Raw genomic sequence first — 57,353 nt, 5'->3', positions numbered from 1 at the left:
ACTGGTTCTGCCCTCCCCGTTTCGATTCCCCCGCGTGCTTTGCTGCGCTGCTTGGTGATGCTGAGCACGGCCACTGGCGGCTGTCGCCCAGCGCCGAACCCACCGAAGTCAACCGTCACTATCAAGCGGACACTCTGGTGCTGTGCACCGAGATGCGCTGCGTTCAGGGCCGCATCCGCATCACCGACTGCATGCCCTTCGATGACAACGTGACGATTCTGCGCCATGTAGAGTGTCTCGAAGGCTGCGTCGAGATGGATATGAGCCTGTTGCCCCGCTTCGACTACGGCAGGGAGCCCGCGCGCTTTGAGCAGAGCGAGAACGGCGTATGCATTAAAGGTGGAGAACACCCCTTATGGCTGTTCACTGATCTATCCTGTGAATGGCAGGACGCCGACTGTATCAACGCACGCTTCAGCCTGAGCCCAGGTGAGCAGCGGCTGATGCAGCTCACTCACCTGAGCGGTGATAGCCAACCGGAAAGCGCACGCTGCAGCGAAGGCGCCATCGAGGACTGCGCCGGCTGGTGGCGCGACTGGGTGCGTCAGTGCAGTTATCAGGGCCGCTGGCGAGACGCCGTGGTGCGCTCGCTCATCACGCTGAAAGCCCTGACCTATGCACCCAGCGGTGGCATGGTCGCGGCACCGACCTCCTCGTTGCCGGAAAAAATTGGCGGTGCCGCCAACTGGGATTACCGATTCTGCTGGCTACGCGACGCGGTACTGGCTGTTGATGTGTTCCTCGACTCGAACTTCTTTTCGGCGGCGCATGAATGGCACAGCTGGCTGTTGCGCGCCATTGGCCAGGACAACGGCACCGTGGATGTTGATGTGCTCTACAGCATCACCGGCACCGAACCCATGCCGGAGCGGGAACTTGGCTGGTTGCCCGGCTGGAAGGGTTCCCAGCCGGTGCGTGTCGGAAATGCGGCCTCGGAACAGCATCAGTTGGATGTGTACGGCCTGCTGATGGACGTGCTGCATATCGGCCGGCGCAGCGGCATGGAAACCACCGAGCAGACCTGGGACTACCAGTGCAAGATCATGGACTTTCTGGTCGAACACTGGCGCGAACCGGACGATGGTATCTGGGAACTGCGCGGCGCACCGCGGCATTACACGCACTCCAAAGTGTACGCCTGGGTTGCCTTTGACCGGTCTATTCGCGATGCCGAAGAGTTCGGGCTCAAGGCACCCGTCGACCTCTGGCGCAGCACCCGCGACGAGATCCACGCGGACGTCTGCCGCAACGGGATCGACCCGTCACGTAACGCCTTTCAGCAGACCTATGATGAAGCGCGCCCGGATGCCAGCCTGCTAATGGTCCCACTGCTGGGCTTTCTGCCCGCCGATGATGACCGCGTTCAGGCCACGTTGGCCTGGATCGAGGACACGCTGTGCGAGGACGGCCTGGTCTACCGGTTTCTGGAAGATGATGCCTACGACGGCAGCGAGGGCGCGTTCCTGACCTGCAGCTTCTGGCTCGCAGATGTACTGACCATGAGCGGGCGGGTTGATGATGCCCAGGCGGTATTCGAGAAAATACTCGGCTTGCGTAATGACGTTGGGCTGCTAGCTGAGGAATATGATCCGCAGCACGGCTTGCTTGGCAACTTCCCACAGGCGCTGTCGCACCTGGCACTGGTCAAAAGTGCGTACCTGATTGATTCCGACAAGGATGCCCACCGAGGCGGTCAACCCGAACGTCACGCCTACCGCCCGGTGCCCTGATTGGGTCAATGTGTATCCATTGGCAGACAAGCGCGGCGTAAATCGCCACCATGTCGCAATGATCAGACAATCCCTGCTCGACACCTTCGGTTACGACCGCTTCCGCCCCGGCCAGGAGCCGGCCATCAACGCTGTGCTGGAAGGCCGTTCGGCGGCAGCCATATTCCCGACCGGCTCGGGCAAATCGCTGTGTTATCAGCTGCCCGCCATGCATCTGCCGCATCTGACGCTGGTGGTCTCGCCGCTGTTGGCGCTGATGCAGGATCAGCTGGCATTCCTCGAGCGGCACGGCATCAGCGCCGCGAGCATTGATTCATCGCAAAGCCGGGAAGAAGCCAGCGATGTCATGTCGCGGGCCAAAAGCGGCGAGCTGAAAATACTGATGATCTCGGTGGAGCGGCTGAAGAACGAGCGTTTCCGCCATTTTATCCAGCAGGTGCCTATCTCCCTGCTGGTAGTGGATGAGGCGCACTGCATATCCGAATGGGGCCATAACTTCCGCCCGGATTACCTCAAGCTGCCCGCGTACCAGAAGGATTTCGGCATCCCGCAAACGCTGTTGCTAACAGCGACGGCAACGCCGCCGGTCATCGCCGACATGCAGCGCAAGTTCGGCATCTCTGATGCCGATGTGATCACCACCGGCTTCTACCGGCCCAACCTGAATCTGCTGGTCGAGCCAGTTACCGGCGCTGACAAACGCCAGCGTCTGGTCGAATGGCTGGGTGCCCGCAGCGCCGAGCCGGGTATCGTCTACGTCACCCAGCAACAAACCGCCGAAGACGTCGCCAGCTACCTCAGCCAGCATGGCATTCACGCCGCGGCCTACCATGCCGGTATGGAGCATGAGCGACGCGAGCGCATTCAGCGCGACTTCATGAACGGCAATATCAACTGCATTGTCGCGACCATCGCCTTTGGCATGGGCATCGACAAGAGCGATATCCGCTTCGTGGTGCATTTTGATCTGCCCAAATCCATCGAGAACTACAGCCAGGAAATCGGCCGTGCAGGCCGCGATGGCAACCCGTCGGACTGTCTGGTTCTGGCCAACCGCGACAGCCTGAACGTGCTGGAAAACTTCGTGTATGGCGACACGCCCGAGCGCGCCGGCATTCGCTACGTGCTGGATGAGCTGAAACGTGATGCATCCGGCGGGCAATGGGAACTGATGCTCAATGCACTCTCCACGCGCAGCAATATTCGCCAGCTGCCGCTGAAGACGTTACTGGTTCAGCTGGAACTGCGCGGGATTATCGCGCCCCGCTACGCCTATTTCGCCGAATATCGCTTCAAATTTTTGCTCGAGCCCGAGCAACTGGTTCAGCAGTTCCAGGGTGAACGCAGGGACTTTGTCGAAGCGATCATCAGTACGTCCCGGCGAGCGAGAACCTGGAGCACGGTGGATTTCGATGCGTTGTGGCAGCAGCACCGGGCCGACCGAGGCCGGGTGATCAAGGCGCTGGATTACTTTCAGGAGAAGAACTGGGTCGAGCTGGAAAGCAAGCAGATGACCGAGGTCTACGAGTTGTTGCAGCCGGATTTCGACGCAGCCAGCCTGAGCGAAGCACTGCATGACTATTTCCACCGACAGGAAGCCAGCGAGATCAACCGTATCCATGCCATGCTCGATCTGTTTGCCACCCGAGACTGCCTGAGTCGGCGGCTGGCCTGTTACTTCGGCGATGAACAAGTGCCCGAGCGGTGCGGACACTGCTCGGTATGTCATGGTCAACCTGCCCAGCTGCCCGAGCCCCCAGCGTTACCGCCGTTAACGCTCGATCGTATTCAGCAACTCAGCGCAGCTTTTGTGGAACGCTATAGCAGCGATCAGCACCGTGCGCCCACTGCGGACAGTCTGGCGCGCTTTCTGTGCGGTATCAGCGTGCCGCTGTTCACCCGGCTCAAGGCTCGAAGCCTGCCGGGTTTCGCTGCGCTAGAAGCCTATCCCTATGCCAGCGTAAGAGAGCTTGCGCGAGATAGCCAAGGTCCACCCAGTGCTCGCTGAGGACAAACGCCAGAAGGTGGGGCGCGCTGCGCACGCCATCGCGCCTCGGGTTTCATCACAGCCCGCTCGGATAGGTGTCATCCGGCTCCAGACCCGGCGCCGTAGCTCCGTCCGCCAATGCCTGCAGCGCATGCGTCTCGTCAAAATGCAGCACGAAGTCATACTGTTCCGGTAAGCGACTGTGGAAGTAATGACTTTGCCGCTCGGTTTCAGGCCGGTAGATCACGCCGATAGCACGGTGCAGGCGCGATTCACTCAAGGCGTCGGTCAGCGCATTGCTCTCGCGCAGGTCCAGCAGAAAGTTGGTCGGGCTGGCTTTCTGGAATAGCTGCTCGTAACTGCCAGCCAGTGGCGGACGCACCTGCTTGCATTCCGCCGGTGCATCCCAGTCCGAAGCTGCCGTCACCTCGCCGGTTGCGGTGGTGAAGCCCACCAGCAGGGCCTCGCTTCCATATTTTTCCCGCGCCAGCTGCCCGATATTGAATTCGCCATGTCGCCCCATGTCCGTCGCAGCCGCGTTACCAATGTGGGAATTGTGCGCCCAGACCACCACGCCGGCCTCGCCACCGAGCTGATAACTCAAGTGTTCACGCAGAGCTTCGAGGGTCTCGAACATATGACCATCGCGCAGGTTCCAGGAGCTGGACTCACCGCGGAACATCGAGCGGTAATATTCCTCGGCGTTGCGCACCAGCCGCGCGTTCTGCTCGGCGCAAAAACGCTGCTCATCGGCCACCAGACCCAGGCCGACCAGACGCTGCAGCGCCTTGCCCTGCATATCCATCAACTGTTCGGTAATTTCCTTTTCACAGGAGGAGCTCATACCGAATGCAACGGCGTGTCCGTAGCGCTGCGGCTCGCCCAGAAACTGTTCCAGGCAGGCGTAACGTTCGCGGGCTCGGCGCGCCGCCGGCGGATCATGCTTATCCAGATAACTGATGACCGCCTGCGCCGAGCTGGACATGCTGTACAGATCCAGACCATAAAAGCCCACCGGGCGCTGGCCTGCTTCGGCGCGTGCCGGATCCTGGTTGAACGCAGCCAACCATTCCACGAACGCAAGCACTTGGGTATTGGCCCACATCCATACGGGGAAACGCTCGAACACATCCAGCGCCTGTCTGGCGCTCTTGTCGGAACCTGTGTTCCATACAAAGCGGTTGATTGCATAGGCGTCGGGCCAGTCGGCTTCCACAGCCACTGCGCTGAAATCCAGCTCCTCGATCAGCCGGCGGGTGATCTCTGCACGCACCCGATAAAACTCTTCAGTGCCGTGGGATGCTTCTCCGATCAACACATAGGGTTTGCCATGTGCCGCCTGGATAATTGCGTCGTAATCGGCATCGCCGCCAGTCAGGGGAATGGCATGCCGCTCGATGGTGTCAATCACACCCTGGTCATTTGCTTTACTCACTCGCGCCTCCCGCTCGGTACTGCTGCAAAATCTGGATCACCTGTGCATCGGTGGTCTGGGCGAAATCGTCATACCAATAGCCGACGCCCCCCAGATCGCTCTGCGAATACGGACACTCCAGGCGATCGACCAGCATGGCGAGCTCGTCGCAGGTATCGGATGCCCCGACGGGCACTGCCACGGTGACGCTCCTCGCGCCAGCCTGATGTACTGCCCGTATCGCCACGCGCATGGTTGCGCCCGTAGCCAGGCCGTCATCGATGAGAACCACGTTGCGGTCGTTTAGTTCGGGAGAGGGACGTTCGCCACGATAGCGCTGCTCGCGGCGATGCAGTTCGGCGCGCTCGCGCTCGATCACCGCATCAATCTGCGTCTGCTCGAGCTTGAGCTGCCGCAATACCTGCTGATTGAGGAAAATGAGGTCGCCACCGGCAATCGCGCCCATGGCGTATTCCTCATGCCCGGGCACGCCCAGCTTGCGCACCAGCAGGATATCCAACGGCAAGCCGAGTGCCTTGGCCACTTCCGCCGCGACAGGCACGCCACCGCGCGGCAGCGCCAACACAATGAGCTCCGGTTGGCCGGCCAGATCAGACAGGGCTTTAGCCAATTCCTGGCCGGCGTGAGCACGGTCGGTGAATAACATATGGCCTCCGGTCATCATCCCCTAAGGAGAATGACCCGAGAAGTCACAGGCTGTTCAATCGGCCGGCCAGACGGGTTGCGGCCACGCAATCAGGGCTTGATTTTATATCCGGTCCGGAAGATGACCCAGACAATCGCCAGACAGATAGCGAGAAACACCAGCGTCATGCCAAGGCTGACACCGATGTGCACATCTGCCACACCGTAGAAACTCCAGCGGAACCCGCTGATCAGATACACCACCGGGTTGAACAGCGTGATGGTTTGCCACATCGGCGGCAGCATGTTGATCGAATAGAAGCTGCCGCCGAGAAAGGCCAGCGGAGTGACGATCATCATCGGCACGATCTGCAGTTTTTCAAAGCCATCGGCCCAGACGCCGATGATGAACCCGAACAGACTGAAGGTGATGGCCGTCAGCACCAGAAAGCCGAACATCCATACCGGATGCAGGATTTCATAATCCACAAACAGCCGGGCTGTCAGAAGGATCAGGGTACCCAGCAGCACCGATTTGGTGGCCGCCGCGCCGACGTAGGCAATCACGATCTCCACCGGCGACAGCGGCGCCGAAAGCACCTCGTAAATGGTGCCAGTGAACTTGGGCATGTAGATGCCGAAGGACGCGTTGGAAATGCTCTCGTTGAGCAACATCAGCATGATCAGGCCGGGGATGATGAACGCCCCGTAACTGACGCCGTCGATCTCCTGCATGCGCGAACCAATGGCCGCGCCGAACACGATGAAGTACAGCGAGGTGGAAATCACTGGCGAGGCAATGCTCTGGAACAGCGTGCGCCACATGCGGCTGAGTTCGGACAGATAGAGCGCGCGGATGCCGTAGAAATTCATGCCCGGCCTCCGCTCTGGATATCCAGTTGCACACTGGCAGTGGCGTCGGGCCGGGTTTCGTCGTGTACCAGGCCGACGAAAATATCCTCCAGTGAGCTCTGACTTGAATGCAGATCCTTTACCTCCAGACCTTCCTCGCCGAGCGTCCGTAGCAGATCAGCCAACCCTGTGTGCTCGCACTGGGCGTCGAAGGTATACACCAGCGCGTGGCCATCCTGCATCAGCTGCAAACCGTATTTCGCAAGGCTTGCGGGTAGCTGCATCAGCGGTTCCTGCAATTGAATGCTCAACTGCTTGGTGCCCAGTTTGCGCATCAGGTCGGCCTTGTCCTCGACCAGAATGATCTCGCCACGGTTGATGACGCCGATGCGGTCGGCTATCTCCTCGGCCTCTTCGATGTAATGGGTAGTCAGGATAATGGTCACGCCCTGCTCGCGCAGCCGGCGAACCATGTTCCACATGTCGCGCCGCAGCTCGACATCCACGCCTGCCGTCGGCTCGTCGAGAAAGAGCACATCCGGCTCATGGGCGAGCGCCTTGGCGATCAACACCCGGCGCTTCATACCGCCGGACAGGTTCATGATCTTGTCGTTACGCTTGTTCCACAGCGACAGCTCTCGCAGCACGCGCTCGATATGTGCCTTATCCGGCGCCTTGCCGAACAGACCGCGGCTCAGATTGACCGTGGCAAGCACCGTATCGAACATGTTGCTGGTCAGTTCCTGCGGTACCAGGCCAATGGTTGAGCGTGCCTTGCGGTAATCCCGAACGATGTCATGCCCCGCCACCGTGACCTCACCCTGGCTGGCATTGACGATGCCGCAGATGATGCTGATCAAGGTGGTCTTGCCGGCACCGTTGGGGCCCAGCAGCGCGAAGATTTCGCCACGGTGAATGGTCAGGTCGATATGTTTGAGCGCCTGAAAACCCGATGAGTAGGTCTTGTTCAGGCCTTTGACGCTGATAACAGGTTCCACAGCCCCTCCGGGTGAATTGGCATGCTACCCGAGACCTGACCCGCAGTATCGCTGGCCAGGCACAGGTGCTTCGGGTTGTCCCCCACTTTGAAAAAGGGGGGTTAGGGGGATCAGGGTTCGATCTCAGGCTGCTTCGATACGGAAACCGTAGCGCGGGAAATGCACGTACAGCAGACCGGCACGCTCGTCTTCTCGGGCTACTACGATTTCTTCGTTACTTTCATGAACCAATGAACCACTGACCGGATCGGTCCCGTAATCCACCGCACTGACGCTCACCGCCTGCCCGAGTTCGAAGCCGCCCGGGCTGACGAACTCGATTTCCGGCAAGGCAGCGGGTGAGGCCTCTCGCGCGATTCGGATAGCTTCGGATGCGTCCATCTGAGTGCTGGAGCCATGCCCGAAATCAGCAATGCGTTTCATCCAGGCAGCGATCGCCGGATAACCGTCCAGCGCATCAGCCACGGCCTTGTTCGAAGCCACAAACCACAGCGGATGGTAGTGCGCCAGATCCGCAATGGAGGGCACGTCCCCCAGAATGAATTCGCCATTGCGAGCCAGTTGTAGCTCCAGCCGGCTCATCAACGCTGGCCACTGTGACAACGCGACGCGCGTATCCAGGGGGTTGGCGGTGCCGCTGGCGAACAGCGCCTGGCGGTCCGCCACAAAGCCCTTGATCACCTCTTCGGGCATATCGGCAAACCGAAAGGCCAGGCCCTTCTTCTGGAAATTGATTGCCACGCCATGCTGGAACAGTACCTGATCGGCAAACTGGGCAAGCCCCGCGGCAGCGGCTTCACGCCCCTCGGGGAATAACGCCGGGGTGACCTTTTCCTGTTCCAGCCGCCGAGCCATCAACGCTGTATCGCAGTAGATGTCTGCGCCAATCTGCAGCACCGGGGTGCGACGATAACCACCGGTCAGCGCAGTCAGATCCGGTTTGGGCATTACCGCCGGAATCATTACCGAATGCCAGGACAAGCCCTTGAATCCGAGCATCAGGCGCGCTTTTTCGGCGAAGGGGGATTGCGGGTAATGATGCAGAATCAGGTCGGTCATCGTTCGGCTCCATGTGAAGATACAGGTGAGGTATTAGGCTCCGCCAAACCATGGCAAGCCCGGAATCAATCCAGCTTAGCCGGTGCCGGGTCGGCTGCACAGTCGCGATTGAGCCTGGTGTCTGTGCCGGCTTCTGCGTCGGCAAACAGCCGGATCAGTTTTTCCTTCGCCGGCTTGGCCAGCGCCTTGACCGCCAGTTCGCGGCGCAGGGCATCGGAATGATCTATACAGATTTCCTGCCACACCAACGCCTGGGCCGGACTACGATTAAAGAACCGCGCGCCCTTGCCGCTGGCGTGCTGACGAAAACGCCGTTGTGGATCGGTGGAAATCCCCGTGTACAGATGGCCGTTCTCGGCCCGCACCATGTACACCCACCAGGTTCTGGCAGCCGGTTCGAGAGTGTGTTGGGTACTTTCAGAAGGCATACTGGCGCTTACGACTGCAGGAGTTAGCCATGTTTATACAGATTTTCGGCACCGGCGGCACCATCGACAAGGTGTACTTCGATGCGCTCAGCGAGTATCAGATCGGCGAACCCATGGCCGGGGAGCTGCTCGAACAGGGTCGCATCGGCTTCAACTATTCCATCGAATCGCTGCTCAAGAAAGATAGCCTGGACCTGGACGACGCCGACCGCGATTTGATCCGCAGCCGGGTAGCCGCTTGCCCGCACGAGCACATCCTCATCACCCACGGGACCGATACCATGACCGTCACCGGCGCCGCGCTGGCTGAAATCGACGACAAGGTTATCGTCCTCACCGGCGCCATGCAGCCCGCCCGCTTCCGCGACTCCGATGCGCTGTTCAACCTCGGGCTGGCAATCGGCGCACTCAACACCCTTGGTCACGGCGTGTATGTTGCCATGAGCGGACGGGTGTTTCCGGTCGATCAGGTTCGCAAGAACCGCCTCGCCGGACGCTTCGAAGGGTTTTGACAGGGCACTATTCAGCCCATGGCCGCGGGATATGGAATGTCGAGTTCCATCTCGACAGGCGTGCTGCAACAACTCCGCCGGCCGGGATGGAACCCGGCCCTCCCAGGTAACGCGGTGCGATGGAGTGTCGAGTTCCACCTCGACAAAGACATACTCTCAAACCTCCGCCCGGCCGGGATCAAACCCGGCCTTTCATACATCGCTGCCCTCGCCCGCGTTCACATTCCCGTCGCCGTTCTGCCACAAGCGCGTAACACGCAGCGCGTATCAATACCTGGCCAAACTTACTTGCCAGGAAATCAACACATGAACAGATGGATACTGACGGCCACTGCCGCGGCTGTACTCGCCAACCTTGGCGGCTGCCTGAATAGCAGTAGCAACAGCGATGACGATTACATTGTGGAAGAACAGCAGCCTGAAACCAGAACTGTAGACCTGAGGCTCAACACACTTGGCCGTTATTCCTCTGGCGAGTTTGGCGTCAGCGCAGCAGAGATCCCTGCGTTTGATCCAGTTAACAAGCAGATCTTCGTAGTCAATGCGCTCTCAGGTGCCATTGATGTGTTGAACGCGGCCGACCCCGCCAACCCTGTTCTGGTCACGCAGCTGGCCATGGACGATGTGGCCCCGAACGCCGTGGTCAACAGTGTCGCCTGGCACAACGGCCTGCTCGCCGTGGCGGTGGAAGCCGAAGTCAAAACCGACAATGGTTACGTGGCCCTGTTCGATGCGGCTACGCTTGAATTGCTCGACTTCAAACAGGTCGGCGCCCTGCCAGATATGCTGACCTTTACCCCGGATGGCCAGCACATACTAGTCGCCAACGAGGGTGAGCCAAGCGATGACTACCAGACCGACCCCGAAGGCTCGATCGGCATTATCAAGGTGACCGACAAGCAGCTGGGTACGCCCGCGATAGCCGGATTCGCCGACTTCAACGACCGCGCGCAGGCCCTGCGCGAAGCAGGCGTACGCATCTATGGCCCTGGCGCCAGCCTCGCGCAGGACATGGAGCCTGAGTACATCACCGTTTCCGCCGACAGCAGCACAGCCTGGGTTTCACTCCAGGAAAACAACGCCTTTGCCAAGGTGGATATCGCCAGCGCGACTGTCACTGACATTCTGCCGCTCGGCTACAAGCAATACAGCGAGGAAGGCAATGGTATCGACGCGAGCGACGAGGATGGCCTGATCAACATCAGAACTTTCCCCGGCGTGGTCGGTATCTATCATCCTGATGCGATCAGCAGTTACAACCTGAACGGCACGCAGTACATCGTTTCGGCGAATGAAGGCGACGCCCGTGCCTGGGGCGAAGACAACAGCGCCTACTGGGGCGGCGACGCAACACAAGGCTTTGTCGAGGAATTTCGCGTCAAGCATCTGGTGCATGCCAACGGCTTTGACCGCCGCGCCGGAGACGATCTACCGCCACAGCTGCGTGCGCTGGCAGCCGGTGCCCTGCTCAATTCGGACACCTTTGCATATTGCGGTGCGACGGCTGCCGATCCGGGTGACTGCCGCGAAGACGATGTGCTTGGCCGCCTGAATGTCACCTGGGTGGATGGCTATCGCAAAAACGCCGATGGCAGCCCGGTGCTGTTCGATGCGAGCGGCACGCAAAATCCCGCCGGTGACCGACTGATGTATGACCAGTTGTATTCATACGGGGCGCGCTCGGTCTCTATCTGGGGCGAGAACGGCGAACTGGTATGGGACTCGGGCGATTTCATCGAGCAGTATCTTGCTAGCGATGAATGCAAACTTGGCGAGAACCGGAATATCCCCTGCGCCAGCTACTTCAACTCCGGACACGACGAAGGCAATGCCTTCGACAGCCGCAGTGACGCCAAAGGCCCGGAGCCTGAAGGTATTACCGTGGGTAAAATTCATGATCAGCACTTCGCCTTTATCGGGCTTGAGCGCATGGGCGGGATAATGGTCTTCGATATCAGCAATCCGCAGGCGCCGGTATTCCAGGATTATCTGAATACCCGTGAAAACTGGGATATCGAAGAGCCAACGGCGACCGATCTGCCGGTAATGGGCGATCTTGGTCCGGAAGGCCTGACATTCGTCGCTGCTGAGCACTCCCCCAACGGCGAATCCTTGCTGATTGTCGGCAACGAGGTCAGCGGCACCACGGCGATCTATCAGGTCGATTTATCGGAAAGAATTACCGAGTAACCGCCAGACCAGTAGGCGCTGTTGCTGACAGCGCCTACTACCCCCGGAACATCCCCTCTTCGCCTGTGCAACAGCAACCAGAGCCTGTGCTTGCTGCCAGGATGTAGATGCGAAATCAGAACAACGCCGCCCTATGGAGTGTCGAGTTCCACCTCGGCAAAAGTGTTCTGCCAAAACTCCGCTGGCCGGGATGGAACCCGGCCCTCCGTAACACCTCTATGCAGCCTCAGGCGCCCGTACCGCCCACCGTGATCTGATCGATCCTGAGTGTTGGTTGGCCGACGCCGACCGGCACGGATTGACCATCCTTGCCGCACGTGCCGACGCCACTGTCCAGCTGCAGATCGTGACCGACCATGGAAACGCGGTTCATCACTTCGGGTCCGTTACCGACCAGCGTCGCGCCCTTGACCGGTGCGGTGATCTTGCCGTCTTCGATCAGATAGGCCTCGCTGGTCGAGAACACAAACTTGCCGCTGGTGATATCCACCTGTCCGCCGCCCAGGTTGGCGCAGTAGATGCCCTTCTTCACCGAACGGATGATGTCCTCCGGATCGCTTTCACCAGCCAGCATGTAGGTATTGGTCATGCGTGGCATCGGCAGGTGCGCGTAGGATTCGCGGCGGCCATTGCCCGTTGCCGGTACGCCCATCAGCCGCGCGTTGAGTTTGTCCTGGATATACCCCTTGAGAATGCCGTTCTCGATCAGCGTGGTGCACTGGGTCTGATTGCCTTCATCGTCGACACTGAGCGAGCCGCGACGACCGGCAATGGTGCCATCATCCACGATGGTGCACAGGCTGGAGGCAACTTTCTCACCGACCCGGCCGCTGTAGGCAGAGGTGCCCTTGCGGTTGAAATCGCCTTCCAGGCCATGACCCACGGCTTCGTGCAGCAATACCCCGGACCAGCCCGGCCCCATCACCACCGGCATGCTACCGGCCGGAGCAGGAATGGCATCCAGATTGACTGTGGCCTGACGCACCGCTTCACGGGCGTAGGCCATGGCGCGCTCTTCTGCTTCGAAGTACAGATAATCGGTACGGCCACCACCGCCGAAGCTGCCGCGTTCACGCCGGCCATTGTGTTCGATGATCACGCTGATATTCAGACGCACCAATGGACGGATATCACCGGCCCAAGTGCCATCGCTGGAGGCGACCATGACGGTGTCATGGGAGCCGCCGAGGCTCACGGACACCTGAGTGATGCGCGGATCGAGACTGCGCGTATAAGCGTCCAGGCGTTGCAGGAAGGACACCTTGTCCGCCTGGGCCATGACGTCAAGCGGATTGGCAGAAGGATACAGCGCCTGGCTGGTGTCGCGTTTCCACGCCTGTACGCCGCCTGCCTGGCCGGCCCGCGCAATTGAGCGCGCCGCCGAAACGGCCTGGCTCAGCGCCGGCAGACGGATATCGTTGCTGTAGGCAAATCCGGTCTTCTCTCCGGACTGGGCACGCACCCCTACGCCCTGATCGACATTGAAACTGCCGTCCTTGACGATGCCATCCTCAAGCACCCAGGACTCGCTCACCTGATGTTGGAAATACAGATCAGCCGCGTCCACACCGGGGGCCGAAACCAGCTGACCGAGCACACCTGCGATCAGATCAGGACTCAGCTCAGCGGGTGTCAGCAGGCGGCTTTCAACATTGGCTATCAGATCACTCATTCTTTTCGGACTCCTTGGCCGTTAGTTCGGCCGGGGCAAACCGGCGATGCCCCGAGACGGGCATTCGCTGGCGAATAGCGCGCATATGGGTATGGTCGAGTGGCGCGGAGACCACCCCTTCCCCCTGCTCAAGCGAAGCAATCACCTCGCCCCAGGGATCAATCAGACAACTGTGGCCAAAGGTCTCACGCCCGCCGGGATGCAGCCCACCCTGGTTGGCGGCAAGTATGTAACACTGGGTTTCGATGGCCCGGGCGCGCAGCAGCACGTCCCAGTGGGCAGCCCCGGTCACCGCAGTAAAGGCCGAAGGCACCACAATCAGATCTGCATCGGCGCGGGACAGTGCAAAATACAGCTCGGCAAAGCGCAGATCGTAACAGATCGACAGGCCGACACGCCCGACCGGCGTATCCACGCACACCACCTGATCGCCGTAACCGTAATCCCTGGATTCGCGGTAACTGCGGGTGCTGTCGGCTACTTCCACATCAAACAGATGCAGCTTGTCGTAGCGCGCCACTTCAGCGCCCTGATCATCCACCACCAGACAGGTCGCCATGGGCTTGCCGCCGGACGCGCGCGGCAGCGGGATGCTGCCGCCGATCAGCCAGACGCCGTTTTGCCGCGCCTGTTGTGCGAGAAACGGGCGAATCGGACCTGTGCCGTGAAACTCGGCAGCAGCGATGTCCCCCAGCGAGCGGTTACCGAAGGCGGCGAAGCATTCAGGCAACAATATCAGCCGCGCGCCATCGGCAGCCGCTTCGGCAATCAGCCCGGCGGCGCGTTCGAGATTGGCCGCTACGTCCGGCCCGCTGATCATCTGGATGGCAGCAACCTTCATTCAGTCCTCCAGTGCGGCCTCGTTATCAAAGGCGCGATCAAATTCGACGTTGGGTTTTTGCCAGTCACCGCTGATCTTGTATTTGACTGAAGCAAAACGGGCTATCCGGTCGCCGAGAATCTTGTCGGCAATAAACAGCGCGCCGCCAATATAGGGCGCACCGGCGATGATTGCGGCCAGCGGCAGGTTGTTGGTAACAGGAAGCGTCACCAGCATGCCCATGTCAATTTCGTTTTGTGGCAGGTCGAGGCGACCGTCCAGCTGCAGCTTGACGCTCGGCCCGTCCATCACCAGCGGCGTGCGGTTATGCATGACCCCGTCGGTGAACAGCAGATCACCGTCCAGAGTATCGTACGCCGTACCTTTGCCGAACAGGTCGGAAAAGTCCAGGCGCAGCCGGCGCGTCAGGGCGTTGAAGTTGAGCAGGCCGAATACCTTGAGTGCATCAGCCGAACTCTCGCCGCTCTGCAGAACTCCGTCGCGCGCACGCAGCTGCAGTTGGCCGGTGCTGCGCTTGAGCGCGAAATAGGCGGGAGAGCCAGGCCATTCCAACTCTGTGGTGGCGGCAAACTCGTTACTGGTCAGCGTCGGCGCGTAATCCCAGGCGCGCAATACTTCGCCTACGTTATCTGCGCTGAGGCTGCCTTCAAAGCGGGTCCGCCGATCGACATCGCGCCAGTTCAGGTTACCGCGCAGCTGCAACCCGCCCCGCAAAGCAACGTTCGCATCGTCCACGCGAAGGCCCTGGGCAGTCGGCCGCATGCGGAACGAAACCGGTCCGACCAGATCTTCGCCCCAGAATAGCTGGGCGACACTGAGATTGATCGCAGGCAACGAGGACGGCGTTACGCCATCGAGAGGATCCTCAGACACCATCGGCTCGACCAACGCCTCGGATTCCTCGGCTACATTCGGGTCGCGGGCAAAGCGCAGACGCTGCAGATCGATCTGCAAGGGTTCGTTAGCGCCTGCCGGCAGCCGGATCCGACCGACCACGTCGGTCTGCTGAACATCGAAGCCCCACCCGGCCGGCGCGTTTCTTCCATAGAGCTGAAGGTCATCGAGTTCCAGACCCAGACCTTCGAAGCGGGCCGCGTTCAGGTTGATTTCACGGATGGCAGCCAGCGGAGAATCGCTGGCTGCAGGCGACTGAGCAGCGGTGCCAGTGCCAGTGCCGGTCCTGAAATCGCTGATCCACTGCTGCCAGTCATTCCATTTCAGGTCAGCAAAATTCGCCCGGACGCTCAGGCCCTGTTCAGACGGAACGGCGGGATTGCCACTGCGATAGCGCACGTCGCCGCGCAGGGAATCGCCGGAGCGAACGACGACACCGCGCAGGTCTCCTCCTGAACGAAACGACCAGCGCTGACCCTGATCCGTGAGTCGCAGAGTCACCTCGGTGGGCAAGGCCTGCTCGGATTGCTTGGCAAAGGGTTGCGGCAAATCGAGTGCGACGCCCTGTAGATCGGATGCGACCTGCACGCTCTGGCTGCCAGAACGAATCGCCACCTGAGCATCCCAATCCACACGACCGGTGGCCAGCTGCAGCGGCGCCTTGCTAAGCATCGACCAGCTCTTCAATGCCTGCACCGGATGGCTGCCCTTCATGCGGATCAGCTGTTCACGGTCGATCACCCCGATGGTGCCGGTTACCGGCTCGCCAAGAAACTGCAGATGGACGCTATCGGCCGTCAGCCCCTTGCTGTGGTCGTAGGCGAAGTTGCCGCTGACTTCATGCAATGGCGCGTCAAGCTGGGGAATGAACAGCTGTTCGGCCCGGGCTTGTGCCTTGAGCCGGATATCCGGCTGCCCGCCCTGTTGCAGGGGAATGACCAGTGAGCCCGTACCAGCCAGCGTGCCGTTCCCGGTCCAGCCTGCCAGCGGATCGCTGGTGATCTCGCTCAGCGGCGTATCCTGCATCAGGCGCAGTGCGTCCTGTAGGGGTCCTGTCACATCGCCGTTGACCGACAACAGCATCGGTGCGTCAGGCACTTCACGGTCGATAGCGACATTAACGTCACTGAGTTCGGTATTCCATAGCCGGGCTTGCCCTTGCTGCACGGTTACCGCGGTATTGCGCAGATGCAGGGTGCCGGATACGTTTTCCAGCGCCGGCCAGCCAGGCTGGAAGAACAGGCTGCCCTGGTCGATGCTGCCGTAGAGCTCCAGAACGCGATCTTCCGGCGCAGCCCCCTGTGCCAGCACACCGCGGTAGCTGAAAATGGCCAATGGAACATTGCCTGACAGATCCGTCGAGAGCAGCCACTCGTGCAGTTGCGGACTCATCGCCGCAGCCCGTGATGGCAGATACCGGCGATAGAACTCCGCCTGGCTGTCCCGCAGCGCAACGCGCAGATCCATGCTCGGTGTACCACCGGGACGTGGCAGATGCAGATCGAGTCGTGCTGTCGCTTCGCCCTCTTCGCCACTCACCGCCAGGCTCGACGCCTTCAGCCGCATGCCTGATTCGTCAGACCATTCCCAGCTCAGACTGCCAGTCAGGTGGTCGTATTGCCAGGGTTCAGGAAACAGCTGCGGCAGCGACATGCTCCAATTGTAGCTATCGAGTCTGAGCTCACCCAGTGCACGGCTGCCGGCCAGCGTACCGCTGATTCCTCTGAAACCGGGTACGGCCCGCCAGGGTTCGACACTTATATTCTCCAGCCTGGCTTCGAGCGTCAGATCATCAAGGGCGAACGAGGTGCTGCTCCCGCGCAAGCCGACACCAATTAGCGCCCCTTGCGGATCGAGGGCAGCGAGTATGTCAGCAAAGCGGTCCTGGGGGATGGAGCCATGGAGCCCGGCAGCCAGCGGCTCCAGCGGCAAACGGTCCAGCGCCAGCTGCCAGCTTCCATCCTCGACTGTACGGGTGGCCGTCAGACGGGTCTCCGGCCACGGGATATCGCCGACCTGCAGTCCTAGCTGTTCGACACGTAGCGACTGTTGATCGGTGCCGAGTTGCAGGTCGAACTGAGCCTGCAGTTCAGTCAAAGCCGCGCCGGGTCGCAGGGTTCGCAGTGTGACCTCGGGTGCATCCACAACGCCTTGCAGCCGGTGTAACCGGCGCGCCTGCCAGCTGCCCCAGAAATCACCGCCTGCCACCAGCTGTTCAAGCCGGACCTGCTCCAGCCAGGCATGGGGTATCCAGTCGCTCCATTGCATGGCAGGTAGTTCTGCAAAGAACTCAACCGACATATCGCGCCAGTTATCACCCTCGCTCTGCCCTTCGAGTTTCAGGCGCAGCTGGCGACCATCGGGTAACGCCAGACGTGCATCAAACTGATGATCTCCCCATCGATTGACCAGCGTCAGATCACCATCGGTGAAATTCCACTCCGGCAAGTTGTGGGGGTTGATGCGAATACGGCTGTCGAGCAGTGTGATGCGGCGCTGATTCAGTAGTTTGCCGAGCGTTTCGTCGAGCCCGCCTTCGACCCTGTCCCGCGAACCCAGGCCGCGCAAACGCCAGCGACCATCGGCTTCCTCGAGCAGTTCCAGCGCCAGACCTTCAACCTGCAACGCGTCGAGTACCGGCTCCCGCCGCCACAGGCTGGCGAATACATCAAGCCGAGCGGTGACATTATCGAGGGCGAACAGTATAGAGCTATCGGGGTCAGCTTCGGCGTGTACCTGCAACCCGCGGAGCATGAACACCGGCTGGGTGCCCTGCATCTCGCCGCTCAGATTATCCAGCCGGATTGCCCGCCCGGTAAGTTCTTCGGCATGCTTGACCAGCTCTGCCTGGTAATCCGCCACGGCCGGTACGAATTGGCGGCCCAGGCTTACATAGGCAGCCGTAGCCAGCAGCCAGATGACAAGACACAGAATCAGCCCATCCAGACCCCGACGAACCCAGGTTTGCCAGCTCATGCGCTCAGACGCTCATCACATCAGCACCACGTCGTACTGTTCCTGGGTGTACACCGGCTCGACCTGAAACTTGATGGGCCGCTCGATGAACATCTCCAGGTCGGCGACGTTGCCTGACTCTTCGTCCAGCAACCGGTCAATGACCGCCTGTGAGGCGAGCACCATGTAGGCACCGGCCTGATAGGCCCGGGCTTCGCGTAGTATCTCGCGGAAAATCTCGTAGCAGACGCTTTCGGCGGTCTTCTGGATACCCCGGCCTGAACAACAGGGACAGGGTTCGCAGAGGATCTGCTCGAGGCTTTCGCGGGTACGCTTGCGGGTCATCTGCACCAGACCCAGTTCGGTGATGCCGATAATGTTGGTTTTGGCGTGGTCGCGTTCGAGCTGTTTTTCCAGCGTGCGCAGCACCTGGCGCTGATGTTCTTCGGCTTCCATGTCGATGAAATCGATAATGACGATACCGCCCAGGTTGCGCAGGCGCAGCTGGCGAGCAATGGAGGTCGCCGCCTCGAGGTTGGTCTTGAAGATGGTTTCTTCAAGATTGCGATGCCCGACAAAGGCGCCGGTGTTCACATCGATGGTGGTCATCGCCTCGGTCTGATCAATCACCAGATGGCCACCCGACTTGAGCATCACCTTGCGCTCCATGGCCTTCTGAATTTCATCCTCCACGCCATACAGCTCGAACACCGGACGCTCGCCCGGGTAATGCTCGAGCTTGTCTTCGATGCCGGGCATCAGCTCCTGCACGAATTGCTCGACCTTCTGGAAGGTTTCCCGCGAGTCGATGCGGATCTTTTCAATACGCACGTTCGCCAGGTCGCGCAACGTGCGCAGGGCCAGCGGCAAGTCCTCGTAGATGACCGACGGCGCGCTACAGGCGCCCATCTGCTGGGAGATCTGCTGCCAGAGGCGTCGGACATAGCGGATGTCCGCGAGAATGTCTTCCTCACGTGCGGCTTCGGCGGCGGTACGCAGGATAAACCCGCCCGGCTCGTCTATGGCCTCGTCAGCGACGCACTGGGCGACAATCTGCTTGAGGCGCTCGCGCTCGGCTTCTTCTTCAATCTTCAGCGATATGCCGACATGCGGCGTGCGCGGCATATACACCAGGTAGCGCGAGGGCACGGAAAGGTGCGTGGTCAGACGTGCGCCCTTGGTGCCGATGGGATCCTTGGTGACCTGCACCACCAGTGCCTGGCCTTCATGCACCAGCGCATTGATCGGCTCGACCGCCGAGCCTTCGCGCTCGGAGATTTCCGAGGCGTGGATAAACGCAGCCCGCTCCAGGCCGATATCAACGAAGGCAGCCTGCATGCCCGGCAACACACGGACAATCTTGCCCTTGTAGATATTGCCAACGATGCCACGACGCAGGGTGCGCTCGATGTGCACTTCCTGCAGTACGCCGTTTTCCACCAGAGCGACCCGTGTTTCCATCGGGGTTATATTGATAAGAATTTCTTCGCTCATGGGCTCTCCCAGTATTGTGGACCGTCAGGATACGGTCATCGGTGCCCGTCTCTCAGGGCGCTTGCCAACAGGAAACCCCGAATTCACTCAACAGTGCAGCTGTTTCCATCAATGGCAGCCCTACCACCGCGCTGTAGCTGCCCTCAATGCGTTCGATAAATATCGCGCCCATCCCCTGGATAGCATAACCGCCAGCCTTGTCGGCCGGCTCGCCTGTATCCCAGTATGCGCTCTTTTCGGCTTCGGACAGCTGGCGAAACCATACCCGGGTCTCGACACTTACCAAACGTAGATCCTCGCCCCGGCAGACCGCTACGCTGGTGATCACACTGTGGGCCTGCCCTGACAGCGCGTCCAGCATCGCCAGGCCATGCGCGCGGTCGGCTGGCTTGCCCAGTATGTTATCGCCCAGCACTACCGCAGTATCTGCCGCCAGCACGACCGCCCCGCCGGGAGCCTTCACAACACCCGCACGCACCTTGTCACAGGTAACGCGCTCGACATACGCCCTGGGCAACTCGCCAGGCAGAACCCTTTCGTCAATCTCTGACGGCATCACCCGGGTTGGCACGCCGATCTGCAACAGCAATTCACGGCGGCGTGGCGAGGCCGAAGCCAGATACAGTGAGCCGCCGTGGTCGGACGTCATTACAGAAGCCTTATCAGACGACATGGAAACGACGCCGGAAGACATTCAGGAATGCACAGGCCCACGGCCACAGCAAAGCGCTGACCAGCGCCGGGAGCAACAGCAGGAGAATCGGCGGCCGACTTCCGGCCAGACTGTTCAGCCACAACAGCAGCAACTGGGCGACGCCAAACACGGGCAACATCACCAGGCTTTGTTGCCACAATGGAAAGCGCCGGATCCGCTGATAAAGCAGCAACACCATGGTCGCGACCAGCGTCATGACCAGCGCATGCTGACCGAAGAGTTCGCCATACAAGACGTCGGAAGCTATGCCGGCAAACCAGGCCATCACCAGCCCGACCCTGTGCGGCAGAAGCATCACCCAGAACGCCACCGTCATGGCCAGCCACATCGGGCGGCCAAAATCGAACGGTTCCGGCATGGGCATGACGCCAAGCAGCAGCGCCAGCAGCACGGTAAAGCCAATCACCAGACTATGGCGCATCGTCGCTGCCCTCATCATTGGCCGCCGGCTCGCCGCCCTCGCCTGATTCTACCGGGGCGACCGGAGGCTCCTGTGCGGCAGCCGCCTGATCCGTGGATTCCGTCTGGCCCAGACTCAGCGCAGGGAATACGTCGCCATAGGCACTTTCCGGACTGAACACCAGAAGCAGGTAACGGCTACGGTTGAGCTGAGCGGTCGGGGCAACCTTGACGATAGAAAAGGGCTCGGCAGGGTCCTGTTCGACGGAGATGACCCGGCCAACCGGATACCCTGCAGGAAAACGCTGGCCCAATCCGGAACTGACCATGATGTCGCCAATGCGGATATCCGCCGTGTCGCTGACATGGCGCAGTTCGAGCCAGTCGTTGTTTCCGGTCCCGGTCGCCATTGCCCGCAAACCGTTGCGATTGACCTGCACGGGCAGGCTGTGGGAGACATCCGTCAGCAGCAGTACGCGCGAGTTGAAGGGCATCACTTCGACTACCTGTCCCATCAGGCCGGTAGCATCGAGCACCGGTTGGCCGAGAAACACGCCGTCGCGCTCGCCCTTGTCGATCATGATGCGTTGGGTAAAGGGGTTGGGATCGACGCCGACCAGTTCAGCGACCAGCACGCGCTCATCGACCAGCGATGACGAATTCAACAGCTCACGCAGCCTGACGTTCTGCTCGGTCAGGGCGGCGAGTTTCTGCAGTTTACGTTGGGTCAGCAAGGATTCGGCCCGCAGGCGCTCATTCTCGGCAATCAGATCGGCGCGGCTGGTGAGTTGGGTATGCACGTTTTCCCAGGCGCGAACCGGCAACTCGGCAACGTAATAGATAGGCATCAGGATCATGCCGAGCTGGGCGCGCACCGGCTGCAGCACATTCAGTCTGGCGTCAGTCACCATCAGCGCCACCGACAACACCGTCAGCGCCAGTAGACGAACACCCAGCGAAGGGCCTTTGATGAACAGCGGTTTGATGGTGCACTCCTCATAAACCTGTGCGGCTCCTGCTGCCGCGACGCTGAGCCAGGGTCTGTAGAACGGCCGCCGCAGGTGCGATGGTCAGTCGTTCCGGATCCCTATCATGCAACACCGGCGTGACAGGGACCAAGACCTGGTAAACAGTGCGTCAGTTTACTCGGTGGAGAGCAAGTCCATATTGTGACGGTCCATCATCTCCAGCGCCTTGCCGCCGCCACGCGCGACGCAGGTCAGAGGCTCTTCGGCAATGATCACCGGCAGACCGGTTTCCTGGGTCAGCAACTTGTCCAGATCACGCAGCAGTGCACCACCACCGGTGATGATCAGACCGCGCTCGGCGATGTCAGACGCCAGTTCCGGGGGGGATTGCTCAAGGGCGCTCTTGACGGCCTGAACGATGGTCGCCAGGGATTCCTGCAGTGCCTCGAGCACTTCGTTGGAATTCAGGGTAAAGGCGCGTGGCACGCCTTCGGCCAGATTGCGGCCGCGCACGTCGACTTCCAGAATCTCACCACCGGGGAAGGCAACACCGATTTCCTGCTTGATGCGCTCGGCCGTGGCTTCACCGATCAGGCTACCGTAGTTGCGACGCACATAGGTCACGATGGCTTCGTCGAAGCGATCACCACCGACGCGGACCGATTCGGCATAGACCACCCCATTCAAGGAGATCAGCGCAATTTCGGTCGTACCGCCGCCGATGTCGACGACCATGGAGCCGTGTGCTTCCTCGACCGGCAAGCCAGCGCCGATCGCGGCAGCCATTGGCTCTTCGATCAGGAACACTTCACGTGCGCCCGCACCCAGCGCTGATTCGCGAATAGCACGACGCTCGACCTGAGTGGATTTCACCGGAACGCAGATCAGTACGCGCGGGCTCGGCTGGATGAAGCTGTTTTCGTGCACCTTGTTGATGAAGTACTGCAGCATCTTTTCACAGACGCTGAAGTCGGCGATAACGCCATCCTTCATCGGGCGGATTGCCTGAATGTTACCGGGCGTGCGGCCGAGCATGCGTTTGGCTTCCGTGCCGACGGCGACAACACTTTTCTGATTTCCATGGGTGCGGATGGCCACGACGGATGGTTCATCCAGTACAATGCCGCGGTCACGAACATATATCAGTGTATTGGCGGTGCCCAGGTCGATGGACAAATCACTGGAAAACATGCCGCGTATTTTTTTGAACATGCGTTGAATATACCCCGGTGCGGGTGGGTTAAATGTAAAAGAAGCAGCAGTGACAAGTCGCCTGGTCCCGTGGCAAATGCCCGCCGGCCTGAAGTTGAAGGGCCTCTTGGTGACAGGACAAAGATGAACTGACAAGCCAACTGGTCGGTACTTCCTGAAGTGTCGCAACTCTAACAACGGCGGGGTTTTTGGGCAAGGCGCGTCTATGGTAAATTCGCCGCTTTGTCCGGGCCCGGCTAAAGCCATTTATTGATCGGCGCATAAGCCCTGTTGCGCCGGCCCGCGCCCTGGTTTCACGGAGAACAGAACATGGCACTAGAACGTAAAGAGGTGGAGAACGTCGCCCATCTTGCCCGTATCGCCATTGACGACGCGGACGCCACTGCGTTTACCGCCAAACTGGCCGGCGTCATGGACCTGATCGATCGCATGCAAGAGGTGAATACTGACGGCGTCGCCCCGCTGGCTCACCCGCTGGAAACCACTCAGCGTCTGCGCCCGGATGCTGTCACCGAGACCAACCAGCGCGACGCCTACCAGGCCATCGCCCCCGCCACCGAAGACGGCCTGTACCTGGTCCCTCAGGTGATCGAATAACCGCCGCGCCCCGGAGAACCCTTTTCATGCATGAGAAATCCCTGGCCGCGTTATCGCAGGCCCTGCAGAGCAAGTCGATCTCAAGCGTCGAGCTGACTCAGCACTATCTCGACCGTATCGCACGGTTCGATAGCACCCTTAATAGCTACATCACCGTCACCCCGGAACTGGCGCTGGAACAGGCGCGCGCAGCGGATGCCCGCATCGCCGCCGGTAATGCCGGCCCGCTCACTGGCATCCCGCTGGCACACAAGGACCTGTTCTGCACCCAGGGCGTGCGCACCAGCTGCGGTTCGAAGATGCTCGACAACTTCATCGCGCCCTATGAATCGACTGTGACTTCACGCTTCCTGGACGCCGGCACCGTCATGCTCGGCAAGACCAACATGGATGAGTTCGCCATGGGCTCCTCAAGTGAATCCAGCTATTACGGACCGACCCGCAACCCCTGGGATACCGACCGCGTGCCGGGCGGCTCCTCTGGTGGTTCGGCCTCCGCGGTGGCAGCACGTCTATGCGCGGCAGCCACCGGCACTGACACCGGTGGCTCGATTCGTCAGCCCGCCGGTTTTACCGCATTGACCGGTCTCAAGCCGACCTATGGCCGCGTTTCACGCTGGGGCATGATTGCCTACGCCTCCAGCCTCGATCAGGGCGGCCCGATGGCGCGCAGCGCGGAAGACTGCGCGCTGATGATGCAAGTCATGGCCGGCTTCGACGAGAAGGACTCCACCAGCGTTGACGAACCGGTCGCCAACTATTGCGCTGGTCTGAACGACTCGCTGAAGGGCCTGCGCATCGGCCTGCCGAAGGAATACTTTTCCAGTGGCCTGGATGCGGCTACTGCGGCGGCCATTCAACAGGCGGTCAAGGAATTCGAAGCGCTGGGCGCTGAAGTGCGCGAGATCAGCCTGCCGAACGCAGAGCTGGCCATTCCGGCCTATTACGTCATCGCACCGGCCGAGGCGTCCTCGAACCTGTCGCGCTTCGATGGCGTGCGTTTCGGTTACCGCTGCGAGAATCCGGCTGACCTCACCGATCTGTACAAGCGTTCGCGCAGCGAAGGCTTCGGCAACGAAGTGAAGCGGCGCATCATGGTCGGCGCTTACGCGCTGTCTGCTGGCTATTACGATGCCTATTACCTCAAGGCGCAAAAGATCCGCCGTCTGATCAAGAATGACTTCATGGCTGCCTATGAGCAGGTCGATGTGATTCTGTGCCCGACGTCACCAACGCCGGCGTTCCGCATTGGCGAGAAGATCGACGACCCGGTCAGCCTGTATCTCACTGACATCTACACCATCACCGCCAACCTGGCGGGTGTACCCGGTGTTGCCCTGCCCGCCGGTTTCGCCAATGGCCTGCCGCTGGGCATGCAGTTGCTCGGTCCGTACTTCAGCGAAGCGCGCCTGCTGAACATTGCGCACCAGTACCAGCAGGTTACCGACTGGCACACCCGCGCGCCGCAAGGCTACTGAGCTACGGCGAAGCCTGGTTGCCCGGCTCCTCGCGGGGAGCGGCAACCGGCGCCACGGAATTTCTGAGGAACACTGAAGATGCAATGGGAAATCGTTATCGGGCTGGAAATTCACGCACAGCTCACAACCGCCTCGAAGATTTTCTCGGGTAGCGCCACCACCTTCGGCGCCGAGCCCAACGTCCAGGCCAGCCTGGTGGACCTGGGCATGCCCGGCACACTGCCGGTCCTGAATCAGCAGGCGGTTCGCAATGCCGTCAAGTTCGGTCTTGCGATCAATGCGGAGATCGGCATGACCAACGTCTTTGCGCGCAAGAATTATTTCTATCCGGATTTGCCCAAGGGCTACCAGATCAGCCAGATGGATCTGCCCATCGTCGGCAAGGGATTCCTCGACATCACCCTGGACGATGGCAGCATCAAACGCGTCGGCGTCACCCGCGCACACCTCGAAGAAGACGCCGGCAAAAGTCTGCATGAAGACTTCCAGGGCATGAGCGGTATTGACCTGAACCGCGCCGGCACGCCATTGCTGGAGATCGTTTCCGAGCCGGACATGCGCAGCGCCAAGGAAGCCGTCGCCTACGCCCGCACAATCCACTCGCTGGTGCGCTATCTGGGTATCTGTGATGGCAACATGGCCGAAGGCTCACTGCGCTGCGATTGCAACGTCTCGGTTCGCCCCAAGGGCCAGACCGAGTTTGGCACTCGCTGCGAGATCAAGAACGTCAACTCGTTCCGCTTTATCGAGAAGGCCATCAATACCGAAGTACAGCGCCAGATCGAACTGATCGAGGACGGCGGCACGGTCATCCAGGAAACCCGCCTGTACGACCCCAACAAGGACGAGACGCGCTCCATGCGCAGCAAGGAAGAAGCCAACGATTACCGCTACTTCCCGGATCCCGACCTGCTGCCGGTAGTGATTGAGCCTGCATTCATCGAAGAGGTGCGCGGAGAGCTGCCGGAACTGCCGCAGCAGAAGCGTGAGCGATTCCAGAGCGAATTTGGCCTGTCGGTTTATGACGCCAGCGTGCTGTCGGCCAGCCGAGAGATGGCTGATTATTTTGAAGAGGTCCAGCGCGTCTGCGGCGATGCCAAACTGGCTGCCAACTGGGTCATGGGCGAGCTGTCCAGTCTACTCAACAAGGAAGGACTGGAGATCGATGAGACACCGGTCAGCGCCAACCAGCTCGGCGGAATGATCCTGCGCATCAAGGACAACACCATCTCCGGCAAGATCGCCAAGATGGTCTTTGAAGCGATGGCCAAGGGTGAAGGCGATGCGGATCAGATCATCGAAGCCAAGGGCTTGAAGCAAGTCACCGACAGTGGCGCAATCGAAGCCATGCTCGACGAAGTCCTGGCTGCCAATGCCGAGCAGGTTGAACAATACCGCGCCAGCGACGAAGCCAAGCGCGGCAAGATGTTCGGGTTCTTTGTCGGACAGGCCATGAAGGCTTCGAAGGGCAAGGCCAATCCGCAACAGGTCAATCAATTGCTGAAACAGAAGCTTGATGACTGAGATGTCGGCACTCCTTTACCGGAGTGCCGGGCGGTTCCGCTGCGGCAAGCCAGCCATGCGCCGACTTCTGGCGGCGCTTGTACTGATTCCCGCGTTTGCCTGCGCCAGCAACGGGCCGTTGGAGGAGAGCTCGGCCAGCGAGCTCGACAGTTACACCGAAACAGGCCGAGCGTCCTATTACTCTTCCCAGCTGCATGGCCGACGTACCGCCAGCGGCGCGATATATGATCAGACGCGGCTGACTGCTGCCCACCCCACCCTGCCGTTCGGCACCCTCGTGTGCGTTACCAATCGACAGAACCAGCGCAGTGTGATGGTAGAGATCACCGACCGTGGCCCCTATACCGGGAAGCGGGTGATAGACCTGTCGCTGCGGGCCGCGAAGGAAATCGGTATGACCAAGGCCGGCACCGTTCGGGTCAAGATTGAAACCTGCGAAGCCTCCTGATCAGCCTTCGCCAGAAACGCCAGCATCACTGGCTATACTCATTTGCATCCGCACGCAGACGGCTTTCTGAACGTCTCGTGCCGCTGGGCTGTCACAAATTACGAGAGGATTACGTATCGCGCGCTCACCCTTCCGAACCGACTACAAGGAAAAACTCCAATGAAGGCTGAACAATCCGCCTGGAAGTCGACCATCCTTTTCCCCGTTTTCCTACCCGCTGTAATCGTTACCCTGCTGCTGGTGATCGGCACGGTCAGCAATCCAGAGCTGGCCGGAGAGGCCTTTGCTGACGTCCTCGCCTACATCAACGGCACCTTTGGCTGGTTCTACATGCTGGCGGTTGCCTGCTTCCTCGTGTTCATCACGGTGATCGCCTTCAGCAGCTGGGGCCACATCAAGCTCGGCCCCGACCACGCCGAGCCGCAATACAGCTTTCCGGCCTGGTTCGCCATGCTGTTTTCTGCCGGTTACGGGATCGCCCTGCTGTTCTTCGGTGTGGCCGAGCCGGTGCTGCACTACGCCTCACCTCCTGCCGGGGCGGCGGAAACCGTGGACGCGGCGAAGCAGGCATTGCAGATCGCGTTCTTTCACTGGGGCTTTCACATCTGGGCGATCTACGGCCTGGTCGGCCTGGTGCTGGCGTACTTCGCCTTCCGCCATGGCTTGCCGCTCTCCATGCGCTCGGCGTTGTACCCCCTGATCGGTGAGCGCATTCACGGCCCCATTGGCCACACCGTCGACGTATTCGCGATTCTCGGTACCCTGTTCGGCATCGCCACCACGCTGGGCCTCTCGGTCACCCAGATTAACGCGGGCATGAATTATCTCTGGCCAGAGATCCCGGTCTCCATCACGGTCCAGATCATCACCATTGCGGTGATTACGGCACTGGCGCTGATCTCGGTGGTAGCGGGCCTCGACAAGGGCGTGAAGAACCTCTCCATCCTGAACATGGTCCTGGCCGTTGCCCTGATGATCTTCGTGTTTCTGGTTGGCCCTTCTGTGTTCATTCTGGAAACCTTCTTGCAGAACACCGGCAGCTACCTGAATAACATTATCGAGCGGACCTTCAATCTTCAGGCCTATACGCGCTCTGACTGGATCGGCAACTGGACGCTGTTCATCTTCGGCTGGACCATCGCCTGGGCGCCCTTCGTCGGCCTGTTTATCGCCAAGATCAGCCGCGGACGCACCATTCGCCAATTTGTGGTGGGTGTCATGCTGGTGCCGAGTATTTTCACCTTCATGTGGTTTTCCATCTTTGGCGACACCGCACTGCACCTGATCATGAACGAGGGTTATACCGCGCTGATCACCGAAGTGCAGAACGATAACGCGATCGCGCTGTTCAAGCTGTTCGAGCGCCTCCCGCTCACCTCGATCGTGTCCTTCCTGACGGTACTGCTTATCATCACCTTCTTCGTTACCTCATCGGACTCGGGCTCCCTGGTCATCGACTCGCTGGCCTCAGGCGGTGTGCTCGCGACTCCGGCCTGGCAACGGGCGTTCTGGGCCATTCTGGAAGGGGCTGTGGCCGCTACCTTGTTGCTGGCGGGCGGCTTGAGCGCGTTGCAGACGATGACCATCGCCAGCGCCCTCCCCTTTGCCATCATCATGCTGATATCCGCTGTGGGAATGTGGCGGGCGCTGGTGATCGAGGGGCACCGTGACCAGAGCCTGATTCATCACATGCAAACCGGCCGGCATTCCCACGCGAATGCGGCCTCGTTGTGGAAGAAGCGTGTCGCGGGGATCGTCAATTTTCCCGAGAAAAAGGAGGTCGAACAGTTCATTGCGCAAACGGTGTTCCCGGCCCTGCAACGGCTGGCAAGCAATCTGGCCGATCAGGGCTGGCCCGCGGAGGCGAACCACGATGCGGAATTGGGACGTGCCTATATCGAAGTAGTCAAGCCGGGCCAGACCGACTTCATCTATGAGATCCGCATCCGCGAATATGCACGCCCGGACTATGCTTTTCCTGAAGTAGCCGCCACCGATAGTACGCCCGAAGCGCACTATTACCGCGCCGAGGTCTTCCTCCGTCGCGGCGGGCAGACCTACGATATCTACGGCTACGATCAGCAGGAAATCATCGGCGACGCCCTTGACCATTTCGAGCGCTATCTGCACTTCCTGCATATCTCGCCCGGCTCACTGCCCTGGAACATGGCCGAGCACGACGAGATGCTCACACCCTCCCCGACCATGACGCCGCCCCCCGAAAAGGGATAAGCGGCCCGTTGCAGACCATGCACAAAAAAGCCAGACCTCAGGGTCTGGCTTTTTAGTTCGCTGTTATTCAGCGCAAAACTACAAGAGATATCCTAGCGCTGGAGCACGCGGACAATTTCCTGATCCCGGAACATCCGCGACAAGGCATCACTCAGCACTTCAGACACCAGCTTGGTATTGGTCGCCTGATTGGGCGCGTAACCGAAACGATGCTGGGCAGATGCGCTGTAGCGCCCGTTGTAAATCTGGTCGCGACCGCGCGCCTCGGCAGTGAACACTGCGCCGATGTCCGCCTGGGTGACATACGCCCCGTCGCTGGGTGAGCGGTAGCTGAGCTCAGCGAGGTTGACCGTGAGGCTATTGGCGCCGGCCGAACCGGGTTGAACCACAACAAACCCCAGCTGACGCAGAGACTGTTCGACTTCCTGGCGAATGGCCGGGATCGATCGGTCGCTCAGGGTCAGGTTGCTCGAGTTCGGATAGATACCGCCCCGTGTGCCGAGTACGGTTGAGGACCGTGTGTCCTGCACAGCGACCGCCACCGGCTGATTGCCTGCGACGGGGTTCAGGGCGACCTGAACCTTGGGCTGCACGCTGAGCTGCTGGGGACTATGGGCGCAGCCCACCAACGTCAGAGCCAGAGCGAATACAGCCAGCATACCCACAGGTTTCAACATGACACGGCACTCCTTAAGTTCAATTGTTGATATCCCGGGCAGCGGCCAGCTTGGTTGCTACGCCGGGGTTCACAGCATAGCTGATGAGCATTGCCAGTGGCAGACAGACAGCACGACAAACCCAACCCCAGAGGGCCGATTTATCGTGCGCCAGCGGCCTCGAGGGCGACAATGTAATCCTCAGCCTGGGCGTGATCGCGCAGGGTGCTGAGAAACGTGCGGCCCTGGGCGTCTGTGGCATTCACGTCATACCCTTCAGCGCGGAACATTTCCAGGAAGCGCTGAAAGTCTTCGGCGCGCAAGCCACGATACGCTTTGGTGAGGATATGCAATTCCACCGACTCATTGGCATTGAACGGCCTCGCCTGTAAAAAAACCGCAACCTGTTCGTCTGTAATCGGTTCACCGACTACCTTCTGCTTGTCTTTACGCACGGAAACCTCGTTGCACAGTGTTCAGGGAGCGCAATTGTAACCAGACCGACCATCCCCCACCAGCATCGCCCTGCCGCGACGGGATTCATCAGCCAGTATCGAGCCCGCGCGGTGTTGCGGATCTGCGATAAATCCGCGCACCGGTGGCGCTTGGCTCCAGACAGAGGCCTGGAAGAGTATGCTATTAGGGCTTCCCGGCAAAAAGGATGGATCTTTCAACAGGGGCTGCGCCTCGCCCCGATCAGGCACGACAGGACATTTTATGGCACGCACTGGTTCAGGCCGCCTGCCCCTCTTCGCGGCGATGCGCGAAAGCATCAAAGAGGGATATACCCTCCAGACGTTACGTGGCGACCTGCTCGCCGGCATTACTGTCGGCATCATCGCTATTCCTTTGGGCATGGCCTTGGCTATCGCGGTGGGCGTTGCGCCGCAACACGGGCTCTATACCGGCATCATCGGCGGGCTGATCATAGCGTTGACGGGCGGTTCGCGTTTCAACATCTCAGGACCGACCGCCGCCTTTGTGGTGATCCTGTTGCCGATCACCCAACAATACGGCATCGGCGGACTCCTGCTGGTCAGTGCCATGTCCGGGCTTATCCTGCTTGCGCTGGGTTTGGCACGAATGGGCAGCCTGATTCAGGTGGTGCCCTATCCCGTAGTAATGGGCTTCACCGCAGGCATTGGTGTGGTCATCGCCACCTTGCAGATCAAGGATTTCTTCGGCCTGCGAAACGTGGGTCAGCACGAGAGCTACGTTGATCAACTGCAAGCGCTGGTGCAGGCGCTTCCGAGCATTCAGCCCGGCGACACCCTGGTGGGCATCGTTACCCTTGGGGTATTGATGCTCTGGCCCCGCGTGACGCGGAAAATCCCTGGTCATCTGGTCGCCTTGCTGGTCGGCGCCTTGCTCGCGTTGGGGCTGATGCATTTCGGTCTTCCAGTGGACACGCTCGGCTCGCGCTTCAGTTATGTGATGGACGGCGTTACCCACGCTGGCATCCCGCCTATCGCCCCGCACTGGGTATTGCCGTGGACGTTGCCCGGCGCGGATGGCCAACCGTTAGCAGTTGATTTCAATCTGCTGCGGGAATTGCTGCCCGCAGCGCTGGCGGTAGCCATGCTTGGTGCCATCGAGTCGCTGCTGTGTGCGCTGGTTGCCGACGGCATGGCCAACACCCGCCATAACCCCAACGCCGAGTTGATGGGTCAGGGTCTGGGTAATCTGATTGTGCCTTTCTTCGGCGGCATCACCGCGACAGCGGCTATCGCCCGGACCGCGACCAGCGTTCGCTCCGGGGCGCGTACGCCTATGGCAGCGGTATTTCATGCGCTGGTGATCCTGCTCGCAGTGGTCCTGCTGGCCGATCTGTTCGCTTATCTACCCATGGCTTCGCTGGCAGCGATGCTGTTGATCGTGGCCTGGAACATGAGCGAGGCGCCCCATGTAGTGCATATGCTGCGTATCGGGCCACGCCAGGATGTCTGGGTGCTGATCATCTGTCTGGTGCTGACCGTACTGTTTGATATGGTGCTGGCAGTTGGCGTCGGTTTGCTGCTGGCATCGGTGCTGTTCATCAAGCGCATGGCGGACCTGAGCCAGGGCAGCAAGAAACCCATCCACAGCGATGCAGCGCTGGCGGCCCTGCCGGAAAGCGTAGCGCTATATCAGATAAACGGTCCGTTGTTCTTTGCCGCTGCAGACAAGGCGCTGAACGCGCTGAACCGGTACGACGAAGCAATCCGTTATCTTGCTATCGACATGCAGACGGTACCGAGTATGGACATGAGCGCGCTGGTGATCTTTCAGAAAGCGTTGCAGGACCTTGAAAAACGCGGCATCAAGGTTTATCTGATTGGTGTTCGGGCGCCGCTGAGACTCAAGCTCAAGCGTGCGGGAATGGGTGCGGTGCGTGGATCGCGGCGCTACGTAGCCCGACCCTCGCAAGCGGCGCGGCATATCCGCGAGGACCTGGCAGAGCAGCAATCGGAAGCGGCGACCCTGTGATGCGGTCGCCAGCCTCTGCCGGCTGTCAGTGACCCTTGAGGGCGAAGATACCTGGCGCATTGCGCCAGTAACCCTTGTAATCCAGACCGAAGCCGAAGATGTAACGGTCTTCTACTTCCATCCCTGTAAAGTCGGCACGCATGCCCGGATAGGCCTTGCGATCATGCTTCTTGTCCAGCAGGACTGCGGTCAGCACTTCACTGGCACCAGCGTCGCGACAGTATTCCACGATCGCGGCGAGGGTGTGTCCTTCGTCCAGGATATCGTCGAGAATCAATACCGTACGATCAACCAGCGAATGCTCGGCGCGGGCTTTCCAGAACAGCTCGCCCCCGCTCAGTTTGTTGCGGTAGCGCGTGGCGTGCAGGTAGCTGAGCTCAAGTGGAAAGTTCAACCGCGTTGCCAGCTGACCGGCAATGATAAGCCCCCCGTTCATTACGCTGTATACGATGGGATTTCTGTCCGCCATCTGGCTGTTTATCTGTTCAGCCATCTTGTCCATGGCTTCCTGAACCTGAGCCTCGGTAAACAGACAATCAGCCTCAGCCATAACCTGCTTGATGTGTTCAAGATCGACGGACATTGCACTTCTCCGGGGTAAGGTCTGTTGATGTTTCGTAGCGGCTGCAGCCCTTCGGGGTAGCCGTCCAGGTTGCTTGACATCATCCGACACAGCAAAGCAGCTCGCGACGAAACGTCAACAGTCCCTACGAAAGGGGCGCAAAAATACTGGTCCTACAGGCTAAACGCAAGAACATTGCAGTCCTTCGATGGATATCCGGACGCATGGTTTTGCAGGGAGGCGATCAGGCCAACCAACCAGCGCCGACGTTGCCTGGCTATCAGTGACGCCCGTTTCGAAGCCATTAATATGCCCGTAGCAAGCATTGAATGCGCCAGCAACGCTCCCCTTCTGCTTGCGACCCCATGCACACAGACTCTAAGCTATAAAACATCCTTTCCCCCGCGTGCATGAGAGCCTTCCATGAAAGTCAAAGAGATCCGCCACCCGCTGATTCGCCACAAACTCGGGCTGATGCGCCGCGCCGATATAAGCACCAAGAATTTTCGTGAACTGGCCCAGGAAGTCGCCGCGCTGCTGACCTACGAGGCGACCAAGGACATGCTGCTTGAAGAAGCCGTCATCCAGGGCTGGTGCGGTGATGTGACAGTCGAAAAACTGTCCGGCAAAAAGATCACTGTCGTGCCGATTCTGCGCGCTGGCATCGGCATGCTTGACGGCGTCCTCTCGCTGATACCCAGCGCCAGGGTCAGTGTTATCGGCCTGGCACGCAATGAAGAGACGCTGGAAGCCGATACCTATCTGGAAAAACTGGTAGGCGAACTCAATCAGCGCCGGGCGCTCATCATCGATCCCATGCTAGCGACTGGCGGCTCCATGGTGGCGACCATCGATCTGCTCAAGCAGGCCGGCGCCAAGGAAATTCGAGCGTTGGTACTGGTCGCAGCGCCGGAAGGGATCGAGCGGGTAAATGAAGTACACCCGGACGTGGAAATATATACTGCCTCGATCGACCAGCGCCTGAATGAGCATGGCTACATCATTCCCGGTCTGGGCGATGCGGGCGACAAGATTTTCGGAACCAAGCAAAAGGACGTTCATTAAATGCAGGGAGTTGAAACCAGTGGCTGGCGCACCGCGCTAGCTGGTTCGCAGATGCTGTTCGTGGCTTTTGGCGCCCTGGTGCTGATGCCACTGATCACCGGGATGGACCCCAGCGTAGCCTTGTTTACCGCTGGTATCGGCACCCTGATGTTCCAGTTCACCACACACCGACAGATTCCGGTGTTTCTGGCGTCCAGCTTCGCCTTCATCGCGCCCATTCTCTACAGCAATCAGACCTGGGGCCTGCCGGCGACGCTCGGCGGGCTGTTTGCAGCCGGCGTTGTCTATATCCTGCTGAGTCTGGCAGTCAGGCTACGTGGTCCGGGATTTATTCAACGGCTGCTACCGCCGGTTGTTGTGGGCCCGGTAATCATGGTGATTGGGCTTGGGCTGGCTTCGGTGGCGGTCAATATGGCGATGGGCAAGGCCGGCGATGGCAGCGCGGTACTGGTTGATTACCCGGTCGCCATTCTTATCTCCATGGCGTCTTTGGCGACCACTATCGCCGTAGCTGTTCTGGCCAAGGGAATCTTCCGGCTGGTGCCGATCCTCGCGGGCGTGCTGGTGGGCTACAGCTTGTCATGGCTATTTGGTGTGGTTGATTTCAGCGCAGTCGGCGAGGCCAGCTGGTTTTCTGTTCCCCGGTTCGTAACCCCCGAGTTCCACCTCGCAGCGATTCTGTTCATGCTGCCGGTCGCGATCGCACCGGCGATCGAGCATATCGGCGATGTGCTGGCAATCGGCTCGGTGACAGGCAAGGATTATCTGCGCAAACCCGGCCTGCAGCGCACATTGCTCGGCGACGGGATTGCCACGTCCGCGGCGGCCTGTCTCGGCGGCCCTCCCAACACCACCTACTCCGAAGTAACCGGGGCCGTCATGCTGACGCGCAATTTCAACCCGATGGTGATGATCTGGGCCGCAATTTTTGCGATTGGCCTAGCCTTCGTCAGCAAGTTCGGCGCAGTCCTGCTAAGCATGCCGGTACCGGTCATGGGCGGCATTCTGTGCCTGCTGTTCGGTTCGATTGCCGTGGTTGGCATGAATACCCTGATTCGCCATCAGGTCGACCTATCGGAGCCGCGCAACCTGTGTATCGTCTCGGTCACGCTGGTATTTGGCATCGGGGGACTGATCGTCGGCAGTGAGGAGCTCAATCTGCAGGGCATCAGCCTGTGCGGAGTAGTTGCGATCATTCTCAACCAGCTGCTGCCGGGTTCTGCCAAGCACACCCAGCCGGCTGCCTGAAGCGCCTTCGTCAGCGCCGCCAGCACTTGGCATCGGCTGGTGTGCGCTGCCCTACCTGGTTCAGCGTATAAACCGCGCAGGCATCACCGTCCAGAATGCCTCCTCCAACTGCCGTAGCCGTCAACGTGTAGGTTTCTGCGCCTAACACCGCAACAATGGTCGCCACTGCGCTTCCGCTGGCAGGACTCTGGGTACCAAGACTCACCGTTCCCGAGTTGTAGGCACCCGCGCGGGTGTAATGTCGCTCCAGCAGCTGGGCGTTCTCCATCAGGATAGTTGTTACCTCTGCGCGCCGAGTCTGGCGCACGTGCTCCAGGTACGATGGATAGGCAATAGCAGCCAGAATGCCAATGATGGCGACAACAATCATTACCTCGATCAAGGTAAAGCCGGGCGTTCTGTTGTTCATGTGTATCCTCACATCCGTTGCCGCCAATTGATTCGGTCAAAGCGGCAGGTGGCAGTTGCCGTGACGACCGCCACGCCGCTTGAACCCTGGACAAGAATGATGTCCGGTGCGCAACCGGTCTGACTGACTTCAGGGTCATCTTCGCGGCGCACAATATTGAGGTCGCCGGGCAGCCCTATATCCAGATCCTTGCCGGCAACCTGCTCGTCATCGTTGTCCACGTTGTTGTCATTGTTGGTGTCGAGAAACTTGCCCGGTGCCATACCGCCGCTATCCACCGACACCACCATGAGCCAGCCAGCGCCTTGCGTCATGCAGGGGTCAGTGTCCGGCTTGATATATCCGGTATTGAAATAGACCTTACCATCCCGTACCGCAAAATCGCGGGTGACTCTTTCACCGACTGCCTGCGCCCCGCTTATCAGGGGCAGACGCCAACCATACTGGCTGGCCCAATCGACAAAGTTTGCCGAGACCCGGCGGAATGTGCCGCCTGCGCCATCCGAGACGGTGGTCGAATCTATCTGCTGGGCCTGAAGATGCGCCGGCGTGAGCCCGCCTGCTGGAGGACTGACGGTGTCCCGCACGGCGTAAAAACTCTGCAGTGCGGTGTCGGTGAGATCAGCCTGCTCCATGAATTTTCCGGTACCAAAAAGTACCAGATGATCGCGGGCGTCGGCGCTACGGTGCACCTGGGGTCGGACGGTGATTGGCTGATCTGTCGCCGCAGTGAATAGCGGCACACCGTCGTGGGCGGTAGTCCAGTTGGTGCTGTCAGCATCGCTGAGGTCGAATTTCCAGAGCTGTCCGTGCAGGTCGCCAGCGAATACAGACACATTGCCGCTTCCATCATCGTGCAACACCGGCGCGGACAGACCGTTTCCCTGGGTAACACCCTCGCGGTTGCTGACGTCCAGCTTTCGTATCAACACGCCCGTCGCCATATCAACCACCAACAAGGATGCCGTCCCGCTCGCGCTACCGTAACCGTTGCCAGTAATCAGCACGCTCCGCTCATTCAACCGCGCCAGTACGGGCTGGGCGTAGATATGACCCAGAGCGTCCCAATCAGGATCGGCGGCGTTGATTTCCCATAGCGCGCCGATCGCGTTGTTGCCGGTATTTGCATCGAACAACCGGATCGCCGCCAGCCCCTTGCCTCCAGCACCAAAACCCGTCGCGGCCACAGTCGACCAGATACCATTCAATGGCAGGTCGGCCACAGTCAGACGGCCATCCACACCCGAGCGGTGATTGTTGCCATTGGAATAATCGCTGCGCGCCCGTGCGCCCAGGCTGGCATGCAGGCCGGCGGGCAGAAAGGAATAGCGGTGCTGACCTGCGGTATCGAATACGCGGATGAATCCATCGTTGGCACCCACTACAAGCGATTCGGTCAGTTGTTGCTTGCTGCTCCGATACGCCGCGGGCGCACCGGATGTGGCCTGGTGTCGGGCCACCAACACCGGTGATGAATTGATCACGTCACCCAGCAAAGACGTACGGCTGCGCAGCCCTGTAACGTTCTGTCCACGAACCCAGTTCAACAGAGTCTGCCCGGCTTCACCGGTGAGGCCGGCCTGAACGGCGGCGTTATCAAGCGTGGCTTGCTGAACGGGCGCCAGCATAGCTCTCGTGGCTCCGTTCAAGGTCACCGGGCCAGCAACAGCGGCATCGTGAGCAAGGCGCCAGGTCTGAAATACGCCAGGCCGGTTGGCGGGGGTGAAGGTCGAATCAGTAGACCAGAGCACAGTGCCCGGCTCACCTTCCGCGTTCAACGTTTGGGCGCTAAGCGAACCGCTCCAGTCCTGGGGATCAAATTCGCTCTGATAATAGCGGCTGGTGCCGGCCTGCAACACCTGACTGTCGACGGTCGCTCCGCCACCTGAGCCGGATGAGGCCATGATCTCTCGCAACGCCGTGCGTAAAGCTTCCTTCAGCTCTGTCCGGTCACTCGCCGTGTAGTATTTTCCGCCGCCGGCGGTTGCCGTATCACGAAGACGAGAATCATCCAGCGCGAAACCGACGGTGAAGGTCTTCATGTTTTGCGTCGGAAAAGCAGGATCGTCCCAGCTTTTGCCGGCCTGGTCAGTGCCATCGCCAGTGTCGCGCATATCGGTATCCAATGCGAAGCGCGCGATATCATCGAGGTAAAAGGTGCTGCCTTCGCTGGAGGGACTCGGACTGTTTACATCGCCCTTGCTGTCGCCGTCCCAGTTCGGCAGGTTGAATACGCCGGAGACCTGGGCATTGTTACCCGCCGGCTCTTGAGCCAGTGTCGTTGGGAACTGGCTATCATAGGTCGGCAACCCATCGGTCAGTACCAGGCCAAAATTCTTCTGACAGCGATATTCGATGGGGCTGTCGAATTGCTCCCGATTCTGCTCGGCGTCTGACTGCGGGTAGAAGGCTCGCAGGCCGCGCATGTACCGGGTAACTTCGTAATAACTCTCAGCCAGAGGCGTCCAGGTCAGCCCGGAACCCCCGGTGCCGGGATTAACCTCGTCCAGCGCATCATTCAAGGCCTCGAATCGTGTTTCACCGGCTGTTGTGCCCTGCACAATGGACCCGACCGGCACCCGCAACAGGCCGCCCGGGGCGTTGGTTCCCGAGCGAAAGGTAAACAGGCCAAAACGCACATCGCGGTTGTCATTGATCACATCCTTGGCTGCTTCCCTGGCGATATTCAGCCGGGTATCGCCGTCGATGCGGTTCAGGACCATGCTCGAAGAACTGTCGAACAACATCACTACATTCGGCGACACGCTGGATGCCGACAGCACCGGGCCGCTGAGCGGAGTGAAGGCTTCAGCCGAGCAGGCCACGGCCATGCCCAACGCAAAACCGGCCAGCTGGCCGGCACCTGTCCTGGCTCGTTCCATGTTAAATCCGGGTATGTGCATAGGTTCCCTCCAGCACGGTGCGGGTGGTGCCTTTGAAGCCGACTACCGATATGCGGTAGAGGGTACTGGGCGCGCTGGCGCTCAGGTTGACCGGTATTTCGCTGTCGCCCAGCCGCACCACGCGATACCAGACCGAAGCAGCATTGCCCGCGCTGGCCTCAGGCACTGCGATCCAGCCGTCCCCCGGCGAAGACAGCTGATCGATATCGAGCGCGGCGGCATCTATCTCGCACGCCGCGCCAGCGCAGACCTCGGCAGGCAGTGCCACGGCCAGGGTTCGCACCTGCCCTTCCACGTAACGCATGCCTGCTTCAGCTGCCTGAAAACTTTCATTCTTGAGTTTCAGATTGGCTGCCATGCGTTCCTGGCTGATGGAGGTCTTGACACCTGCTATGGCAGCCAGGCTCAGCAACAACAGCAGCACCATGCTGATCAGCAAAGCGCTGCCCTGCTGGCTGAGTTGAGGAGAACACTGACGGGGCGACATAAACACTTCCTTGTTCAATCGAGACGATTGCGCAGGGCTGCAACCAGGGTGAAGTCTTTGGTTTTGACACTGCCCGCGTCCGGATCAGACGGATCCTCGGCTAACTGCAATGCCAGGCGTACACTGCGCACCCGTTTCTCGGCGCCTGTGATATCCGTAACGTAGGCACCCGAAACATGTACGTCGGCATCGGTTGCAGCCAGACCGAACTGCACCTCGAAGCCCGACACACCTTCAATCAATGTCTCGAAATTGCCCATCCCGTTTACGCGGGTCTTGAGGGCATGGTCGGTAAGCCGGTACTCCAGTTGACGCACGGGGATAACCAGATCCCCCGCGGCGGCCGTTACGCCGGCACCGTTATCAATACCCAGCCCCGCCACGCAATCGCTTACCAAAAGCCACCCTGCTCCAAGCCCGGACGCGGTTAACGTCACGTCTTCGGTCACGCGTTCGACTGCCGAGTCAGCGGTGATGATGGTCAGGATGTCGTCTTGAAAGCTGACGGGCGTGGCAAACGCGGTGGGGATCTGGTTGCGGGTTGCAGCGGGAAGCCGCTCGATATCCAGGCAGCCGAACATGCCCATCTGCCTCAGCTCTGAACTGATACGACTGAGCACAAAACGCGCGTCTTCCTGCATGGTCGCGGCGCTCTGCTGAACGCTGTAGGTCTGCTTGCTGGTGATAAAGATCTGCATGACGCCGATGATCAGGATCAGCCCCAACAGCATGGCAATCATCAGCTCAACCAGACTGAAGCCGCGTTGTGCAGAGCACCGATTTGAGTCTTTCATGGCGCTTTCCTGACGATCGAGGACACCACAAACTCGGTATCCGCCTGGCCCGCCACAATCCGTGCTTCTGACCAACTGATGGTGATGGTGGCTGTGTCGGCAGCGACACGGATACTGGCCTCACCGGATGGCAACTGGCAGGTTACGGCACGGGCAAAATCGGCGCGATCGAGGGCGATGATTGTGGCTGGCGCTGCCGCATCTTGCTCGCAGGCACCAGACACCGAGCCCGCGTAGGCAGCAAGCTCGTCAGCGTTGGCACGCATCCGGTCAAGCAAGTCGTAGGCGATGAAGCTGGCGTGGGTGGTATGCGCGGCGCTGGCACTGTAACGCACCGCGTTAAGCTGTAGAGATGCTGCACCGAGTACGCCGATGGCCAATACCAATACGGCAATGAGTACTTCAAGCAGGCTGACGCCGCGCTGACTGATGCGTTGAACTTCCGACCAGTCATACAGGCAGTGAGCTGACGACAGCCCATCAAACAGACACGGATCTGCTGCCGAGGGTGCGAAAGTATCTGGAAGAGGCTCGCCACCGGCGAGAAGCTGTTCGGTGATTCCAACCGAACCATATATTGGCGAAGTCATTTACGGCTCGTCCCTGAGCGAAAGATGACCTGACCTTATTCCCGTGCAGCCCACCCGCTCCATCACCTAAAGAGGTGGAGCATCCCAAAATGTGCGTCAATAGCGCTCTGATCGATGCAAATACCGACTAGTTCAAATAACTGACCGTCGAACCGCTCCCTTCAGGAAGCCAGACAGATTCTCGGCGAGCTGCGTGACGATGCGCTGCCGCGCCTCGCGGCTGCCCCATGCGCTGTGCGGGGTAACAATCAGATTGGGCACCTCGCTATCGAGCAGTGGATTCCCACGAGCCGGCGGCTCCTCACTCAATACGTCCAAAGCGGCGCCGCCAAGATGCCCGCTCTTCAGACTGGCAAGCAAAGCGTGCTCGTCGACCAATCCTCCCCGTGCAGCGTTTACCAGCAGGCTGCCAGGCTTCATCAGCGCCAGCTCCGGCGCGCCTATCAGGTTGCGCGTGCTGTCGGTCAACGGGCAGTGCAGGCTTAGTATGTCTACCTGGGGCAACATCTCGCGCAACCCTGGACGGCCGGGCTGTTCACGACCGGGTAAGGCACCCACCAGAAGCTGCATGCCAAACGCCTCGGCAAGCTTTCCGACCGCACGCCCCAGTTCACCATAACCCAGGATCCCCAGCGTCCGGCCGGACAGTTCGCCGATTGGATAATCAAGCAGGCAGAACTGACTGCTGCGCTGCCAGGCACCGGCTCTGACCGCCTGGCGATAGGATTCGAAACGGGTAATCAGCACCAGCATCAGCATGATGCTGTGTTGCGCGACGGACGGCGTGCCATAACCCTGGCAATTGCAGACCTGAATACCGCGCCGGCGTGCAGCATCGAGATCAACGTTATTGGTTCCGGTAGCGGCTATGAGAATCAGCTTTATTTCAGGACAGGCGGCCATGACGGCCTCGTTGATGACCACTTTGTTGGTGATCACCACCTGATGCTTACCGATGTGGTCGATTACCTGTTCTGCAGTGGTGGCGTCATACAAAGTGAGTGTCGCGGCACTGTTCTTCAGTGACTGCAGGTCGAGATCATTCTTGTCCAGCGTAGCCTGATCCAGAAAAACCACGCTTAATTGTTCATTCATGGCGAGGGTCCGTTCCAATTGGGTTTAAAATGGCGAATTTGCACGGAGCGGTCGATGTATCTCAACGAATTCCTGCTGGTAGCGCTGGTTCACCTGTTGGCGGTGATGAGTCCCGGGCCCGACTTTGCGGTAGTCATCCGCAACAGTGTGAGTGCCGGACGACAGGCGGGACTGATGACCGCCGCAGGCATCGGAACGGGGATCTTTATCCATATCGGCTACTCGTTGTTGGGCATAGGTCTGATCGTCTCGCAATCGGTATGGCTGTTCAATCTGCTCAAATTGGTGGCGGCGGCCTATCTGATCTATATCGGGATCCGGGCGCTTCGGGCTCAACCCCAGGGTCTGGCGGACGAGCGCACCAGCACGCTATCGATGGCGCCACGGCAGGCTTTTCTCAACGGTTTCATCACCAACGGTCTGAACCCCAAGGCTACCCTGTTCTTCCTATCGGTATTTACCGCTGTGATCAGCCCTCAGACACCTCTGACGGTCCAGGCCGGCTACGGTCTTTACCTCGCCCTGGCGACCGGAACCTGGTTTGCGCTGGTCGCCGTGCTTTTCAGCCAGCCACGGGTTCGCCGCGGCTTTGCCCGGCTGGGGCACTGGTTTGACCGACTGATGGGCGTCGTGCTGGTCGGTTTGGGACTGCACCTGGTGCTCGCCGAATGGCTGCGGCGCAGCTGAACAATCCCACTAGGTTCAATCGGCAGCAGCAGGCTCGGTACGGCACCAGTGCTCCAGCGTATCGATCCACTTAGGATGGTCGTTCATACAAGGCACCAGCACCAGCTCCTCCCCTCCCGCCGCGACAAACTGCTCGCGGGCACGATCGCCGATCTCCTCCAACGTTTCGATACAGTCGGCGACAAACGCCGGACACATCACCAGCAAACGCTTGACGCCCTGAGCGGCCAGCTCGTCCAGGCGCTTCTCGGTATAGGGTTCGATCCATTTGTCGCGACCCAGCCGCGATTGGAAGGCCATGGACCATTTGTCATCGCTCAACCCCATGCGTGCGGTGAATGCCTTGCTGACAGCCAGACACTGCGCGCGATAACAGGTCGCATGCGCTGGGGACGGTTGTTCGCAACACGCAGGATAGTTACCACAGTGCGAGCCGGTCGGATCGGCCTTGCGCAGATGCCGCTCGGGCAGTCCGTGATAGCTCAGCAGCAGGTGATCGAAACCCTGCTGCAGGTGTGGCTCGGCACTGGCCACCAGCGCGTCCATGTAACCCGGGCGATCATAGAACGCAGGCACCACGGTCAGCTTGAGGTTCAACTTATTCTTGGCAATAACCCGCTCAGTCTCCTTGATGGACGTGGTGATGGTGCTATCGGCATGCTGCGGATACTGCTGCAGCAACAGCACCTCGCGTACCCCCGGTTTGCTGGCGAGAGCGAGAACAGCATTCTCTATAGACGGCTCACCGTAGCGCATGGCCAACTCGACGGGCATATCCAGCCGTGCCTGCAGCGCCTCCTGCACGCGCCGGCTGATAACCAGCAGCGGCGAACCCTGCTCCCACCAGATGGATGCATAGGCGTGCGCGGATTGTTTGGGTCGGGTGGCCAGAATAATACTCACCAGCAAACGACGTAACGGCCATGGCAGATCCACCACATAAGGGTCCATCAGAAACTGATTCAGATAGCGGCGCACATCGGCCACGCTGGTGCTCGCCGGTGAGCCCAGATTCAACAGTAAAACCCCACGATCCGACATTGACTGCTCCGATATTCAGTGATTGTTTATTACATCATCCAACGCCGCTTCGAGCGCCGCATGGCGAAAGCTGTAGCCCGCTTCGGTGATTCTGGCTGGCAGCACACGCTGCCCAGTCAACAGCAGAACGGACATCTCCCCCAGAGCCGCTTTCAAAGCGATACCGGGTACTGGCAAAAAGGCGGGCCGATGCAGCGTCCTGCCCAGCGCCCGGCTGAATGTTTTATTGGTGACCGGCTCAGGCGCAGTGGCGTTATATATCCCCTTGCAGTCCGGGTGGTGCAGCAGGTGCAGGATAATACCGACCTCATCCTCAATATGGATCCACGACATGTATTGCCTGCCCGAGCCTATCGGCCCGCCAAGCCCCAGGCTGAACGGTGTGAGCAGACGTTGCAAAAAGCCGCCGCCCGGCGCCAGCACCAGCCCGGTGCGCACCACGCACACCCGAATACCGTGCGAGCTCGCGCGCCTGGCTGCGGCCTCCCAGGCGTCGCAGAGCGTATGAGCATATTGCCGGTTGGCTGCACTGTCTTCCGTCAGCTCTGCCTCGCCGCCATCGCCATACCAGCCAACAGCTGATCCGCTGATCATTACTGACGGCCGGTTTTTCAGGCTGCCCATCCAGTCCACCAGGTGTTCAGTGAGTGACACTCTGCTGGACCAGAGTTGCGCTTTGCGTTGCGGCGTCCAGCGCCGATCCGCTATGGGTGCTCCAGCCAGGTTGATAACGGCGTCCAGCGGCACCGCATCCAGCTGCTCCAGACGACCGACGCCTCTGACTTCCGAACCGCATAACGCGCGGACCTGCTCGGGTCGTCGGCTCCACACGCTTACCTGGTGCCCCTGCGCTAACAAACGATGACACAACGCCCGTCCAACCAGGCCTGTCCCTCCTGTTAACAATACGTGCATGGCTCGACTCCCTGCATATGTGATTCCCTGGAAAAAAAAACAATCCTGCGAAACGGCGAAAACGCTGGATCCAAGCTTAACAGGTCACTGATCAATCGCGATTGCCTCAGCTGAACGGTACTATCCAGAGCGGTCCTGAATGTACAGAGACCAGCAACCGACCGTATGATGATCGCCCAACGAGTTTAGCCCAACAGGACCTCCGCCCATGAGTTCTCTTCGTATCGCCGTCATCGGTGCCGGTCTGGCAGGCGTCAGTGCCGCCAGCGCCCTGCGCGAGGCTGATCATCAGGTGTTTCTGTTTGACAAGAGCAGAGGCTGCGGCGGGCGCTTGAGCACCAAACGAACGGCCGTTGGCGGGCTTGACCTGGGCGCTCAGTATTTCACCGCGCGTGATACCCGCTTTCGCCACGCGCTACAGCATTGGCTGGACAGTGGATGGGTAGCGGAATGGACGCCCAGACTCTATTGCTGCGACGCTACCGGCTTGCATGAATCACCTGATGACCAGCAGCGCTTCGTCGGTCTTCCCGGCATGTCTGCCCTGCCGCGCCAGCTACTGGGAGATGCAGTGCTCACCAGCCAGACGCGCATCGCTCAGTTGCATCGAATTGACGCGGAACAGTGGATGCTGGCGGATGACACGGGCGCAACGTATGGTCCCTTTGACCGTGTCGTGGTGGCTGTGCCTGCACCGCAGGCGATCGCGCTACTGGAACCCGCTCCAACATTGCAGCAGACCCTAGCGCAGATCAGCATGTCCCCGACCTGGACGCTGGCTGTCGCCTTCGAACAGCCACTGACAACGCCCGTCGACGCCTGCTTTGTACGCGGGGGCCCACTCGACTGGATCTCGCGCAACAGCAGCAAGCCCGGGCGCCACGGCAACGACAGCTGGGTAGCGCACTCAACCCCCGCCTGGGCAGCTGATCATCTTGAGGCTTCGCCTGAATCGGTCGCAGCACACTTGCTCGACGCCCTGTCCGACGTCCTGGGGATCGCGCTTGCTGAGCCTGCTTTTACGTATGCCCACCGTTGGCTTCTCGCGCGCCCTGATGAGACGCGTAACTGGGGCGCATTGGCGGCCCCGGAGCTGGGGCTTTACGTGTGTGGTGACTGGTGCCTGGACGGCCGGGTCGAAAACGCCTGGCTTAGCGGACAACAGACCGCGCGCACCCTGGTCTGATTCCGGGCAAGCATAGGTAGACTCTTCAGCCGGCTCCATCATTCAGAGGACTCAATGGCGGCACGAAACAACTCCATCAATGCAACATTATTCGTCGTTGGCTGGCTAGCCTGTCTGCTGGGCGGATATTCCGGATGGCTACTGGTCGCCCTTGTTGCACTGGTAATGCACTTTGCGCTGGTCAGCTCTTGGTCAGCGGAAGGCAAGACAGTGGTGAGTACGATGCTGGCTGGCGCAGCTCTGGATTCCTTCATGCTGCAAATGAGTCTGTTCAGTTATCCCGGTGATCCCGCCCTGGTTCCGCTGTGGCAGGCGCTGTTCTGGGCTCTGCTGGGAACGACGCTGAATCATAGCCTGGCCTGGAGCGGCCGAACGTGGTGGCTGGCCAGCACTGTTGGCGCCGTTGCAGCGTTGGCCGTCTACAGTGCTATCGCTGGGTTACGCGGTGTAAACCTCGGACAAGAGCCGGCAACCACTCTGGCGATTGCCGCTATCAGCTGGGCCGTCTTGTTTCCACTGCTGCATGGTTTTGCTCAGCTGTACCGCGAACAATATCGAATGAAGCTGGCTGAAAGCAGGAACAAGCGCCGCTAAGTGCCCCGCCTGGCTGTGGCGGGGCCTCTGGCCGGAACATTCCGGTTGCTGTCAGATATCGAAGCGGTAATGCAAAGAGACTGTTTCGATACCGTTGTTCGGGCTTTTGATGCCGGCGTTGGAATAGTGGAATACGCGCAGGCCAAGCTGCGAACCGTCAGCGAAACGCACACCCGCACCCAATCTGTCCTCGAACTGGAATTTCGAGCCCAGGTCGATATTTTCACTGTCGAAATCTGTTCGAGTGAAATAGGACGCACCGATACCCGCTTCGATATAGGGCGTCATAGCGCTGTTGGGGCTACCAAAATCGAGTCGCAACACCGGCGAGATAGCAACCGTAGTGGCGTCAAGACCGCTCCAGCGACGCACACCTGCGTCCCAGTAACCGCCGAGCCGCACGTTGCCGGACTGGTTCTGCCAAAGGGTCTGCCCAAAATCGAATTGAGCTGCTAACCGGAAGGTGTTGGTGGACTCTGAGCTTCTGCCCGCCTCAACAGAGATTCCATCCACCGCGTGAACTAATGGCGCCAACGTCGAAAAGGACAGCAGGCATCCAACTACAAGACCGCGTTTTTTCATTGATTTTTTCCTTGCGCATCGAGCTACAAGCCCATTTGTATCCGTTTACACAGACAACGCCCGCACCGTCTCGTTCCGCCCCCAGAGCACGCGTAACACGTCCTCCAGTGATTTTGGTGCAGCCGTACTCCAGAACCGGGGACCCTGGCTCGCGCCGTCGGCAAGCAGCTCGGCTTCGGATAGACGCGCACGCAATTGCCTTGCGACAGCAGCGCCGGTATCGACCAGGGTAATGCCGGAGGGAAGAATGGTCATGAGCTGAGCGCGCAGGAACGGGTAGTGGGTGCACCCCAGGATCAGCGTATCGCACCCGGCCTCAAGCAGCGGATCAGTATAGGAACGCAGCAATTGCTCAACATGCTGCCCTTGCAGCTCGCCGCGCTCCACGCATTCCACCAGTCCCGGGCACGGCTGAGTTACTACGCGCACAGCACCGGCAAAACGATCCAGCAAGGCGGCGAAGCGCGCGCTTTGCAAGGTCCCGGTCGTTGCCAGCACACCGACCACCCCGGTGCGCGTCGCCAGCGCCGCCGGTTTGACGGCGGGTTCCATGCCGACGACGGGCATGTCATACAGGCTGCGCAAGTCGGCAACCGCCGCTGCAGTGGCCGTGTTACAGGCGAGTACCAATGCTTTGGCGCCCTGCTCAACCAGAAACGAAGCGATCTTCCGGCTTCGCTCACGAATATATTCAGCCGATTTCTCGCCGTAGGGAACGTGGCCGCTGTCGGCGACATACAGCAGCGTCTCCTGCGGCAACAGGCGGTTGATTTCGCCCAGCACGGACAATCCGCCGACCCCGGAGTCGAACACGCCGACCGGTGCGTTGTTGCTCAAGGCCGGCGGTCCCCACAGCAGTCGCAGGCAGGGTCACGCTTGATGCGCATCTCCCGGAAGCGGCTGGCCAAGGCATCTATCAACAGCAACCGGCCGGTCAGCGGCTCGCCAAAACCTGCCAGCAACTTGAGCGCTTCCAACGCCTGCAGACTGCCAATCATGCCCACCAAGGGACCGATCACACCTGCCTCGCTGCAGCTCAACGCCTCTTCATCGCCTTCCCCGTAGAGACACTGGTAACAGGGGCTGTCTTTGCGCCGGGGATCAAACACACTGACCTGTCCCTCCAGCCGAATCGCTGCACCGGAAACCAAAGGCCTGCCCGCCGCAAAACAGGCGGCGTTGACCGCCAATCGGGTAGCGAAGTTATCAGAGCAATCGAGCACCAGATCCACATCCCGCACGGCGCGATTCAGCGTCTCGCCTTCCAGCGCGTGATCAATCAGTGCCAGCTGGACGTCGGTATTGAGCGCCTGCAGCGTATCACCTGCCGATTCTACCTTGGCCCGGCCGACATCCCGGGTAAGGTGGATGATCTGACGGTGTAGGTTGGTGGTGTCTACCGCATCATGATCCGCCAGCACCAGCGTGCCGACGCCTGCCGCGGCCAGATATAGCGCGGCCGGTGCACCCAGCCCGCCCAGCCCGACAATCAGCACTCTGCTTTGAAGAAGGCGTTGCTGCCCCTCGATATCGATTTGCGGCAGCAGAATCTGCCGGCTGTAACGCAATAGCTGCTGATCATTCATGCCAGCGTCCTCCGCTGACGCGTTGATGGCCGGCAAGATCCTGCCAGGACTGCACTTCGACAAAGCCCCGCGCAACGAGCAACTCGCGCACTGCACCCGCCTGCTCCCAACCATGCTCCAGCAGCAGCCAGCCCGTTGATTGCAGGTAGCCTGGCGCTGCGTGCACGATATGCCGGATGTCACCCAGACCGTCAGGCCCGCTGACCAGTGCAGAAGCCGGCTCGAAACGTACATCGCCTTCAGCCAGATGCGGGTCGTTTTCAGCTATGTAGGGTGGGTTGGAAACAATCAGATCAAACGCCTCGCTCTGAGCGAGGCCGGCAAACCAGTCACTGAGTAAAAAGACGGCATTGCTGATGCCCAGCCGCTGGCGGTTACGCTCGGACAGCGCGACAGCGGAGGCCGAGCTATCGCAGCCGGTAACGTTCCAGGCGGGCCGTTCGACCGCCAGAGCAAGTGCCACGGCGCCCGTTCCGGTACCCAGATCAAGCACTCGGGCCGGTTGTTTGACGCGGCGCTCCAGCGCGACTTCAACCAGCCGCTCGGTATCCGGACGCGGAATCAGCGTCGAGCTGTCGACTTCCAGGTCCAGGCTCCAGAAACCCCTCTGCCCGAGCAGATAGGCAACCGGCTCGCCCGCTCGGCGACGCTGCAACAAGTGCTGGAAGCGTTCAACCTGCTCGGGCTGTGGTTGATGCTCCGGCCAAGTCAGCAGAAAACTGCGTGGCTTGTTCAAGGCGTGCGCCAGCAACAGTTCGGCATCCAGCCGCGGACTGTCTGAATCCGGCAGCGCCGCAGCGTGCAGCAGGGACGCCAGATCCAGGCTCATGCGTGTTCCAGATCGGCCAACTGGTCAGCCTGATGTTCGCGCAGCAGCGGCTCGATGACGTTGTCGAGCTCTCCCTGAATAACCTGATCGAGGCTGTACAGGGTCAGGTTGATGCGGTGATCGGTTACCCGGCCCTGGGGGAAGTTATAGGTGCGGATACGCTCGGAGCGATCCCCCGATCCGACCAACTGCCGGCGGGCATCGGAAACTTCTTTATCCTGCGCCTCGCGCTGGCGACTGACCAGTTTGGATTGCAGCAGGCTCATGGCCTTGGCGCGGTTCTTGTGCTGCGAGCGCTCTTCCTGGCATTCCACCACAATGCCGGTTGGCAAATGCGTCAGACGTATCGCGGAATCGGTCTTGTTGACGTGCTGTCCGCCCGCGCCCGAAGAGCGATAGGTATCCACCCGAAGGTCCGCCGGGTTGATCTCCACGGCGGCCTGCTCGTCCATTTCTGGCAATACCGCTACGGTGCACGCCGAGGTATGGATACGCCCCTGAGACTCGGTTTCCGGCACGCGCTGGACCCGGTGCGCGCCGGATTCAAACTTGAGCTTGGCGTACACGCCGCGCCCTTCTACCCGGGCAATGACTTCCTTGTACCCTCCATGCTCGCCGATGTTCTCCGAGAGAATCTCGACCTGCCAGCCCTGGCGCTCGGCGTAGCGCGAATACATGCGGAACAGGTCACCGGCGAATATTGCCGCCTCGTCACCACCGGTCCCGGCGCGTACTTCAAGAAACACGTTGCGTTCGTCGTTCGGGTCTTTGGGCAACAGCAAGCGGTTGAGGTCTTCTTCGAGCACCCCAAGCCGGGCCTGACAGTCCTTGGCATCTTCCTCGGCCATTTCCCGCATATCAGCGTCGCTGTCCTTGAGCAGACTGCGCGCCTCGGCGAGATCAGCGGTGACCTGTTTCCACTGGGCATAGCAGCTGATAGTTGGCTCGAGCTCGGCATATTCGCGGGAATAGGCACGAAAGCGGTTCTGGTCGCTGATTACTTCCGCATCGCTAAGCAGGGCGGAGAGTTCTTCAAAGCGTTCCGTCAGTATGTCCAGCCGGTTTAACAGTGATGCCTTCATGGTCAGCCTTGTGGTGAATTCGTCTCGTCGTCCAGCGCGAACAGTTCCTGCGCCAGCGCCAGCGCTTCAGCCCGACCCTCTGCGCTCATCTGCTTGAGCTGCACACTCGGGTCATGCAGCAGTTTGTTGGTCAGCGCCCGGGCCATTTCCGCCAGCACAGCCGCCGGATCCCCGCCGCGCTCAAGTTTCGCCTGCGCCTTGAGCAGTTCCTGGTCGCGCAATTGTTCAGCCTTCTGGCGGTAGCGACGCAGAACATCCACCGCCGCTCGCGCCCTCAAGCGCTGCATGAACTCGGTGGTGCCCTGCTCGATCAGTCTTTCCGCCGCCTCGGCAGCGCCCTGACGCGAACGCATGTTTTCTTCGATGACTTCGTGCAGATCGTCGACGGTGTACAGATACACATCCGAGAGTCCGCCAACCTCCGGCTCGATGTCACGCGGCACGGCGATATCGACCATGAATACCGGCCGGTGTTTGCGCTTGCGCAGCGCTCGCTCAACCGTACCCTTGCCCAGGATCGGCAAGGGACTGGCGGTGGAGCTGATGATGATGTCGCACCGCGACAGTACGTCAGGAATGTCGTTGAGAATGATAGCCTGCCCGCCGAGCGGTTCGCTGAGCAGCTGCGCACGTTCAAGCGTCCGGTTGGCAACGATGATATTGCTGACGCCCTGGTCATACAGATGCCGGGCGACCAGCGCGATGGTTTCGCCGGCGCCAATCAACAAGGCCGTACTGCGTCGCAGGTCGGAGAAGATCTGCCGCGCCAGGCTCACCGCTGCAAAGGCGACCGATACAGGGTTCTCGCCTATCGCTGTGTCCGTGCGGACCTGTTTGGCGGTGTTGAAGGTGCTCTGAAACAACCGGTCGAGATAGGGCCCCAGGGTTCCGGCGGTGCGCGCCGCCTGCCAGGCATCCTTCATCTGACCAAAAATCTGCGGCTCGCCCAACACCATCGAATCCAGCCCGGCGGCAACGCGCATCATGTGCCGCACCGCCCCGGCATCGCTGTGTATATAGCTGCAATCCTGCAGATCAGTAATATCAAACCCGTGGTAATGCGCTACCCATTCCACCACCCGATCAATGTCCGGATGATCTTGGGCGCAGTAGATCTCGGTACGGTTGCAGGTAGAGAGGATCGCCACTTCCTGAGCATGCGTTTCGCTCAGCATCTGCTGCAGCGCGTCAGCCAGACGTTCAGGCGCAAACGCCACCCGCTCGCGCACGTCTACAGCAGCAGTCTTGTGATTGATCCCGAATGCGAGAAAGCCCATGGAGCCTCATATGCCCGAACGACACGGGTCGAAAACGTGCAATTGTCCTATGTAAGCCGACGCTGATCAATTCCCGCAGGGATTTCCGTCATCCAGCGCATCGCTCTATCCCGAACACAGCCTTCGGCCAGGCTGACAATGGTCCAGGCACCGCTTGCCCAACTGGCGTCAGGCATTTTCACCAGGCCCTGCTTTGGGCTTGCGCGGTATCCTGTGTCATGATGCGCTTCCCGCCTGTAACGATTCGAGCGTCTCTGTCAATGAAGGCTTCCTACACCTATCCCTTGCTGGTCACGGCATTCGGACTCTGGCTCTCCGGCTGTGCTGCGACAGGCGACTCCCAACAGCCGTCGCCGCAGCGTGCGAACCCTCAACCCTCGGTTACACAGCAACCAGAACCGGAGCCGCCCGTAGTATATGGCCAATTCAGCCGGGACACGCTGTTCGCTCTGCTCAGCGCCGAGATCGCTGGCCAGCGAAACCGCTTCGACATAGCGCTGAACAACTATGTAGAGCAAGCGCGTATTACCCAGGATCCGGGCGTCATTCAGCGCGCCATGCAGGTGGCAGAATTTCTCGGCGCACAGCAGCCGGCACTGGACATGGCGCTGCTTTGGGTTGAGGTGTCGCCGGAAGATCCCGAAGCGCTACGCGCCGCCGCTTTACAGCTGGCCAGAGCCGGGGACCATGAACAGGCCATGGCGATGATGGAGGAAGTGCTCGCGCTGCACGGCGAAACGCATTTCGATTTCCTTGCCCTCGCCGCCGCACAGACCGATTCTGCAACGCGCCAGGCCGCACTGCAGAGTCTGCAACAGTTACAGCAGACGAATCCGGATAACGCGCAGCTGGTGTTCGCTACCGCTCTGCTGCTGCAACAGGAAGGTCGTCAGGCCGAAGCCCTGGCATTGCTCGAACAGAACCCGGCGGCGCACACCGCCGCGGCTCCAGTCATGCTGCACGCCCGTTTGTTGGCCGAACAGGGCGAAACGCAGGAAGCCATTTCGACGTTGCAGGCTGGCCTTATCAGTTTTCCGGACGACACGCGCATGCGCCTGCTGCTCGCCAGACTATTGGTTGCAAACGACGATCTGGACGCGGCCGCAGCGCAGTTCTCCCTGTTGGTAGAGCAGAATCCGAATGATGCCGAGCTGCTGCTGGCACTCGGCCTGGTGAACCTTGAGAGTGGCGAGAACGACGCAGCCATCGAGTACCTGGAACGCCTGAACGACATCGCACCCGGCAACAGCACCGGTTTGTATCACCTTGGCCTCGCCTACCAGGAATCCGGCCGTCAGGAAGATGCACTGCGCACCTGGCAGAGCATTGATAATGGCAACGAATTTTTGACTTCCCGCCTGCAGATCAGCCGCGTGCTGATGGAACGTGACAACCCTGACAGGCTGGCAGTCACGCTGGCGGCAGATCGTCTGGCGTACTCTGATCATCAACTTCAGCTGTATTTGATCGAAATCGAAGCCTTGTTCGACGCGTATCCTCAACGCGCGCTGGACCGCATCAACGAAGCGCTGCAGGAATTCGAGGCGCACACCAACCTGCTGTACATGCGCGCTATGGTTTCGGAAAAACTCGGCGACCCCGCAGGGCTCGAGAACGATTTACGCGCCATTCTTGAACGCGAGCCGGATAACGCCATGGCCCTCAACGCCCTGGGCTACACGCTAGCCGACCGTAACGAGCGGCTGGACGAAGCCCTGGAGCTGATCGAACGGGCGCATCGCCTCGAACCGGATGATGCAGCAATTGTAGACAGTCTGGGCTGGGTCCATTACCGACTCGGCAACCTGGACATGGCCGAGGAACTCTTGCGCCAGGCGTACCGTGAATTCCCCGACCAGGAAGTTGCAGCACATCTTGGAGAGGTGTTATGGAAACAAGGCCGCAAGTCAGAAGCGCGTGCCGTCTGGAGAGAAGCCGTGGAAGACGAAGTAGAAGGTGAACTGATCCGTTCGACTCGAGAACGTCTGGGGGCCCGCTGATGCATCCATTCATACGTGTCGCCACGCTGGTTTGTATAGCCTTGGCGTTGACTGCCTGCGGTAATCTGCACAAGCGCGAAACACTTGAGTTCGGTGGCGACGCTGGCGCCTGGAAAGCGCACCGCCAGTCCGTCGAGCCCATCATCAGCTGGACACTGCAGGGCAAGCTGGGCATGCGCTCGCCCCAGCAGTCCGGCAGTGGCACCCTGCTCTGGCTGCAGCAGCGGGAAAGCTATGATATCCGTCTGTCCGGCCCGCTCGGACGAGGAGCTACCCAGATAGTCGGCACCCCTGCTGGTGTCACATTGGAAATTGCCGGGCGCGAACCCATGCACGCCGCTACTGCAGAGGACCTGCTGGAAGAGCAGATCGGCTGGCGCTTGCCGGTTGAGCACCTGCTCTGGTGGGTCCGCGGCCTGCCAGCACCGGATAGCCCGAGCCGACTGCAACTGGACACCGAAAGCCGGCTCGCTCGGCTGCAACAATCAGGCTGGACCCTAGAGTACAGCCGCTACCAGGAGGTTGATGGCATCGAGTTACCACAACGCATGCAGCTGGCCGGGCACGATGTCCTGCTCACCTTGATTATCACCCAGTGGGAACCCGAGCTTTCCGAATGATCATCACACCTCTGACTCTCCCCGCGCCAGCCAAGCTGAATCTGTTCCTCCATGTGACCGGTCGCCGACCAAACGGTTACCACGAGCTGCAAACCCTGTTCCAGTTTCTCGACCATGGCGACACGCTGCACTTTGCTGCGAGAGAAGACGGCTGCATTACACTTCAGCCCGAACTGCCCGGCGTACCCGCTGAAGACAATCTGATTATCAAGGCAGCCCAACTGCTGCAACAGGCCAGTGGCTGCACCCATGGTGCCGACATCCAGCTCGAGAAGCGCTTGCCCATGGGCGGCGGTATAGGCGGCGGCAGCTCTGACGCAGCCACAACACTGCTGGGGCTGAATCACTTGTGGAAGACAGACCTGAGCATCGACCATCTTGCTGAGCTAGGCTTACAGCTGGGTGCCGACGTACCGGTCTTTGTCCGCGGGCAGGCAGCCTGGGCCGAAGGCGTTGGTGAAGAACTGACGCCGGTTGACCTGGAAGAGCCCTGGTATCTGGTGGTGGTGCCGCCCTGTCAGGTCAGTACCGCAGAAGTTTTTTCAGATCAGAGGTTGACGCGTGATACGTCGCCCATTACATTAGCGGCCTTCCGGAGGCACGGAGGTCGAAACGACCTACTGCCTGTTGTTGAAGCGCGTTATCCTGAAATACGTAACGCGTTGATCTTGCTAAACAATTATTGTGAAGCTAAGATGACCGGATCTGGCAGTTGCTTATTTGGGGCCTTCCCAAATAGACGCGAAGCTGATAAAGTTCGCGCCCGGTTGCCAGCCACACTGCAAACCTTTGTTGCAAAGGGATGTAACAGATCACCGTTACACCAGTTGCTTTACAAAGCGGCGTAAGAAGGATGCAACCTTTGCATCCGGACAGTTACAGGGGCGTAGCCAAGCGGTAAGGCAGCAGGTTTTGATCCTGCCATGCGTTGGTTCGAATCCAGCCGCCCCTGCCATTTTCCCGGCAGCAATCATTACATCTTGAGTCGATCTCACCGACCAGGCACTCTAGCCCGTTGTCGGTATACCGGCTCATTCGCAACGACCACTACCCAGAAAGGTATTGCAGCGTGTCCAAGATGATGGTTTTCACGGGGAACGCCAACCCCGATCTGGCACGACGCGTCGTGCGTCAATTGCATATCCCCCTTGGTGATGCATCCGTCAGCCGCTTCAGCGATGGCGAAGTCAGTGTTGAACTCAACGAGAATGTTCGCGGCAAGGATGTCTTCATGATCCAGCCGACATGCGCGCCGACAAACGACAACCTGATGGAGCTGGTGGTCATGGCTGACGCCCTGCGCCGCTCCTCTGCTTCGCGCATCACGGCCGTTATCCCCTACTTCGGTTATGCCCGCCAGGATCGTCGCCCCCGCTCTGCCCGCGTGCCAATCAGCGCTAAGGTCGTCGCCGACATGCTCGACGTGGTCGGCGTTAACCGCGTTCTCACCGTTGACCTGCATGCTGACCAGATTCAGGGTTTCTTCGATATCCCGGTGGATAATATCTACGGTTCCCCGGTACTGATCGACGACATCCAGGATCAGCGCATGGACAACCTGCTGATCGTGTCTCCGGACATTGGCGGTGTGGTCCGGGCGCGGGCCGTTGCGAAGTCGCTCGGCGTGGATCTGGCGATCATCGACAAGCGTCGCCCCAAGGCCAACCAGTCCGAAGTCATGCATATCATCGGTGATGTAGAAAACCGCAACTGCATCCTGGTTGACGATATGGTCGATACCGCTGGCACTTTGTGCCACGCAGCCAAGGCTCTGAAAGACTTTGGCGCTACCCGCGTATCGGCTTATTGCACGCATCCGATCCTCTCGGGCAAGGCGATCGAGAATATCAACGGCTCCATGCTCGACGAGCTCGTCGTGACCAACACCATCCCGCTGACTGCTGCCGCTGAAAGCTGCGACCGCATCCGCCAGCTGGACATGGCACCGATTATTGCCGAAGCGATGCGTCGCATCAGCAACGAAGAATCCATCAGCGCAATGTTCCGCTAAGGAACAGGTACTGATACAAACAGCCCGGCCATTTCGGCCGGGTTTTCATCATTCATCCGACGCGTTGGTCGCAAACGCCCGGGTGCTTAGCAAGGAGACTACATATGGTCGACTTCACACTGAATGCGAAAGAGCGTAACGATCTGGGGAAAGGTGCGAGCCGCCGCCTGCGTCGTATCGCTGACCTGGTACCTGCCATTGTTTACGGTGGCAACAAAGCCCCGCAGAGCATTTCGCTGGAAACACGCCAGCTGAACAAGGCGCTCGAAAGCGAAGCCTTCTACTCGCACATCATCTCTCTGGATGTTGATGGTAAGAAAGAAGACGTTCTGCTCAAGGCCGTACAGCGTCACCCTTCCAAGCCCCGCATCATGCACGTTGACTTTCTGCGCGTAGTTGCTGGTCACAAGGTAAACGTTCAGGTTCCCCTGCACTTCCTCAACGAAGACACCTGTTTCGGCGTCAAGCAGGAAGGCGGCATGATTTTCCGCAACCTGCCTGAAATCGAAATCACCTGTCTGCCGAAGGATCTGCCAGAAGCGATCGAAGTCGATCTGATCGACCTCAAGCTTGGCGAAGTGATTCACCTGTCCGACCTGAAGCTGCCTAAAGGCGTAACCATCCCCAGCCTGGCGCTGGGTGCTGATCACGACCTGCCGGTTGTAAACGTCATGGCTCCGCGCGTTGCCGCTGAAGATGACCAAGCTTCTGAAGAAGGCGAAGAGTCAGCGGAATAATCGCTGCTGAGTCTTCTGGAGGGCGCCCGTTGTGACGCAGGGAATCAAGTTGATGGTCGGTCTGGGAAATCCCGGACCTGAATATGAACTGACCCGCCACAACGCCGGCGCCCTTTTTGTTGAGCGACTCGCGGACCGGCATAACGCTACGCTGCGCCACGAGAGCAAGTTTTTCGGCCTGACCGGCCGCTTCACCCTTTCCGGTCAGGATGTTCGTCTGTTAATCCCCACCACCTTCATGAACCGCAGTGGTCAGGCCGTTGCCGCACTCGCTGGCTTCTATCGCATCGCCCCGGAAGAAATTCTGGTCGCTCATGATGAGCTGGACCTTCCCCCCGGCGTGGTCAAATGCAAACAGGGTGGCGGACACGGCGGACACAACGGGCTACGCGACATTATCGCCAGCCTGGGCAGTCAAAATACCTTTCACCGCCTGCGCCTGGGGATCGGCCATCCCGGTCACAGTTCTCAGGTTACCGGATTCGTACTGGGTCGCGCGCCGCGCGCCGAGCAGGATCTGCTCGACGCCTGCATCGACGAAGCCGTACGTGAACTTCCCGGTATGCTGGCCGGTGACTGGACGGCGGTCATCCGCCGCCTCCACAGCTTCAAAGCCTGAATCACTTATCCGCCGCGAACGCGGCAGAGGACACCAGTATGGGTTTCAATTGCGGGATTGTCGGCTTG

At 60.0% G+C, this 57,353-nt stretch carries 53 protein-coding genes and 1 tRNA gene (2 of these 54 running past the window's edge); 23 read left to right on the top strand and 31 right to left on the bottom strand.

Annotated features, from left to right (window positions below):
* Together HG264_RS16470 and HG264_RS16465 are read left to right on the top strand one after the other, a co-directional pair.
* Window positions 1-1,730, top strand: partial view of a glycoside hydrolase family 15 protein gene (locus tag HG264_RS16470; protein ID WP_169408613.1) — the 3' portion only. It extends 79 nt beyond the left edge of the window; 1,730 of the gene's 1,809 nt are visible here — the last part of the coding sequence; its start codon lies beyond the left edge, outside the window; the stop codon is at window positions 1,728-1,730.
* Window positions 1,731-1,788: 58 nt separating this feature from the next.
* On the top strand, window positions 1,789-3,738 hold the full coding sequence (locus HG264_RS16465) for an ATP-dependent DNA helicase RecQ (protein ID WP_169409179.1): 1,950 nt from the start codon (window positions 1,789-1,791) through the stop codon (window positions 3,736-3,738).
* 55 nt (window positions 3,739-3,793) lie between these two features.
* Here HG264_RS16465 and HG264_RS16460 read toward each other — a convergent pair whose 3' ends face one another.
* The 6 genes from HG264_RS16460 to HG264_RS16435 form a co-directional block, all read right to left on the bottom strand.
* Complete coding sequence (locus tag HG264_RS16460) at window positions 3,794-5,152, bottom strand: erythromycin esterase family protein (protein ID WP_169408612.1); 1,359 nt, start codon at window positions 5,150-5,152, stop codon at window positions 3,794-3,796.
* Window positions 5,145-5,798, bottom strand: a complete 654-nt coding sequence (locus HG264_RS16455) for a phosphoribosyltransferase (RefSeq protein WP_169408611.1) — start codon at window positions 5,796-5,798, stop codon at window positions 5,145-5,147. Before HG264_RS16455 ends, HG264_RS16460 begins: the two co-directional genes overlap by 8 nt.
* Window positions 5,799-5,887: 89 nt before the next feature.
* Window positions 5,888-6,649 carry an ABC transporter permease gene (locus HG264_RS16450; protein ID WP_169408610.1) on the bottom strand — a complete coding sequence of 254 codons (762 nt, stop codon included), beginning with the start codon at window positions 6,647-6,649 and terminating at the stop codon, window positions 5,888-5,890.
* A complete protein-coding gene (locus HG264_RS16445; protein WP_169408609.1) occupies window positions 6,646-7,626 on the bottom strand; it encodes an ABC transporter ATP-binding protein in 981 nt (326 codons plus the stop codon). Before HG264_RS16445 ends, HG264_RS16450 begins: the two co-directional genes overlap by 4 nt.
* 123 nt (window positions 7,627-7,749) lie before the next feature.
* A complete protein-coding gene (locus HG264_RS16440) occupies window positions 7,750-8,685 on the bottom strand; it encodes a glutathione S-transferase family protein (protein ID WP_169408608.1) in 936 nt (311 codons plus the stop codon).
* A 65-nt stretch (window positions 8,686-8,750) separates the two neighbouring features.
* The gene (locus HG264_RS16435; protein WP_169408607.1) at window positions 8,751-9,113 is read right to left on the bottom strand and encodes a GIY-YIG nuclease family protein; all 363 of its coding nucleotides are present in this window, start codon (window positions 9,111-9,113) and stop codon (window positions 8,751-8,753) included.
* Window positions 9,114-9,142: 29 nt separating this feature from the next.
* Between HG264_RS16435 and HG264_RS16430 the strand changes: the two genes are divergently transcribed.
* Window positions 9,143-9,625: an asparaginase domain-containing protein gene (locus HG264_RS16430; protein ID WP_169408606.1), complete on the top strand. Its 483-nt coding sequence runs from the start codon at window positions 9,143-9,145 to the stop codon at window positions 9,623-9,625.
* Window positions 9,626-9,931: 306 nt separating this feature from the next.
* Complete coding sequence (locus tag HG264_RS16425) at window positions 9,932-11,815, top strand: choice-of-anchor I family protein (RefSeq protein ID WP_169408605.1); 1,884 nt, start codon at window positions 9,932-9,934, stop codon at window positions 11,813-11,815.
* 226 nt (window positions 11,816-12,041) lie between these two features.
* Here the strand turns inward: HG264_RS16425 and tldD are convergent, their stop codons facing one another.
* The 8 genes from tldD to HG264_RS16385 form a co-directional block, all read right to left on the bottom strand.
* Entirely contained in the window at window positions 12,042-13,487 is a 1,446-nt protein-coding gene (gene tldD / locus HG264_RS16420; RefSeq protein WP_169408604.1) for a metalloprotease TldD, read from the bottom strand.
* A complete protein-coding gene (locus HG264_RS16415) occupies window positions 13,480-14,328 on the bottom strand; it encodes a carbon-nitrogen hydrolase family protein (RefSeq protein ID WP_169408603.1) in 849 nt (282 codons plus the stop codon). Before HG264_RS16415 ends, tldD begins: the two co-directional genes overlap by 8 nt.
* Entirely contained in the window at window positions 14,329-18,198 is a 3,870-nt protein-coding gene (locus HG264_RS16410; RefSeq protein ID WP_169408602.1) for a YhdP family protein, read from the bottom strand.
* A gap of 15 nt (window positions 18,199-18,213) precedes the next feature.
* Complete coding sequence (rng, locus tag HG264_RS16405; RefSeq protein ID WP_169408601.1) at window positions 18,214-19,671, bottom strand: ribonuclease G; 1,458 nt, start codon at window positions 19,669-19,671, stop codon at window positions 18,214-18,216.
* A gap of 52 nt (window positions 19,672-19,723) precedes the next feature.
* A complete protein-coding gene (locus HG264_RS16400; protein WP_169408600.1) occupies window positions 19,724-20,320 on the bottom strand; it encodes a nucleoside triphosphate pyrophosphatase in 597 nt (198 codons plus the stop codon).
* 13 nt (window positions 20,321-20,333) lie between these two features.
* Entirely contained in the window at window positions 20,334-20,807 is a 474-nt protein-coding gene (mreD, locus tag HG264_RS16395) for a rod shape-determining protein MreD (protein ID WP_372240180.1), read from the bottom strand.
* The gene (gene mreC / locus HG264_RS16390; RefSeq protein ID WP_169409178.1) at window positions 20,797-21,756 is read right to left on the bottom strand and encodes a rod shape-determining protein MreC; all 960 of its coding nucleotides are present in this window, start codon (window positions 21,754-21,756) and stop codon (window positions 20,797-20,799) included. Before mreC ends, mreD begins: the two co-directional genes overlap by 11 nt.
* Before the next feature lie 171 nt (window positions 21,757-21,927).
* Complete coding sequence (locus HG264_RS16385; protein ID WP_150301345.1) at window positions 21,928-22,965, bottom strand: rod shape-determining protein; 1,038 nt, start codon at window positions 22,963-22,965, stop codon at window positions 21,928-21,930.
* Between the two features lie 309 nt (window positions 22,966-23,274).
* Here HG264_RS16385 and gatC point away from each other — a divergent pair, with 309 nt between their 5' ends.
* The 5 genes from gatC (at window position 23,275) to HG264_RS16360 (ending at window position 29,244) form a co-directional block, all read left to right on the top strand.
* A complete protein-coding gene (gene gatC / locus HG264_RS16380) occupies window positions 23,275-23,562 on the top strand; it encodes an Asp-tRNA(Asn)/Glu-tRNA(Gln) amidotransferase subunit GatC (RefSeq protein ID WP_150301346.1) in 288 nt (95 codons plus the stop codon).
* 26 nt (window positions 23,563-23,588) lie between these two features.
* Window positions 23,589-25,040: an Asp-tRNA(Asn)/Glu-tRNA(Gln) amidotransferase subunit GatA gene (gatA, locus tag HG264_RS16375; protein ID WP_169408598.1), complete on the top strand. Its 1,452-nt coding sequence runs from the start codon at window positions 23,589-23,591 to the stop codon at window positions 25,038-25,040.
* Window positions 25,041-25,118: 78 nt separating this feature from the next.
* Window positions 25,119-26,564, top strand: coding sequence for an Asp-tRNA(Asn)/Glu-tRNA(Gln) amidotransferase subunit GatB (gene gatB / locus HG264_RS16370; RefSeq protein WP_169408597.1), 1,446 nt, complete (start codon window positions 25,119-25,121; stop codon window positions 26,562-26,564).
* Window positions 26,565-26,619: 55 nt separating this feature from the next.
* Window positions 26,620-27,012: a septal ring lytic transglycosylase RlpA family protein gene (locus HG264_RS16365; protein WP_169409177.1), complete on the top strand. Its 393-nt coding sequence runs from the start codon at window positions 26,620-26,622 to the stop codon at window positions 27,010-27,012.
* A gap of 159 nt (window positions 27,013-27,171) precedes the next feature.
* Window positions 27,172-29,244 (top strand): BCCT family transporter, encoded by a 2,073-nt coding sequence (locus HG264_RS16360; RefSeq protein WP_169408596.1) that lies wholly within the window; start codon window positions 27,172-27,174, stop codon window positions 29,242-29,244.
* 92 nt (window positions 29,245-29,336) lie between these two features.
* Here the strand turns inward: HG264_RS16360 and HG264_RS16355 are convergent, their stop codons facing one another.
* Both HG264_RS16355 and HG264_RS16350 read right to left on the bottom strand, forming a co-directional pair.
* The gene (locus tag HG264_RS16355) at window positions 29,337-29,921 is read right to left on the bottom strand and encodes a YajG family lipoprotein (protein ID WP_169408595.1); all 585 of its coding nucleotides are present in this window, start codon (window positions 29,919-29,921) and stop codon (window positions 29,337-29,339) included.
* A gap of 140 nt (window positions 29,922-30,061) precedes the next feature.
* On the bottom strand, window positions 30,062-30,355 hold the full coding sequence (locus HG264_RS16350; RefSeq protein WP_169408594.1) for a PA4642 family protein: 294 nt from the start codon (window positions 30,353-30,355) through the stop codon (window positions 30,062-30,064).
* Window positions 30,356-30,617: 262 nt separating this feature from the next.
* Here HG264_RS16350 and dauA point away from each other — a divergent pair, with 262 nt between their 5' ends.
* The gene (dauA, locus tag HG264_RS16345) at window positions 30,618-32,366 is read left to right on the top strand and encodes a C4-dicarboxylic acid transporter DauA (protein WP_169408593.1); all 1,749 of its coding nucleotides are present in this window, start codon (window positions 30,618-30,620) and stop codon (window positions 32,364-32,366) included.
* A gap of 25 nt (window positions 32,367-32,391) precedes the next feature.
* Here the strand turns inward: dauA and HG264_RS16340 are convergent, their stop codons facing one another.
* Window positions 32,392-32,949, bottom strand: a complete 558-nt coding sequence (locus tag HG264_RS16340; RefSeq protein ID WP_169408592.1) for a hypoxanthine-guanine phosphoribosyltransferase — start codon at window positions 32,947-32,949, stop codon at window positions 32,392-32,394.
* 402 nt (window positions 32,950-33,351) lie between these two features.
* On the opposite strand from HG264_RS16340, the gene upp reads away from it, so the two are divergent.
* Window positions 33,352-33,993 (top strand): uracil phosphoribosyltransferase, encoded by a 642-nt coding sequence (gene upp / locus HG264_RS16335; protein WP_169408591.1) that lies wholly within the window; start codon window positions 33,352-33,354, stop codon window positions 33,991-33,993.
* Entirely contained in the window at window positions 33,994-35,241 is a 1,248-nt protein-coding gene (locus HG264_RS16330; protein ID WP_169408590.1) for a uracil-xanthine permease family protein, read from the top strand. It abuts the gene before it with no gap.
* A 10-nt stretch (window positions 35,242-35,251) separates the two neighbouring features.
* On the opposite strand, the gene HG264_RS16325 is transcribed toward HG264_RS16330, so the two are convergent.
* The 6 genes from HG264_RS16325 to HG264_RS16300 form a co-directional block, all read right to left on the bottom strand.
* On the bottom strand, window positions 35,252-35,650 hold the full coding sequence (locus HG264_RS16325) for a type IV pilin protein (protein ID WP_169408589.1): 399 nt from the start codon (window positions 35,648-35,650) through the stop codon (window positions 35,252-35,254).
* Window positions 35,651-35,658: 8 nt separating this feature from the next.
* Window positions 35,659-38,532 carry a PilC/PilY family type IV pilus protein gene (locus HG264_RS16320; RefSeq protein ID WP_169408588.1) on the bottom strand — a complete coding sequence of 958 codons (2,874 nt, stop codon included), beginning with the start codon at window positions 38,530-38,532 and terminating at the stop codon, window positions 35,659-35,661.
* 1 nt (window position 38,533) lies between these two features.
* The gene (locus HG264_RS16315) at window positions 38,534-39,040 is read right to left on the bottom strand and encodes a PilX N-terminal domain-containing pilus assembly protein (RefSeq protein WP_169408587.1); all 507 of its coding nucleotides are present in this window, start codon (window positions 39,038-39,040) and stop codon (window positions 38,534-38,536) included.
* A gap of 14 nt (window positions 39,041-39,054) precedes the next feature.
* Window positions 39,055-39,834 (bottom strand): prepilin-type N-terminal cleavage/methylation domain-containing protein, encoded by a 780-nt coding sequence (locus HG264_RS16310; protein ID WP_169408586.1) that lies wholly within the window; start codon window positions 39,832-39,834, stop codon window positions 39,055-39,057.
* Window positions 39,831-40,424, bottom strand: a complete 594-nt coding sequence (pilV, locus tag HG264_RS16305; protein WP_169408585.1) for a type IV pilus modification protein PilV — start codon at window positions 40,422-40,424, stop codon at window positions 39,831-39,833. Before pilV ends, HG264_RS16310 begins: the two co-directional genes overlap by 4 nt.
* Window positions 40,425-40,556: 132 nt before the next feature.
* The gene (locus tag HG264_RS16300; RefSeq protein WP_169408584.1) at window positions 40,557-41,519 is read right to left on the bottom strand and encodes a 2-hydroxyacid dehydrogenase; all 963 of its coding nucleotides are present in this window, start codon (window positions 41,517-41,519) and stop codon (window positions 40,557-40,559) included.
* A gap of 54 nt (window positions 41,520-41,573) precedes the next feature.
* Here HG264_RS16300 and HG264_RS16295 point away from each other — a divergent pair, with 54 nt between their 5' ends.
* Window positions 41,574-42,206 carry a LysE family transporter gene (locus HG264_RS16295; protein WP_169408583.1) on the top strand — a complete coding sequence of 211 codons (633 nt, stop codon included), beginning with the start codon at window positions 41,574-41,576 and terminating at the stop codon, window positions 42,204-42,206.
* Window positions 42,207-42,221: 15 nt separating this feature from the next.
* Here the strand turns inward: HG264_RS16295 and hemH are convergent, their stop codons facing one another.
* Together hemH and HG264_RS16285 are read right to left on the bottom strand one after the other, a co-directional pair.
* Window positions 42,222-43,247, bottom strand: a complete 1,026-nt coding sequence (gene hemH / locus HG264_RS16290) for a ferrochelatase (RefSeq protein WP_169408582.1) — start codon at window positions 43,245-43,247, stop codon at window positions 42,222-42,224.
* A gap of 15 nt (window positions 43,248-43,262) precedes the next feature.
* Complete coding sequence (locus HG264_RS16285) at window positions 43,263-44,162, bottom strand: TIGR01777 family oxidoreductase (protein WP_169408581.1); 900 nt, start codon at window positions 44,160-44,162, stop codon at window positions 43,263-43,265.
* Window positions 44,163-44,370: 208 nt separating this feature from the next.
* Here HG264_RS16285 and HG264_RS16280 point away from each other — a divergent pair, with 208 nt between their 5' ends.
* Window positions 44,371-45,348, top strand: a complete 978-nt coding sequence (locus HG264_RS16280; protein WP_169408580.1) for an NAD(P)/FAD-dependent oxidoreductase — start codon at window positions 44,371-44,373, stop codon at window positions 45,346-45,348.
* A gap of 54 nt (window positions 45,349-45,402) precedes the next feature.
* Complete coding sequence (locus HG264_RS16275) at window positions 45,403-45,942, top strand: DUF2878 domain-containing protein (RefSeq protein ID WP_169408579.1); 540 nt, start codon at window positions 45,403-45,405, stop codon at window positions 45,940-45,942.
* Between the two features lie 51 nt (window positions 45,943-45,993).
* Here HG264_RS16275 and HG264_RS16270 read toward each other — a convergent pair whose 3' ends face one another.
* The 6 genes from HG264_RS16270 to hemA are packed head-to-tail and all read right to left on the bottom strand — an operon-like array spanning window position 45,994 to window position 51,298.
* Window positions 45,994-46,524 (bottom strand): acyloxyacyl hydrolase, encoded by a 531-nt coding sequence (locus tag HG264_RS16270; protein WP_169408578.1) that lies wholly within the window; start codon window positions 46,522-46,524, stop codon window positions 45,994-45,996.
* Window positions 46,525-46,569: 45 nt separating this feature from the next.
* On the bottom strand, window positions 46,570-47,361 hold the full coding sequence (murI, locus tag HG264_RS16265; protein WP_169408577.1) for a glutamate racemase: 792 nt from the start codon (window positions 47,359-47,361) through the stop codon (window positions 46,570-46,572).
* Complete coding sequence (gene moeB, locus HG264_RS16260; protein ID WP_169408576.1) at window positions 47,358-48,110, bottom strand: molybdopterin-synthase adenylyltransferase MoeB; 753 nt, start codon at window positions 48,108-48,110, stop codon at window positions 47,358-47,360. The genes murI and moeB overlap by 4 nt, the downstream gene beginning before the upstream one ends.
* Complete coding sequence (gene prmC, locus HG264_RS16255) at window positions 48,103-48,939, bottom strand: peptide chain release factor N(5)-glutamine methyltransferase (protein ID WP_169408575.1); 837 nt, start codon at window positions 48,937-48,939, stop codon at window positions 48,103-48,105. Before prmC ends, moeB begins: the two co-directional genes overlap by 8 nt.
* Window positions 48,936-50,021 carry a peptide chain release factor 1 gene (prfA, locus tag HG264_RS16250; RefSeq protein WP_169408574.1) on the bottom strand — a complete coding sequence of 362 codons (1,086 nt, stop codon included), beginning with the start codon at window positions 50,019-50,021 and terminating at the stop codon, window positions 48,936-48,938. Before prfA ends, prmC begins: the two co-directional genes overlap by 4 nt.
* Before the next feature lie 2 nt (window positions 50,022-50,023).
* Window positions 50,024-51,298 (bottom strand): glutamyl-tRNA reductase, encoded by a 1,275-nt coding sequence (gene hemA / locus HG264_RS16245; RefSeq protein WP_169408573.1) that lies wholly within the window; start codon window positions 51,296-51,298, stop codon window positions 50,024-50,026.
* Between the two features lie 260 nt (window positions 51,299-51,558).
* Here hemA and HG264_RS16240 point away from each other — a divergent pair, with 260 nt between their 5' ends.
* The 8 genes from HG264_RS16240 to ychF form a co-directional block, all read left to right on the top strand.
* A complete protein-coding gene (locus tag HG264_RS16240; protein WP_256663709.1) occupies window positions 51,559-53,298 on the top strand; it encodes a tetratricopeptide repeat protein in 1,740 nt (579 codons plus the stop codon).
* A complete protein-coding gene (lolB, locus tag HG264_RS16235) occupies window positions 53,298-53,918 on the top strand; it encodes a lipoprotein insertase outer membrane protein LolB (RefSeq protein ID WP_169408572.1) in 621 nt (206 codons plus the stop codon). Before HG264_RS16240 ends, lolB begins: the two co-directional genes overlap by 1 nt.
* The gene (gene ispE / locus HG264_RS16230; protein ID WP_169408571.1) at window positions 53,915-54,766 is read left to right on the top strand and encodes a 4-(cytidine 5'-diphospho)-2-C-methyl-D-erythritol kinase; all 852 of its coding nucleotides are present in this window, start codon (window positions 53,915-53,917) and stop codon (window positions 54,764-54,766) included. The genes lolB and ispE overlap by 4 nt, the downstream gene beginning before the upstream one ends.
* A 32-nt stretch (window positions 54,767-54,798) precedes the next feature.
* Window positions 54,799-54,873: transfer RNA gene (locus tag HG264_RS16225), tRNA-Gln, on the top strand.
* 114 nt (window positions 54,874-54,987) lie between these two features.
* Complete coding sequence (locus HG264_RS16220) at window positions 54,988-55,929, top strand: ribose-phosphate pyrophosphokinase (RefSeq protein WP_169408570.1); 942 nt, start codon at window positions 54,988-54,990, stop codon at window positions 55,927-55,929.
* Between the two features lie 104 nt (window positions 55,930-56,033).
* Window positions 56,034-56,666, top strand: coding sequence for a 50S ribosomal protein L25/general stress protein Ctc (locus HG264_RS16215; RefSeq protein ID WP_169408569.1), 633 nt, complete (start codon window positions 56,034-56,036; stop codon window positions 56,664-56,666).
* A gap of 52 nt (window positions 56,667-56,718) precedes the next feature.
* The gene (gene pth / locus HG264_RS16210; protein ID WP_169409175.1) at window positions 56,719-57,285 is read left to right on the top strand and encodes an aminoacyl-tRNA hydrolase; all 567 of its coding nucleotides are present in this window, start codon (window positions 56,719-56,721) and stop codon (window positions 57,283-57,285) included.
* Between the two features lie 38 nt (window positions 57,286-57,323).
* Window positions 57,324-57,353: the 5' portion of a redox-regulated ATPase YchF gene (gene ychF / locus HG264_RS16205; RefSeq protein ID WP_169408568.1), read on the top strand. Its footprint extends 1,071 nt past the window's final position; the window shows 30 of its 1,101 coding nt (coding positions 1-30); its start codon is at window positions 57,324-57,326; the stop codon falls past the right edge of the window.

Source organism: Pseudomonas sp. gcc21, from assembly GCF_012844345.1.
GTDB lineage: Bacteria > Pseudomonadota > Gammaproteobacteria > Pseudomonadales > Pseudomonadaceae > Halopseudomonas.
The sequence above is the reverse complement of the archived record's forward strand: the minus strand, read 5'-3'. Positions and strand labels throughout refer to the sequence as shown.

Bases quoted from the DNA above. Each gene is read 5' to 3' on its own strand.
- HG264_RS16465 (WP_169409179.1), top strand. From the start codon at position 1,789: ATGATCAGACAATCCCTGCTCGACACCTTCGGTTACGACCGCTTCCGC.
- HG264_RS16455 (WP_169408611.1), bottom strand. From the start codon at position 5,798: ATGTTATTCACCGACCGTGCTCACGCCGGCCAGGAATTGGCTAAAGCC.
- HG264_RS16450 (WP_169408610.1), bottom strand. From the start codon at position 6,649: ATGAATTTCTACGGCATCCGCGCGCTCTATCTGTCCGAACTCAGCCGC.
- HG264_RS16440 (WP_169408608.1), bottom strand. From the start codon at position 8,685: ATGACCGACCTGATTCTGCATCATTACCCGCAATCCCCCTTCGCCGAA.
- HG264_RS16435 (WP_169408607.1), bottom strand. From the start codon at position 9,113: ATGCCTTCTGAAAGTACCCAACACACTCTCGAACCGGCTGCCAGAACC.
- HG264_RS16430 (WP_169408606.1), top strand. From the start codon at position 9,143: ATGTTTATACAGATTTTCGGCACCGGCGGCACCATCGACAAGGTGTAC.
- HG264_RS16425 (WP_169408605.1), top strand. From the start codon at position 9,932: ATGAACAGATGGATACTGACGGCCACTGCCGCGGCTGTACTCGCCAAC.
- tldD (WP_169408604.1), bottom strand. From the start codon at position 13,487: ATGAGTGATCTGATAGCCAATGTTGAAAGCCGCCTGCTGACACCCGCT.
- HG264_RS16415 (WP_169408603.1), bottom strand. From the start codon at position 14,328: ATGAAGGTTGCTGCCATCCAGATGATCAGCGGGCCGGACGTAGCGGCC.
- HG264_RS16410 (WP_169408602.1), bottom strand. From the start codon at position 18,198: ATGAGCTGGCAAACCTGGGTTCGTCGGGGTCTGGATGGGCTGATTCTG.
- rng (WP_169408601.1), bottom strand. From the start codon at position 19,671: ATGAGCGAAGAAATTCTTATCAATATAACCCCGATGGAAACACGGGTC.
- HG264_RS16400 (WP_169408600.1), bottom strand. From the start codon at position 20,320: ATGACGTCCGACCACGGCGGCTCACTGTATCTGGCTTCGGCCTCGCCA.
- mreD (WP_372240180.1), bottom strand. From the start codon at position 20,807: ATGCGCCATAGTCTGGTGATTGGCTTTACCGTGCTGCTGGCGCTGCTG.
- HG264_RS16385 (WP_150301345.1), bottom strand. From the start codon at position 22,965: ATGTTCAAAAAAATACGCGGCATGTTTTCCAGTGATTTGTCCATCGAC.
- gatC (WP_150301346.1), top strand. From the start codon at position 23,275: ATGGCACTAGAACGTAAAGAGGTGGAGAACGTCGCCCATCTTGCCCGT.
- gatA (WP_169408598.1), top strand. From the start codon at position 23,589: ATGCATGAGAAATCCCTGGCCGCGTTATCGCAGGCCCTGCAGAGCAAG.
- gatB (WP_169408597.1), top strand. From the start codon at position 25,119: ATGCAATGGGAAATCGTTATCGGGCTGGAAATTCACGCACAGCTCACA.
- HG264_RS16365 (WP_169409177.1), top strand. From the start codon at position 26,620: ATGCGCCGACTTCTGGCGGCGCTTGTACTGATTCCCGCGTTTGCCTGC.
- HG264_RS16360 (WP_169408596.1), top strand. From the start codon at position 27,172: ATGAAGGCTGAACAATCCGCCTGGAAGTCGACCATCCTTTTCCCCGTT.
- HG264_RS16355 (WP_169408595.1), bottom strand. From the start codon at position 29,921: ATGTTGAAACCTGTGGGTATGCTGGCTGTATTCGCTCTGGCTCTGACG.
- dauA (WP_169408593.1), top strand. From the start codon at position 30,618: ATGGCACGCACTGGTTCAGGCCGCCTGCCCCTCTTCGCGGCGATGCGC.
- HG264_RS16340 (WP_169408592.1), bottom strand. From the start codon at position 32,949: ATGTCCGTCGATCTTGAACACATCAAGCAGGTTATGGCTGAGGCTGAT.
- upp (WP_169408591.1), top strand. From the start codon at position 33,352: ATGAAAGTCAAAGAGATCCGCCACCCGCTGATTCGCCACAAACTCGGG.
- HG264_RS16330 (WP_169408590.1), top strand. From the start codon at position 33,994: ATGCAGGGAGTTGAAACCAGTGGCTGGCGCACCGCGCTAGCTGGTTCG.
- HG264_RS16325 (WP_169408589.1), bottom strand. From the start codon at position 35,650: ATGAACAACAGAACGCCCGGCTTTACCTTGATCGAGGTAATGATTGTT.
- HG264_RS16320 (WP_169408588.1), bottom strand. From the start codon at position 38,532: ATGGAACGAGCCAGGACAGGTGCCGGCCAGCTGGCCGGTTTTGCGTTG.
- HG264_RS16315 (WP_169408587.1), bottom strand. From the start codon at position 39,040: ATGTCGCCCCGTCAGTGTTCTCCTCAACTCAGCCAGCAGGGCAGCGCT.
- HG264_RS16310 (WP_169408586.1), bottom strand. From the start codon at position 39,834: ATGAAAGACTCAAATCGGTGCTCTGCACAACGCGGCTTCAGTCTGGTT.
- pilV (WP_169408585.1), bottom strand. From the start codon at position 40,424: ATGACTTCGCCAATATATGGTTCGGTTGGAATCACCGAACAGCTTCTC.
- HG264_RS16300 (WP_169408584.1), bottom strand. From the start codon at position 41,519: ATGAATGAACAATTAAGCGTGGTTTTTCTGGATCAGGCTACGCTGGAC.
- HG264_RS16295 (WP_169408583.1), top strand. From the start codon at position 41,574: ATGTATCTCAACGAATTCCTGCTGGTAGCGCTGGTTCACCTGTTGGCG.
- hemH (WP_169408582.1), bottom strand. From the start codon at position 43,247: ATGTCGGATCGTGGGGTTTTACTGTTGAATCTGGGCTCACCGGCGAGC.
- HG264_RS16285 (WP_169408581.1), bottom strand. From the start codon at position 44,162: ATGCACGTATTGTTAACAGGAGGGACAGGCCTGGTTGGACGGGCGTTG.
- HG264_RS16280 (WP_169408580.1), top strand. From the start codon at position 44,371: ATGAGTTCTCTTCGTATCGCCGTCATCGGTGCCGGTCTGGCAGGCGTC.
- HG264_RS16275 (WP_169408579.1), top strand. From the start codon at position 45,403: ATGGCGGCACGAAACAACTCCATCAATGCAACATTATTCGTCGTTGGC.
- HG264_RS16270 (WP_169408578.1), bottom strand. From the start codon at position 46,524: ATGAAAAAACGCGGTCTTGTAGTTGGATGCCTGCTGTCCTTTTCGACG.
- moeB (WP_169408576.1), bottom strand. From the start codon at position 48,110: ATGAATGATCAGCAGCTATTGCGTTACAGCCGGCAGATTCTGCTGCCG.
- prmC (WP_169408575.1), bottom strand. From the start codon at position 48,939: ATGAGCCTGGATCTGGCGTCCCTGCTGCACGCTGCGGCGCTGCCGGAT.
- prfA (WP_169408574.1), bottom strand. From the start codon at position 50,021: ATGAAGGCATCACTGTTAAACCGGCTGGACATACTGACGGAACGCTTT.
- hemA (WP_169408573.1), bottom strand. From the start codon at position 51,298: ATGGGCTTTCTCGCATTCGGGATCAATCACAAGACTGCTGCTGTAGAC.
- HG264_RS16240 (WP_256663709.1), top strand. From the start codon at position 51,559: ATGAAGGCTTCCTACACCTATCCCTTGCTGGTCACGGCATTCGGACTC.
- lolB (WP_169408572.1), top strand. From the start codon at position 53,298: ATGCATCCATTCATACGTGTCGCCACGCTGGTTTGTATAGCCTTGGCG.
- ispE (WP_169408571.1), top strand. From the start codon at position 53,915: ATGATCATCACACCTCTGACTCTCCCCGCGCCAGCCAAGCTGAATCTG.
- HG264_RS16215 (WP_169408569.1), top strand. From the start codon at position 56,034: ATGGTCGACTTCACACTGAATGCGAAAGAGCGTAACGATCTGGGGAAA.
- pth (WP_169409175.1), top strand. From the start codon at position 56,719: ATGGTCGGTCTGGGAAATCCCGGACCTGAATATGAACTGACCCGCCAC.